The 57,671-nt window shown below is 35.9% G+C and carries 45 protein-coding genes (1 of these 45 running past the window's edge); 21 read left to right on the top strand and 24 right to left on the bottom strand.

What is annotated here, in order from left to right:
- The 8 genes from rpsG to kdsA all read right to left on the bottom strand — a co-directional run.
- Nucleotides 1-334 carry the 5' portion of a 30S ribosomal protein S7 gene (gene rpsG, locus A8L32_RS19070; protein ID WP_066632588.1) on the bottom strand. It extends 143 nt beyond the left edge of the window, so 334 of the gene's 477 nt are visible here — the first part of the coding sequence; it begins with the start codon at nt 332-334; the stop codon falls past the left edge of the window.
- Between the two features lie 132 nt (nt 335-466).
- Nucleotides 467-853 carry a 30S ribosomal protein S12 gene (gene rpsL / locus A8L32_RS19065; protein WP_066632748.1) on the bottom strand — a complete coding sequence of 129 codons (387 nt, stop codon included), beginning with the start codon at nt 851-853 and terminating at the stop codon, nt 467-469.
- Between the two features lie 306 nt (nt 854-1,159).
- A complete protein-coding gene (locus A8L32_RS19060; protein WP_066632586.1) occupies nt 1,160-1,834 on the bottom strand; it encodes a hypothetical protein in 675 nt (224 codons plus the stop codon).
- The gene (gene kdsB, locus A8L32_RS19055) at nt 1,834-2,589 is read right to left on the bottom strand and encodes a 3-deoxy-manno-octulosonate cytidylyltransferase (RefSeq protein WP_066632580.1); all 756 of its coding nucleotides are present in this window, start codon (nt 2,587-2,589) and stop codon (nt 1,834-1,836) included. Before kdsB ends, A8L32_RS19060 begins: the two co-directional genes overlap by 1 nt.
- Before the next feature lie 62 nt (nt 2,590-2,651).
- Nucleotides 2,652-3,740, bottom strand: coding sequence for an iron-containing alcohol dehydrogenase family protein (locus A8L32_RS19050; RefSeq protein ID WP_066632578.1), 1,089 nt, complete (start codon nt 3,738-3,740; stop codon nt 2,652-2,654).
- A 141-nt stretch (nt 3,741-3,881) separates the two neighbouring features.
- Nucleotides 3,882-5,063, bottom strand: coding sequence for a DegT/DnrJ/EryC1/StrS family aminotransferase (locus tag A8L32_RS19045; protein ID WP_066632576.1), 1,182 nt, complete (start codon nt 5,061-5,063; stop codon nt 3,882-3,884).
- Nucleotides 5,064-5,224: 161 nt separating this feature from the next.
- Nucleotides 5,225-6,247: a transaldolase family protein gene (locus tag A8L32_RS19040; protein WP_066632574.1), complete on the bottom strand. Its 1,023-nt coding sequence runs from the start codon at nt 6,245-6,247 to the stop codon at nt 5,225-5,227.
- A gap of 24 nt (nt 6,248-6,271) precedes the next feature.
- A complete protein-coding gene (kdsA, locus tag A8L32_RS19035; RefSeq protein WP_066632571.1) occupies nt 6,272-7,105 on the bottom strand; it encodes a 3-deoxy-8-phosphooctulonate synthase in 834 nt (277 codons plus the stop codon).
- 434 nt (nt 7,106-7,539) lie between these two features.
- Between kdsA and A8L32_RS19030 the strand changes: the two genes are divergently transcribed.
- Complete coding sequence (locus A8L32_RS19030) at nt 7,540-9,993, top strand: hypothetical protein (RefSeq protein ID WP_066632569.1); 2,454 nt, start codon at nt 7,540-7,542, stop codon at nt 9,991-9,993.
- A 135-nt stretch (nt 9,994-10,128) separates the two neighbouring features.
- Here the strand turns inward: A8L32_RS19030 and A8L32_RS19025 are convergent, their stop codons facing one another.
- The 6 genes from A8L32_RS19025 to A8L32_RS19000 all read right to left on the bottom strand — a co-directional run bounded on the left by A8L32_RS19025 (nt 10,129) and on the right by A8L32_RS19000 (nt 17,760).
- Nucleotides 10,129-10,413 (bottom strand): hypothetical protein, encoded by a 285-nt coding sequence (locus A8L32_RS19025; protein WP_066632567.1) that lies wholly within the window; start codon nt 10,411-10,413, stop codon nt 10,129-10,131.
- A 142-nt stretch (nt 10,414-10,555) separates the two neighbouring features.
- The gene (locus A8L32_RS19020; protein WP_066632565.1) at nt 10,556-11,176 is read right to left on the bottom strand and encodes a response regulator; all 621 of its coding nucleotides are present in this window, start codon (nt 11,174-11,176) and stop codon (nt 10,556-10,558) included.
- Nucleotides 11,169-12,908: a HAMP domain-containing sensor histidine kinase gene (locus A8L32_RS19015; RefSeq protein ID WP_066632562.1), complete on the bottom strand. Its 1,740-nt coding sequence runs from the start codon at nt 12,906-12,908 to the stop codon at nt 11,169-11,171. Before A8L32_RS19015 ends, A8L32_RS19020 begins: the two co-directional genes overlap by 8 nt.
- A 182-nt stretch (nt 12,909-13,090) precedes the next feature.
- A complete protein-coding gene (locus A8L32_RS19010) occupies nt 13,091-14,770 on the bottom strand; it encodes a DUF4955 domain-containing protein (RefSeq protein ID WP_066632559.1) in 1,680 nt (559 codons plus the stop codon).
- Nucleotides 14,771-15,118: 348 nt separating this feature from the next.
- Entirely contained in the window at nt 15,119-17,047 is a 1,929-nt protein-coding gene (locus A8L32_RS19005) for a DUF4914 family protein (protein WP_066632556.1), read from the bottom strand.
- A 161-nt stretch (nt 17,048-17,208) separates the two neighbouring features.
- On the bottom strand, nt 17,209-17,760 hold the full coding sequence (locus A8L32_RS19000; RefSeq protein WP_066632553.1) for a helix-turn-helix domain-containing protein: 552 nt from the start codon (nt 17,758-17,760) through the stop codon (nt 17,209-17,211).
- Between the two features lie 428 nt (nt 17,761-18,188).
- On the opposite strand from A8L32_RS19000, the gene A8L32_RS18995 reads away from it, so the two are divergent.
- The 7 genes from A8L32_RS18995 to A8L32_RS18965 all read left to right on the top strand — a co-directional run bounded on the left by A8L32_RS18995 (nt 18,189) and on the right by A8L32_RS18965 (nt 29,595).
- Nucleotides 18,189-20,057 (top strand): AAA family ATPase, encoded by a 1,869-nt coding sequence (locus A8L32_RS18995; RefSeq protein WP_066632550.1) that lies wholly within the window; start codon nt 18,189-18,191, stop codon nt 20,055-20,057.
- Complete coding sequence (locus tag A8L32_RS18990) at nt 20,044-21,198, top strand: hypothetical protein (protein ID WP_066632547.1); 1,155 nt, start codon at nt 20,044-20,046, stop codon at nt 21,196-21,198. The genes A8L32_RS18995 and A8L32_RS18990 overlap by 14 nt, the downstream gene beginning before the upstream one ends.
- A 247-nt stretch (nt 21,199-21,445) precedes the next feature.
- The gene (locus A8L32_RS18985; protein WP_066632544.1) at nt 21,446-21,913 is read left to right on the top strand and encodes an RNA methyltransferase; all 468 of its coding nucleotides are present in this window, start codon (nt 21,446-21,448) and stop codon (nt 21,911-21,913) included.
- A gap of 275 nt (nt 21,914-22,188) precedes the next feature.
- On the top strand, nt 22,189-23,406 hold the full coding sequence (locus tag A8L32_RS18980; RefSeq protein ID WP_066632539.1) for a GAF domain-containing sensor histidine kinase: 1,218 nt from the start codon (nt 22,189-22,191) through the stop codon (nt 23,404-23,406).
- 408 nt (nt 23,407-23,814) lie between these two features.
- Entirely contained in the window at nt 23,815-24,381 is a 567-nt protein-coding gene (locus A8L32_RS18975; protein ID WP_066632536.1) for a YdeI/OmpD-associated family protein, read from the top strand.
- A 70-nt stretch (nt 24,382-24,451) separates the two neighbouring features.
- Entirely contained in the window at nt 24,452-26,920 is a 2,469-nt protein-coding gene (gene hrpB, locus A8L32_RS18970; RefSeq protein WP_066632533.1) for an ATP-dependent helicase HrpB, read from the top strand.
- Between the two features lie 257 nt (nt 26,921-27,177).
- Nucleotides 27,178-29,595: a mechanosensitive ion channel family protein gene (locus tag A8L32_RS18965; protein ID WP_066632531.1), complete on the top strand. Its 2,418-nt coding sequence runs from the start codon at nt 27,178-27,180 to the stop codon at nt 29,593-29,595.
- A gap of 304 nt (nt 29,596-29,899) precedes the next feature.
- Here A8L32_RS18965 and A8L32_RS18960 read toward each other — a convergent pair whose 3' ends face one another.
- Nucleotides 29,900-30,886 (bottom strand): helix-turn-helix domain-containing protein, encoded by a 987-nt coding sequence (locus A8L32_RS18960; protein ID WP_066632527.1) that lies wholly within the window; start codon nt 30,884-30,886, stop codon nt 29,900-29,902.
- A gap of 265 nt (nt 30,887-31,151) precedes the next feature.
- On the opposite strand from A8L32_RS18960, the gene A8L32_RS18955 reads away from it, so the two are divergent.
- The 8 genes from A8L32_RS18955 to A8L32_RS18920 all read left to right on the top strand — a co-directional run bounded on the left by A8L32_RS18955 (nt 31,152) and on the right by A8L32_RS18920 (nt 39,639).
- Entirely contained in the window at nt 31,152-31,913 is a 762-nt protein-coding gene (locus A8L32_RS18955) for an SCO family protein (RefSeq protein ID WP_075591252.1), read from the top strand.
- 10 nt (nt 31,914-31,923) lie between these two features.
- Entirely contained in the window at nt 31,924-33,534 is a 1,611-nt protein-coding gene (locus A8L32_RS18950; RefSeq protein WP_066632521.1) for a cytochrome c oxidase subunit I, read from the top strand.
- 10 nt (nt 33,535-33,544) lie between these two features.
- Nucleotides 33,545-34,162 (top strand): cytochrome c oxidase subunit 3 family protein, encoded by a 618-nt coding sequence (locus A8L32_RS18945; protein WP_066632519.1) that lies wholly within the window; start codon nt 33,545-33,547, stop codon nt 34,160-34,162.
- 10 nt (nt 34,163-34,172) lie between these two features.
- Nucleotides 34,173-34,460 (top strand): cytochrome C oxidase subunit IV family protein, encoded by a 288-nt coding sequence (locus A8L32_RS18940; RefSeq protein WP_066632514.1) that lies wholly within the window; start codon nt 34,173-34,175, stop codon nt 34,458-34,460.
- A 2-nt stretch (nt 34,461-34,462) separates the two neighbouring features.
- On the top strand, nt 34,463-35,434 hold the full coding sequence (gene coxB, locus A8L32_RS18935; protein WP_066632511.1) for a cytochrome c oxidase subunit II: 972 nt from the start codon (nt 34,463-34,465) through the stop codon (nt 35,432-35,434).
- 5 nt (nt 35,435-35,439) lie between these two features.
- Complete coding sequence (locus tag A8L32_RS18930; protein ID WP_075591251.1) at nt 35,440-36,300, top strand: protoheme IX farnesyltransferase; 861 nt, start codon at nt 35,440-35,442, stop codon at nt 36,298-36,300.
- Between the two features lie 351 nt (nt 36,301-36,651).
- On the top strand, nt 36,652-39,303 hold the full coding sequence (locus A8L32_RS18925; RefSeq protein WP_143525169.1) for a hypothetical protein: 2,652 nt from the start codon (nt 36,652-36,654) through the stop codon (nt 39,301-39,303).
- 84 nt (nt 39,304-39,387) lie between these two features.
- Nucleotides 39,388-39,639 (top strand): hypothetical protein, encoded by a 252-nt coding sequence (locus A8L32_RS18920; protein ID WP_066632501.1) that lies wholly within the window; start codon nt 39,388-39,390, stop codon nt 39,637-39,639.
- Nucleotides 39,640-39,676: 37 nt separating this feature from the next.
- On the opposite strand, the gene A8L32_RS18915 is transcribed toward A8L32_RS18920, so the two are convergent.
- Nucleotides 39,677-41,137, bottom strand: a complete 1,461-nt coding sequence (locus A8L32_RS18915) for a methyl-accepting chemotaxis protein (RefSeq protein WP_066632500.1) — start codon at nt 41,135-41,137, stop codon at nt 39,677-39,679.
- A 329-nt stretch (nt 41,138-41,466) separates the two neighbouring features.
- Between A8L32_RS18915 and A8L32_RS18910 the strand changes: the two genes are divergently transcribed.
- Together A8L32_RS18910 and A8L32_RS18905 are read left to right on the top strand one after the other, a co-directional pair.
- Nucleotides 41,467-42,951, top strand: coding sequence for a dihydrolipoyl dehydrogenase family protein (locus tag A8L32_RS18910; RefSeq protein WP_066632499.1), 1,485 nt, complete (start codon nt 41,467-41,469; stop codon nt 42,949-42,951).
- Between the two features lie 5 nt (nt 42,952-42,956).
- The gene (locus A8L32_RS18905) at nt 42,957-44,108 is read left to right on the top strand and encodes a serine hydrolase domain-containing protein (RefSeq protein ID WP_198931818.1); all 1,152 of its coding nucleotides are present in this window, start codon (nt 42,957-42,959) and stop codon (nt 44,106-44,108) included.
- Between the two features lie 52 nt (nt 44,109-44,160).
- On the opposite strand, the gene A8L32_RS18900 is transcribed toward A8L32_RS18905, so the two are convergent.
- The 4 genes from A8L32_RS18900 to fabD form a co-directional block, all read right to left on the bottom strand.
- Complete coding sequence (locus A8L32_RS18900) at nt 44,161-45,555, bottom strand: aminopeptidase P family protein (RefSeq protein WP_066632494.1); 1,395 nt, start codon at nt 45,553-45,555, stop codon at nt 44,161-44,163.
- An 86-nt stretch (nt 45,556-45,641) separates the two neighbouring features.
- On the bottom strand, nt 45,642-46,010 hold the full coding sequence (locus A8L32_RS18895; RefSeq protein WP_066632492.1) for a response regulator: 369 nt from the start codon (nt 46,008-46,010) through the stop codon (nt 45,642-45,644).
- A gap of 6 nt (nt 46,011-46,016) precedes the next feature.
- Nucleotides 46,017-47,834, bottom strand: coding sequence for a PAS domain-containing sensor histidine kinase (locus A8L32_RS18890; protein WP_066632489.1), 1,818 nt, complete (start codon nt 47,832-47,834; stop codon nt 46,017-46,019).
- 155 nt (nt 47,835-47,989) lie between these two features.
- Nucleotides 47,990-48,874, bottom strand: a complete 885-nt coding sequence (gene fabD / locus A8L32_RS18885) for an ACP S-malonyltransferase (RefSeq protein WP_066632487.1) — start codon at nt 48,872-48,874, stop codon at nt 47,990-47,992.
- Nucleotides 48,875-49,124: 250 nt separating this feature from the next.
- Between fabD and A8L32_RS18880 the strand changes: the two genes are divergently transcribed.
- Nucleotides 49,125-49,679 carry a sigma-70 family RNA polymerase sigma factor gene (locus A8L32_RS18880; RefSeq protein WP_066632485.1) on the top strand — a complete coding sequence of 185 codons (555 nt, stop codon included), beginning with the start codon at nt 49,125-49,127 and terminating at the stop codon, nt 49,677-49,679.
- Between the two features lie 21 nt (nt 49,680-49,700).
- Entirely contained in the window at nt 49,701-49,958 is a 258-nt protein-coding gene (locus A8L32_RS18875) for a hypothetical protein (RefSeq protein WP_075591250.1), read from the top strand.
- A 40-nt stretch (nt 49,959-49,998) separates the two neighbouring features.
- Here the strand turns inward: A8L32_RS18875 and A8L32_RS18870 are convergent, their stop codons facing one another.
- The 4 genes from A8L32_RS18870 to A8L32_RS18855 form a co-directional block, all read right to left on the bottom strand.
- The gene (locus A8L32_RS18870; protein ID WP_066632483.1) at nt 49,999-52,680 is read right to left on the bottom strand and encodes an MGH1-like glycoside hydrolase domain-containing protein; all 2,682 of its coding nucleotides are present in this window, start codon (nt 52,678-52,680) and stop codon (nt 49,999-50,001) included.
- 276 nt (nt 52,681-52,956) lie between these two features.
- Complete coding sequence (locus A8L32_RS18865) at nt 52,957-54,288, bottom strand: DEAD/DEAH box helicase (protein ID WP_066632482.1); 1,332 nt, start codon at nt 54,286-54,288, stop codon at nt 52,957-52,959.
- 263 nt (nt 54,289-54,551) lie between these two features.
- Nucleotides 54,552-55,238, bottom strand: coding sequence for a DNA alkylation repair protein (locus A8L32_RS18860; protein ID WP_066632481.1), 687 nt, complete (start codon nt 55,236-55,238; stop codon nt 54,552-54,554).
- Between the two features lie 38 nt (nt 55,239-55,276).
- Nucleotides 55,277-55,723, bottom strand: coding sequence for a nucleoside deaminase (locus A8L32_RS18855; RefSeq protein WP_066632480.1), 447 nt, complete (start codon nt 55,721-55,723; stop codon nt 55,277-55,279).
- A 149-nt stretch (nt 55,724-55,872) separates the two neighbouring features.
- Between A8L32_RS18855 and aspS the strand changes: the two genes are divergently transcribed.
- Nucleotides 55,873-57,630, top strand: coding sequence for an aspartate--tRNA ligase (gene aspS / locus A8L32_RS18850; protein WP_066632479.1), 1,758 nt, complete (start codon nt 55,873-55,875; stop codon nt 57,628-57,630).
- The last annotated feature ends 41 nt before the right edge of the window (nt 57,631-57,671 follow it).

The raw sequence follows: 57,671 nt of genomic DNA, 5'->3' as shown, positions 1-57,671 counted from the left end.
TGCGAGCAAAAAGAATCAAGTTCTTCATAGCAACAGATACTTTTCTTGAAGGACGGATTTCAGTTGGAACCTGGAAAGTAGCTCCACCAACTCTACGACTCTTCACCTCTACAGCAGGAGTGATGTTTTCTAAACTCTTCTTCCACATCTCTAAAGCAGGTTTCCCTTCTTTTTCAGCTTTTTCAGCCATGCGGTCTAATGCATCGTAAAAAATACCATAAGCAGTCGATTTTTTACCATCAAACATTAGGTTGTTTATAAATTGTGTTACCAAAGTATCATTAAACTTTGGATCCGGAAGCAATATTCGCTTCTTTGGTCTACCTTTTCTCATTCTTTCTTGTTTATCAGTTTATTATTGGCTGTCAATGTTTCTGTGTCTTCAAAAGTAACAAGTTACTTTTTACTCAACCCTTTTGTTTTAACTACCAATAAACAAAACTATTAGTCAAACACTAAAATTAAATTACTTCTTAGCTGCGTCTTTAGGACGCTTAGTTCCGTACTTAGAACGACGTTGTGTACGTCCTTCAACTCCTGATGCATCTAAAGCTCCACGAACTAAGTGATAACGTACCCCTGGAAGATCTTTTACTCTTCCTCCGCGTACTAAAACAATAGAGTGTTCTTGCAAGTTGTGTCCTTCTCCTGGAATGTAAGCATTCACTTCTTTTCCATTAGTCAAACGAACCCTTGCAACCTTTCTCATCGCCGAATTCGGCTTCTTTGGTGTAGTAGTGTACACCCTCACACAAACACCACGTCGCTGAGGACAAGCATCTAGTGCTCTAGACTTACTCTTCTCAACTAATTTGGTGCGTCCTTTACGAACTAACTGTTGAATCGTTGGCATTTTACTAAAATTGTTTAAATAAAATTCTTTAATCTGCTTATAACGCTCCGTCAAAAGCCTCGCAAAACCAGCTGATTCTCAGCTATTTTTACGAATTTTAGACAAAAAGCGATGCAAAAGTACTAATTTACAATGGAAAATGAACAATTTATTAAGATATTTTTTCAATTCTTTTTCTCTTGTTGTTACTAGAATACAATTTGTTAGTAAAAATCAAACTCTCCTAACTCTGTTAAATACGATATAAATAAAAGCCCTCTTCCTTAAAAAGAAAGAGGGCTTTTGTAATATTTTTCAACATTTACCTTACTCCACTGGTTCACAAATTGTTTGTATTAAATTACGATCATTTAAGTATTTCGAATAATCGCCTACAAACTCAATTCTTGTCTCGATAGCCCGAGGCAAACTACCCGTTAAACCAATTATTAATTCACAAGCCTCACGCACACCACCGTCACCTCCAGCACTGCCCGTTCTGTAATCGCAACTTTTATTATCTACTAAGTATTGATTAAAAAGTGGATTTGCTTTTCTATTGATTTGAAAGCTTGCTCCAACAGATCTAGCCAACTCAACATCAAGTATATCATCAAAGAAAAAAGCAATTTCTTCAGGCTTTAGATCATTCTCTTTACAGATCAAATCCAAAGCACGAACCTTAAATTTACATTTAAAAAAGGCCGCATTCATATGCTCTCTTGTAGCTAAAAACTGAGAACTCTTATTCTCCTCACCCGTCACAATAAAAGTAGCAGGCAAATCACCATTTCTTAACCAGTAATCCAGCTTAAGCATATTCACCCCCATAGCATCCGGCTCAGCAAAGCTACTGCCTTCATTACCCACCTTGGATCCATTATTAAAAACACCATCCCAGTCGAAAATATATGCTTTTATCTTAGATAACTTCTGCTTTAACTCATCGATAGGCGTAATAAAATGCCCACCTATGTTCTCAAATTGACTTTGAATATCCATTATTTATTTTTTACGAACGCATTGGCTTTCTCCAAATCCTCAGGCGTATCTATACACATAGTCTCGTCTAGCTCCGTCACAACACAAGTAACCGGAAAACCATTTTCGATCCAACGTAACTGCTCAAGCGACTCCGCTTTTTCAAGTGACGATTGTTCTAACTTTACAATTTCATTTAGCGTATTAATTCTATATGCATAGATTCCTAAGTGACGATAGAATGTTTGCTCTTTCATCCACTCCTTTTGATCCACATTTTTTAAAAACGGTATTGGAGCACGACTGAAGTACACACCCTCTCCCCAAGTATTTAAAACCACCTTTACTTCATTCGGGTTCAACACCTGTTCTATATCTTTAGCTTCCTGAATTAATGTCGCTATTTGCGTATCATTATTTTCAAAGGCAGATTTTACATCTTCCAATTGAGCAGCTTCAAAAAAAGGCTCATCACCCTGTATATTTATAACTACATCTGACTTAACACCGTATTTATTTTCAATATTTACTGCAGCCTCGGCACACCTATCCGTTCCACTCGTATGCTCCTCACGCGTCATTACAGCTTTTCCACCAAAAGCTTCTACTGCATCTACAATACGTTGATCATCTGTAGCCACAAAAACATGCTCCAACCCTTTTAGGCAATTCTCATACACCCATTGCACCATCGGCTTATCACCAATCATGGCCAATGGCTTACCTGGCAAACGGCTGGAAGCATATCGACTCGGTATTATTCCTACTATATTCATCTTAAATAAGATTTTCAATATCAAGCATCAAAACATAAAACATCTTTCTTGATACTTATAATTTACATCTTCTTATACAACTCTTTAAGCTCAGCTTTCGAAATATGCTTTTCCCATTCTGGTCCAAATGCGTTATTCCACATATGTTCATTGGCCCAAGCAACATCAACCATTCGATCTAAATCTTCATCCGAACACCCAGCAGTAATTCCTTTAGGTATGTCAACTCCCTGAAAAGCTTGCATTTCTTTAAATTGCTTATACCCCTCTGGATAATATTGCTCCAGTTGATTAAATGCGATACAATTAGCTACACCGTGATGCGTTTCTAAAACAACAGCCAAACCGTACGATAAGGCATGACAAACTCCCACTTGTGCATAAGTAATACTATTACCACCCATAATAGAAGCCACCATCATTTTTTCGTCAGCCTCCAATCTATCAGGATATTTATTCATAAATACATCCACACATATTTCATTTGACTTTTCTGCAAATGCCTTACCCATTGATGTAATCCAAGTTCCATTTAAGGACTCTACATTATGAATATAATTATCCATTCCAGTAAAAAAACGATCTTCATCCGTTACTGTAGATAAAAGCTCAGGATCGAACAACACCTCATTAGGAATAGTGTAATCACACTTGATACCTAATTTTTTTTCTGGTCCACTTAATACAGCAGTCATAGAAACCTCAGCTCCAGTTCCCGAAACAGTTGGAATTACGATGGTATAAATACCTTCGTTTTTAATTTTATCTAAACCTTGATAATCTTTTGAATCTCCTTCATTGGTCACCATCAAACCCGTGGCTTTCGCATAATCCATGGTAGTTCCACCACCCATACCAATTACAACAGCAGGTAATGTAGATTGATGCGCTAAAATCTGATCGCGATATTTATTTACCAAAGTTGTTTTTGGCTCATCTTTAGTATCAATAAAAAACACTAGATCCTTTTCTCCAATAGGAAGACGATCTAAAGTCTCTTTTTTATCCTGAAAAAAATGATCAATCATGAACACCGTCCAATCATTAGTCTTATTTTTTCTTCTATCTATTAACTCACCCAGATGCTTCAAATTTCCTTTTCCAAAAGCATAATGCCCCGGATTAACAAAACTTCTAAAATCGTATAACATAATAATTAGTTGAAAGTTGAAAGTCCAAAATAGTCATTGGACAATAGTAATTAGTCATTAGTTTCTAAATCTAATGACAAAAAACCACGAGTCAGATATATACTAATTATACACCTTGATTCGTGGTTTGTATTATTTAGACTAAGCTAAAACTTTATCAAAAGCTTTACAAATAGCTTCTAATTGCTCAGGCGACATTTCAATATTCATATTAATAGATACTAAACGACCTATTAAATCGTAAGACTTTGGTAAATCAAGATTATTATAATCCTGTGGCTTATCCAAAAACTGCATCCCCACCGGTCCGGCAACTTTACACTCTTTTAGATGACACCAATTTTTAATGAAGTGATAATTATTATCATACCAATATGCAGCAGCAACACCTTCAGCTCCTAAATCAGCACAAGCGCTTTTAGCCTCCTCTTGCGTTGGTAAAAAGAAATTCAATACCGTAGCCGAATCACCTTCCTCATCAGGCACATTTCTAAATACCACCTGCGGAAATTTCTTCAAATAATCCTTCAATACTTTCTTGTTTGCACGAAGATTTTCAAGGATATAATCAATCTTACGAAACTGAGCTAAACCTACAGCTGCATGAAGCTCACTGATACGATAGTTCGTTCCTAAAATTGGATGCTCCTCAGCTCCACGATTATTTCCGATATGACTATGACCATGATCGGACCATGTATGAGCAGTAGTATATACATCCTCATCATTGGTCATTACAGCACCACCTTCACCAGCTGTAATTAATTTAAAGAAATCGAATGAATAACAAGATACCTTACCAAAGGTTCCTAACATTCTTCCTTTATAAGATCCACCTAAGGCTTGGGCAGTATCTTCAATTAAAATGATATTGTGCTTTTTACAAACCTCAACAATTTCATCAATTTGCGCCATGGCTCCCACCATATGCACTAACATTACAGCTTTGGTTTTTGGGGTAATAGCAGCCTCAATAGATGCAGCCGACAAACAAAGCGTTTCGTCAATTTCAGCAAACACAGGAACGGCACCACAATTAATCACAGCCTCTACAGGAGCAATAAATGTAAATGGAGGAACAATTACCTCATCGCCTGCACCAACACCAACAGATGCTAATGAAACTGAATCAGCAGCGGTACCACTAGCCACCAAGTGACAATATTTTGCACCATGATATTCCGCAAATTCTTTTTCAAGCTCTTTGGCCTTCCAAATTCCTTTACGCTGCTCATCATGATTATATCTGAACAGAATCCCTGTTTCAAGGACTTCCATTACTTGTTCTTTTTCTTCTTTACCAAACAATTCTGTACCTGGCATAATATTTTATTTTAGACTATTAAACAATCCGTCACCGACAGAAAGGAATAATAAAATGTGAGACTTCTTTAATGCAATAGGGGCGATTAAAACTTAATCACCCCTTATATAATATTATATAGTTATCCACCTAAGGGATATAGTAGACTTTGTAAGTAAGATTATAAAATCTCAAGCTTTACTAAATCCTGCACATCAACCATTCCAACTGGCTTACCATTGCTAACTGCAATAATGTTATCAATTTGTTTCTCCTTGAATACACCAACCGCTGTATGAAGCTTATCATCTATATCTACAGTAATAGGCATTTTCATTTCAAAATCCTTCATTGTCATGGTCAAAATCTTCTCACCATCAATGTTCATATGACGACGAAGATCACCATCTGTAAAGATTCCTTTTAAGTTACCTTCAGTATCTACTACAGATACCGCTCCTGTTCCAAACTTAGACATTTCAACTGTAGCATCAGTAACTTTAGCATCTAACCCAATGGTTGGATTTTTGCTTCCAACAATCTCACCTACCTTCATAGTCATTTGGCGCGTATGATTAACAAACTGCTGCGTACCTACTTCAGTAAAGTTATTATTGTTTAGATTCTTCATAATCTTCCAAGGAATGGTGATATTCTGCGCACCTAATTCAATGGCATTTTTAATATGCTCAGGATAACGTACCGACGAGAACATGATTTTAGTATTGTAATTGTATTTATCAACTAACTTAACACAATCATCAACCAACTTCAATGCATCATATCCTTGATCTTGCATACGTCCAACTAATACACAAACATAGGTTGCACCTGCAGCCATAGCCATATATGCTTGTTGAATATTATATACCAAGTGAATATTCACCATCATATCTTCATCGCGAAGCATTTTACAGGCTTCGGCAGCAATTAATGACGCTGGTATTTTAAATACTGTTTTCTTTTTATCTAAACCTAAAGCTAATAAACGTTTTGCTTCGGCAACTATCTCTTCAGCAGTATCTCCTAATGCTTCAATCATTAGTACCGGAACCATTTTCGAAAGCTTTACAATAGCCCCGTCAATATCGGTAATACCGTGTCTATGCATAAAAGTTGGCGTGGTTGTTAAACCATCAATAAAACCTAACTTAAACGCTTCTTCAATTTCATTAATGTCAGCAGAATCAAGATATAATTCCATGGTAAAATATTTGTTTTGGTGATATTAAATTTCTGTTCTATGTTTTTTCTCAATATGGTGAATCTCAATTAAAGGCTTTAAAAACTCCTCTAACTGATCCAAAGGATACTGGCTAGCCGCATCACAAAGTGCTTTTGCAGGCTCAGGATGCCCTTCAATAAATATTCCATCAATTCCAGCAGCAACCCCTGCACGAGCAATTGGGCCAAGGTACTGACGTGTTCCGCCATTTGGATCGGAACTTGGAATACCGTAACGACGAATACAATGCGTAATATCAAATACTACAGGATAACCCGTTTGTTGCAACTCATAAAAACTACGAGGATCAACAATCATATCGTTATATCCAAATGTATAACCACGCTCTGTTACCATGATATTTTTATTACCAAAATGTTCAATTTTTTGAACTGGCTTAATCATGTTTTCAGGTGCTAAAAACTGACCATGCTTAACATTAATAGCCTTTCCTGTTTTAGCAGCCTCTGTAACCAACGAAGTTTGCATACACAAATAAGCTGGTATTTGAATAACATCCAACACCTCAGCAGCAGCTTTTACTTCTGTTGCCATATGCACATCCGAAATAACGGGCACATCAAAAGTGTCTTTTATTTTTTGAAGCATCTTTAATCCCTCATCCAAACCTGGGCCTGGATAAAAATCAACGGAGCTTCTGTTATCTTTTATGTATGATGATTTAAAAATAAATGGAAGATCTAGCCTCTCAGCCATTACTTTTAGCTTTTCAGCTGTTTCCATCATGATAGATTCATCTTCAATCACACAAGGACCAGCAATTAAAAAAAGCTTGTCTTTGCCAAACTCTTGTTGGCCAACTTTTATATTCTTCATGCGTTGTATTTGCCTTTTTATTTTCAGCGAAATTAATGAGTATTATCCAATTAACACAATACATACATCATGTATTTTCGTACTCATATTTTGATTTTCTATGGTAACTAAATCGTATTGTAATTTTAGTCCTTTTTTACACATAGGTAATAGAGACAATCCAAGCCATTACAACACGTATGACAACTTATAGAAAAAATCTGCGCTAAATTAGTAAATAGTTAGCATATAAATGGAAATTAAGGACAATATATGAAAAATGGGACTTGAACACTGTTTATTTTGGATTGGGTTTGTAGCTACTTACATGTAATTCCGACTTTTACAACTACGAATTACCTCTTTTTTTAATCTAGAGCACTTGTGTAATATATTAAATTACACTATTATTGAACAACAAAATACTTATTGCCACACCTAGTAAAACTGCTAACATGAGATTTCTTTTTGTAACCCTTACCCTTTTGTCTTTTTCATCCATAAAAGCACAAGTTCAACCTAAACTCTTTAATCAAGAGCTTTCTACATTCTTGCTAGAACATCCTGCAGAGAAAATCTACCTTCAATCGGATCGTGACGTTTATGTAACAAACGATACTTTATGGTTTAAGATATCCTTAACCGATGCCCACAGCAATATTTTTACAGAGGGTTATCGCAATATTTATATAGAATTGGTAAATGATTCTAACAGATGTGTTGTTCGTAATTTACTAGCTGCGCATAATGGAATAACATACTCGGATTTTACACTTGACAACTATAGTCTGACTGCAGGAAAATATAAACTAAGAACCTATACGCAATACCAACAAAATTATGGTTCAGAATTTTATTATGAGAAAAACATACTCATTAAAGAATTACATAATACCCAGTTAAAATACGAACAAATAGAAGATTCTATAAACTCAGTCACACCAAATAATATCTCCAGAGAAATTGATTTTCAGATATTACCTGAAGGTGGATACTTAAGTTACGGCTCAAAATGCACATTGGCATTCAAAGCACTTTCCGCCAACGGACAATCGGTTGAGGTTAGCGGTTGGCTAAAAGACGGGAGTGGAAATTTGATTTCGGAGATAGCAAGCACACATGCAGGAATGGGTAAGGTACGCTTTATACCAAAATCAGGTAGACACTATAACATAACGCTAAAGAAATATCCCAATCAGATATTTAAAGTTCCGGAACCAGAGAACAAAATTAAGATGTCGCTTACCGCACTAAATGATTCTATTTACAATATTAAATTAAGAGATAATACAGCAACCAACCAAGAGAAAACCTATTACTTAGTTTCAAATGCATATGGTATCAACTCTTTCTTTTTTCCTATTAAGATGAAAGGGGTTATAAAAATGGTCAACCTGCGCAAGTCAATATTCAAAATGGGTATTAATAGAGTAATCCTTGCTGATGACCAGATGAATCCTATAACTGAAAGATTAATATTTGTAGATAAAGAAGAATGTTTAAATATAGAATTAAGCGCCAATGATTCCATCTTTATAACCAGAGAAAAAGTAGATATTAAACTGAAGGATTCTCGTTACGCACGCTCTAATACAGCTAGCATTTCAGCATGTGCATTAAGTGTCAATCAAAATATTCAACTCGAAGATTATCCGCAAAATATTAAGTCGTACCTTTTATTAGATTCTGAATTGAAAGGCCATATCGAAAATCCTTCCTTCTACTTTAAAGACGACAGCGCTTCTACTCGCGAAAAACTAGACTTATTGCTATTAACGCAAGGTTGGAGCAACTATGTTTGGAGTAAATATGATAGCATTACCCCCGACACGTTATATCAAAAAGAAGTTGGACTAGAAATTTCTGGACGAATTAAAAGATTATTTAGCAAAAAAGGTGTAAAAGAAGGTACTGTATCCGTTATCATGTCAAACCAAGCAGGCTTCAATCGTTTCAGTCAGTCGCCGACCGAAGAAAATGGAACTTTTAAGTTTGCCCCGTTGTTTTTCCCCGATACCATATCTACTTTTTTTCAAGGTGTAAATAAACATGAATGGAAGAACACGGAGATTGTTGATGTAAAAACATTTTTAAACACACCAGATGATGTAAGAACATTTCAGGATTTTATTACGCCTGATGAAAAACTACAGCAGGAGTTTAACAAGAAAGCATACCAAAGGCTTATGGAGGATAAAGCATACAATCCTTTAAAATATGAGCATTTACTAGACGAAGTGACTATTGTTAAAAACAAAAAAGACATTATTAATCAGAATGACGGTCACCAGCGCATGTATAGTTTTGCCGATGCCGTAATTAGCGTTAACGATGACACGCCTAACTTTTCTACCATCTGGGACTTATTGGCGGGCTCGGCAGCAGGCGTTCTAGTTACTGGAGATAATGTATCCATTCGAGGAGGAGGAGAACCTTTATTTTTAATAGATGGTATTGAAGTAGATAAAGAAGTATTTGGAGTTACGTCTGTTTATGAAATTGATAAGGTTGAAATATTAAAAAATGCCAGTAACCTGGCCGTATTCGGTCTTAAAGGAGGAAACGGAGCTATTGCTGTTTATACCAAAAGAGGAGAAATCTCCAACAAACAGATTCATGTAAATGGAATTAAAGTAGAAAACCTGAGAGGATATTCTCTATCGCGTGCATTCTACAGCCCCAATTACGAAGTAAACCAAACAAAGCAAAAAGACCTACGAGCTACACTCTATTGGAATCCAAGCGTAAATATAGATTCAACTGGCGTTGGAAACTTTTCCTTTTACACATCGGATGACGAATCACCCATATTAATAAAAGTTGAAGGAATTGACAGCAACGGACACATCGGCACTTGTTACAAAATAGTTAATGTGGTTAACCATGACATGAGTATGACGAAAGAATAACAATCCTCAACCCTAGCTCTGCCTAAAAATGAGAAACAAAAGAAAGGCTATCCCAATAAAAGATAGCCTGACATTTCATCTTCTTGAGTTCGAGGTAGAATTACATACTCAAGATTATTACTACAAATCATTTTATTATTTTCTGTTCGCTCTTTTTTCTGCGAGTTTTTTGGTCTGTTTTGTACCTGTTCCAAATACTACTTCTGCAGTGTCTTTTGAATTATTCTGCCAAACCTTAGCATTTTTAGCCGCTCCGCCTGTTAACCTTTCCTTTTCTGTAGTAACTACCGTACTACCTTCTTTCTTTTCCCAGATCTTTTGGTTTTTTACTGTAGGACCAAACTCTCTTTTTGAATTTTGTGCAAAACTTAAACTAGCTACAAAAAAACTCATGCCCAATACTAATATTACCCTTTTCATATCGTTTCATTTTTAAATTATTACCTGATTCAAAAATAGTGGGTAATACCATGTGCATCAATTCGTAATAAAAGGTAAAATCATAGGTGGTTTTTGCGTAGATATGCCTACGTATAATTACGTAGTATATTTCAAGGAACTTTTATAAAAGCCCCAGGCTAGTGGCTTTATTAACCAGTTCAACCGTATTCTGAGCTTTTAGTTTCTTCATCATATTTCGGCGATGCGTTTCAACAGTACGGGTACTAATAAATAATTCCTGAGCAATTTGCTTAGCTGTTTTGCCTTGAGCAACCAGCACCAAAATCTCAATTTCTCTATTAGATAAGGATTTGACTTCTTCTTCGGTATGCATAGCATCCAGAATAATTTCAGAAACCTCCTGATTGACATATCGCTTTCCTTTATGCACCTCCTCTATAGCACGTATTAACTCATCCTCATCACAATCCTTTAACAAATAGCCTGACGCTCCATTACGCAAGGCTTTAAGAACGTACGGCGAATCATTGTGCATAGTCAGCATAATAGCTTTGGTATGCGGATGATGTTTTTTCATTTCCACTACCGTATCCAAGCCATTCATTTTTTTCATCGATATATCTACCAAGGCAACATCCACCTCCTGCTGCTTTAAAACCTCCAGAAGTTCTTCTCCCGAACCTGTTTGCGCCACCACCTCTATCGTATCGATATCATTAAATAAAGATGCTACACCTGAACGAAACAGGTCATGATCGTCGGTTATGCTCACTCTAATCATTACTTTGCTTGTTAAATTCAATTTCAATACTTGTGCCTTCCGCACCCGATTGTATAAACCAATGCCCATTAAAAATCCGCACTCGCTCTTTCATATTCTGCAAACCACTACCTTTCGGAACATTATCTACATCAAAGCCTTTTCCATCGTCACTAATATATACATTTATCTGATCGGCAAACTCAGTTACCGACAGTCTAATCTCATGCGCATGGGCGTGCTTAATAGCATTATGAATGGCCTCCTGAATGATCCTAAACAAGTTTAACTCTACCTCTTTAGAAATCTCACCCTCGCCTTCCTTGGTATGTTCAATAAAAATCTTCGTGCCGCGATCTTCAAAATTAACCTTTACAAAACTATGTAAGGCCTCAATCAAACCAAAATCTTTCAGTACGGAAGGCATCAAATTAAACGATACTTTTCGAAGCTCTTGAATAGTATCACGAACAATGAGAATCACTTCATGCTCTTTATTTGAGTCGTTATAATGATGCTGTAATTTATGCAGGATACTGGTTAACAAAGGCGCTATGCTGTCATGCAATTCTCGCGACAAACGCGCTCTTTCCTTTTCCTCTCCTTCTACAAATAATCGATGATTTTTATTTAGCAACTGCTGCTCCTTTTGCTTAAGTTGCTTTAGCTGCTTCTTCATATTATTAAGTGCAGCCACTAACAAATCCGCTTCTCCTCTGGGCTGCATTTCATCCACACCAGTACCCTCTGCAATTTGGTTTGAGAAATAAATAATCTGATCATTCACTTTCACCAGTTCGTTGATGGCATAAAACATATCTCCCATTTCATCTTGCGAACTCCACTCTAGTGGTTTGGCTTTTTCTCCCCTCGAAATATCCTTGATGATATCTCGTGCTTTTATAATAGGCGAAACCAAACGATGTGCAATATAATACGAGATTACCGAAGAAATCATAAACATGATAATGGCAAAAAACAATATCCTATCCGCCATTTCTCTGATGGGAGAAAATGCTTCTTGCTTGTCTATCTCAGATAACACCGCCCATTTTACACCTTTAAACTGAAGCAATCCATACGAACTAAACACTTCTACCTGCCGGTAATCTAAATGCAATAAACCGCCAGAAGTATTATTTAAGGCATATTCAGCAGCTTTTGTTTTTGAATAAATCTGAGTTGGTATCTCTTCTGGATAAAAACGAGAAATAGTCCTTAAATAATAATCGGAACCGACTAAATAAGTCTCACCCGATTCTCCCATCCCCGTTCGTTCGAATAATATTTGCTGAATCTGCTGCGATGAAGAATAAAACTTATATACATAGCCACCTAAGGGATAAGAATATTCTAAATGAATCTTTCCATCCTTAAACTGCGGACTAATATCTAATACAGCAATAGAATCGTCAGCAGCTTGAATATTTGTACTCACTACAGAATCGATATGTATAAACTGATCTTCAGCCAATGCATCTAGATAGGAATTGTTATCCAGATTTCGTGCTATCATCTCAATTTCATGCACATGAGAATTAAAAACATGCTCTAACTGCGCTGTTTTTAAATGTCGTATAGAACTTAATTGAAGTAAGATGCGCTCCTCAAGTGCATTTCGAAACTGAACTGCCAAAACTACTGATACTAAAGAGATGACCAGCAAAGATAAGCCAATTAGCAGTATCGAAATTTTGTATTGAATATTTAGTTTGCGATAAAATGCGAGCATGTTAGTTTGTTGCTTGTTCATTTAATAACTACACCAAAAATTGAACATCTTACCTTAAACACCAAAGAACCTCGGTCCTTTTCTGAATTTAAGTCAACTTACAACTATTGATGATTAGCAAAACCAACACTTGCATATTGTTTTTGCATACAAGCTTAAAACTACAATTTTTATTCGTATTAACAGACTCCTAAATGGATCACTTAATCCTTTACAACACTCACTTTCCAAGTTTCCCACTCTTGCATAGCTACATCTAACCAAGCAGGTCGTTTTCCTAATCGGTGTGTAAGCTGGGCTTCGTATAATGATTCAGGGTAAACTTTTTGGCCTACACTTTCTAAATACGCAATACTTTCTTCTTTAAAAGTGGTGCTTGCCCCATGAAAACCTACTACTATTGGACGAGCTACTGCCATACCCCAATAAGGACTTTTAGGGTTATCTTTTCGCGGCTGCATAGACCAATAATCATATTGCTGTACGGCAGGACCTGTCTGTTTGAAATTCCATAGAGTAAAATCTTTCATATGGTGTGGCTCTACCTTATAACTTCCGCCATTACCACTCATATCGTAGGCCTCATAACAATCATATAAAGTAGCTCTGGTATATCCCGAATGTAAATCAAAACCTCTTCCTTGTGGGGCGGAGATTCTCCAGGCCACACTCCCTGCCGCCATATGAGAAGCATCAATACCATGCCACTGCCCTACATCCGTTCTATCTAACCATAAACCTGTAAAATTGCGCGTTCCAAAGGTCATTTCTACCGAACCATGCCCTTGTTGTCCATCCAGCACATTCATTAATACCGAGCTCGACAAACACCCCATCATTCTTACCGCACTATTCACATCTGTAAAAACACATCTACGAACCCAACCATTGGTTACATGCGCCATATTTACACCTTTCCAACCACCATCATGTATTTTGTTTTTATGATGCACAAACTTTTCCTGAAAATTACCAATCAAGTGAATATCTTCAAAGCCGCACTCAGTAATTACTGTATGAGGAGAGACAAACCATCCATATTCAGGTTTAACATCCGTGAGTAGAGGTCGCTCTAAAACAATCTTATTCCCATCAATAGCTTTTACCTGAACTACCTCATTGGCCGTAATGCCTTTTTCATTTATACGTTCCCATTGCGGTCGCATTTCTACATCGCCCATAAAATCCGTCATTGACGCCTTATTATATGGCATCACTAAAATTAGATAAGATATACCTTTTAACAAATGAGCATCAGCTACCTCAATTTCGTAGCTACCCGCAGGAGCTAGCTTTACCACATCTGTTTTTATTTTATAAGGACGAGCTGGTGTATTGGTGGCACAAAAGGCATCATAATCCAAGCCCTCAGGGCGGAAAGTAAACATATGCGGACTAGTCCATCTAAACAACGATTTGTCATGATGCATGTAATCTTGCATAAATATTTCCGTACCACCAGCACCTGCGCCTTCACCCTTAATTATAATATTAGAATGATTGATTTCAAAACCAGAAGTATTCTTACCCTTGTTAACGATATACCTTCCTTTTGGGAAATACACGATTCCACACTTAGCCTTTGCTGCCTCGTTAATAGCCGCTTGAATAGCCTCATCATCAGCAATAGTATCATTGGCAATAGCGCCGAACTTTGTTACATCAAAATAAGGATAGTTTAATGAAGATACTGCTGGAATTTCTTTTTCGCCATAGGCATATCCCGCATGGGAATAATCTATCAATAGGCTTTTTTTACCGTTCTCTTTATCTGCCACATAGTTTTGCCAAACCTTTGCAGTTTTATCTTTTGAAGTAGAACAAGCTGCGAAACACAAAAGCATCACGACAGCTACCAGATTTAAGTTTGTTGTTTGTTTCATACCTTAATTATTAGCTCGCAATATTAAAATTATTGGATGCACAGGATGTCAATATCATCCATAAAAGGTATAAAATCGTTGAAACTAAGTTTAAAAATAATTTCGCAAGATTCTGATGAAATAAAGTCCAAAATTGGTAGAGTAAAAATCCGAGCGGATTAAGAAAAAGCTTAACTACTACAATTAAAATCAACTAATACCTGCGGAGTTGAAGTATGAAACTATAGGGTATAAAAAACCTCCAGTACAATAGGCTCAAATGATAATTTAGGAAAACTACCTATGTACTGGAGGAATATATTGAATGGATGGTATCAATGGCCGAAACCACTAACCCCCATCAATGACTTACAAATTGTCAATTGTTTTAAATGAATAGTCGTACTCGAAACTCATTGGTACAATTTTATTGTACTCTTCGATAGTCGCATCATTTAAACAAGCTTCAATAATCTTACGCCCTGTTTCTGATAATTCAGGCTGTAAGTATTGCTTCAACTCTTTTTTGAAGAATTCAGTTAATTCTGCAGCACCTGCATCATAACCATCACCACCAACTTCTGGTTGCTTGTACACTTTTAATAGATCTTCAGGAATCCTAGAACCTTCGATAGTTAAGTAGTTTAACTCATATCCTAATAACGGACATCTTGAATCCTGATATTGATCTTCGCGTAATTTAGCCGCACCACGACGAGTCATATACTCACGCATTAATAACTGAGGCTTAAAACCTACTTTCCAAACACCAATATTTTGATTAGGAACTAAAGTAAATGTAGTACGAGGTGTATCGATGATTTGCTTTAGTAACATGTTAGCATGATCCACTTTTTTACCTGTAGCAAATGGCCAGTATGAACCAACACCTTCACTCTGCATAGAACCATCACTCACAATACTTGGGTTTTTGTGTCCACGAGGAGCAACTAAACGCCATAACCAAGCTAAAGCCGGTGGCAAGATATGAAACATACCTGCAATACCGTACGAAGGCTCACCTGCAGTACACTGCGGTGCACGTAAACCAAAACTACGAATATCAACGGCTACTGGGCGGTCGATAACATTAGGCATGATTTTACGAGGGATAACCACACGTGGATTAGGACAAGTTTTTCCAGGCTCATCTTCAATATGATCCCATATTAAAGCTGTTGAATCTGGGTTAGTATCGATATTTAAGAACAACAATGGCTCTTTTGGAGTGATACATGTTTTCTCTAATGTTGGATCATCACCATATTGGGTAACTGAATCTACACGAACAAACCACGAGTTCTCAGCATCTACAATACGTAACTTACCATCTTTCTCTTGTACCGATGGGTGACAGAAAGCCATATCATCAGCTACCGGACGGAAAGCACATGACTTAGGTAAGTTAATATGCTCAGACTTTCCTGTAACCGTATTTTTACCTAACAATACACCACCCTCTGGCTCACGCAAAATGTGCTGGTGCATCTCACTCTTACCTCCACCAGAAGCACCTTCGTGCATGAAAGTAGTAATATTATCATATGGAGAGATAGCTTCTACTGCCGAACAGTGAGCTGTTATCCAACCTTCTTTTTCACCTTGTGTTAATAATACACCGTACACACCTTTTTTAGCAGATGGTCCTGGGTATAAATTGTATGAATATAATTCGTGAACGTTCTCTGTACGATTATGCACTACCACTTGCTTACCGTCGAAATGCGTATGACGGAATACTGGAGCAACAAAAATAGTAGATTTAATCTCCATTCCTGCTTCAAGATCTTCTAGCGACTTCATTTCTTGTAGCATCGATAATCCTAATGCAAAGAAACCTGCGTTTGCCGGAGCAATAGCCATACCTAAAGAACCAATTCCTGCACGACCAGCAAAGTAAAAGAATACTGCTAAGTCCTGAGACTTTAACCACTCGAAAGTTTCACCTTGAAGTTTAGAAAAGTCTTCACCAAACTTTTCGTTATAAGTAACTTTATCCGTTGGCTTATCATCAGCAATAACCATAGTACCTGGGTCTCTACGACGCATATAGGCCTCTGTATAGTTAGCTGAAATACCATTTTTTACACGATGAACAACAGCCTCGGTATACTCACCTTTACCTGGAACATCGTATTTAACTTCGAATTCTAGATTTTCCTTACCATTTGTAGCTGCATCAGCTAACTCTTCTGTTGTATTAAAAAAAGAAACACTTTTGGCTTCCTTTAATAATGTAGAAATGTTTTCTGGCAAGGCTATACCTTTACCATTTAATACCTCAATTAAATCTTTCATTGTATAATTGTTATATTGTTTTTTATCTGGGTATGTCAGGTGTAGGAGAAAAATACGGTGGCAAATATATTAATCCACATTAAATTAATGAAGTAGTACTTTATTTAAATTAAGTTAAAATTTAGATATGAAGTATGATTTAACAAGTGCAGCTTTGGGCACTAACCTACCGATGGAGTAGACACCAACAAAACATCTGACTCTGTGGATGTTGGGTTTAATATAGTATGTGAGACATTGGAATTTAAGTAGAAACTGTCATTCTTTTTTAAAGCATAGGTCGTATCATCTAAGCTTACCACTACTTCTCCTTGCAAAACAAACAAAAAAGTTTGCCCGGGATGCTTATGCACAACCCCCTCAGAGTTAGCATTAGCCTTAAGCTTAAGCAATAAGGTGTCCATATGTTTATTAGGACCATGGTTAGATAATAGGTAAGAAGAACAACCCGATTGATTCTCTTCTACAAAGCTGATGTCATCAAACCTAACAAGCGGGTTATTTGCCAACACATCATTCTCTCCAATCAACTCACCTACAGTAGTATGCAAATGTACAGATATCAACTTTAAGTTGGTAATAGAAGGTAATGCTTTAGCCTTTTCAATTTGCGAAAGCGCACTAGAGCTAATCCCCACCTTTTTTGCCAACTCATTGAGTTGCAGATGCATTTCCTCTCTCTTACGTTTAATTCTTTCTCCTAAGCGCTTCATTTTTTATCTATCTATTTTACGACCACAAAGATACGAAATCAGTCATTTTAAGTACCAAAGATGAAATATTTAAACATTTTTTCACATTTAACTACATTTGCATACAATAGAGATTCCTAAAAAAGAGTAAAACCATGAGAAATGTCACACTTTCTTTCTAGAAGACTTTCTTCATTTTTGATTATAAATAGATATCGTTTTATCCAATTATGCTTCCTATTTATAACCAATTCCTTCTAATTAATGAATCTCACATAATCACCATTTAATAAATCAATGAAGTATTTATTAACACGAAAAAATATTGTGTATTCAATTCAAAGAATCATATCTAAAGTAACATCATTTGCATAAAAAGTTTAATGCTAACTTCGTCATAAAATATAGATAAGGTTTTTATATTCACCTACTATTTGAAACAAACATACATGGAATTATTATACTTCGGCACAAATGACTTTATAGGTAAGATGGGTCATTGGGATTTTGCTTTTAACAAGAGTTACACTTACAAAATTGATATAAATAAAAATGAACTTCATATAACTTCTCAAAAAGAAACCTATAATATATTTGATAATTCTATATTGAATTGCACAGCCTTAGTTGGGAAGAACGGTACAGGCAAATCTTCATTAATTAATCAAATGAAGAATATATTTGAAGCTAACAACAAAGAGATATCAAATTTTATTTTTCTACTTAAAAGTGGTGATGGTAAATTCTTTGCTTTTCATAAATTTGGAAGAAATTTAAAACTTTATATAGATAGCATTCATTCACGAATAGAAATATTATCTCATGATGATTTTTTGAGAGTAGTAAAGCCTATTTTTTACGATCCTTCCATTCAGTTAAATAAAATGGATAAATCATTTAATAAGGTAATCGACTTAACCAGTGACCACTATCTTCTTGAGGCAATAGAAGATGCAAATAAAATTGTCAAAAATGCCATTAACGATGTATTCGAATTTAGTGAAACTTCACCTTCACCAAACTTAAAAACTATAAAAGAAAGTATCAAAAAAGAAGCTTCCTTTAGTTTTTTACCTACGATTATTTACCATAGAGAAAATACAAAAAGAAAACTCCAATTTATTTCGAAATATAACAATATGCAGCAATTGGATTTTCTACCACGGAAAATATCAATAAGCTTTAATCCTAAAACTTTAGATAGGTATGAAGATATATTTACAGCATATAAGATCGACAAAAATCTGATTCTTAAATCCTATGATGATGAAGATCTAGCTAGGGCAACTACATATCAAAAACTATACTTTAAGAATAAGTTGGCAGTGATTTTACTTTTAGAATTACTTCAATTAAGCCATACGAGTAACGATGGAGAGAGTAACGAATTAAAAAATTTTATCATTAGATATATTTCTAGGGAAAACGATGCAAGAGTGCAAGATGATGTTAACAAGTATATTTCTACAAAATCAGCACCTAATGGCTCCATAAAACAAAAGCTTTTCGAGATACTTGAGAATATCGCAGACTTTGTAAAAAAGTTTGAAATTACGATGGGAGGTACATCAACAACATTTGTAATTAAGTTTACAGAGGAGGTCTGGCAAAGTTTAAGTGCACTGTTTGAATTATTCCCTCCTACAGGTGAGTTCATTTACAACTTTGGATTTCAGCGACTAAGTGCAGGGGAAGAGGCTTTACTAAATCTTTTTTCTAGATTAAATACTGTAAAGGATAATGAGGATAAGACGATCTGGCTATTTATAGATGAATGCGAACTCTATTTACATCCAGAACGGCAAAGAAACATCATACATGATTTTAACAAATATTTACCTATATTTTATCCTAAGAATAAAATTCAGTTGTTTTTAACAACTCATTCTCCTTATATATTATCAGACTTGATGAAAGATAATATTATCTACATGAAGAAATCGGAAGACAATTGGACGATAGAAATTGACAATAGAGATATAGAAACCTTTGGGGCAAATATTCATGACTTATTAGCTAGTTCTTTTTTTATGGAGAAAGGAACTATCGGAGCGTTTGCTAAAACACAACTAGATTCCCTACTTCTGTTTTTAAACGGTAAAGGAAATCAAGAAGTTTGGAATGAAGATAAAGCTTGGAATGTAATAAGCCAAGTGGGTGATACTAATATAAAACGTTACTTAATTGAGTTGTATAACAAGCACATCTCAAATAAATCAGATCTGGATCAGGATAAAATATCTTTTTATGATGACCAAATAAGTCGCTTAGAAAAGGAGCGGAATAGACTTAAAAACAGCGGGAATGATAAAAATTGAACATCCTAATATTGATAAAATTGTTGGCAAGCACTACGAGGCATGTAAACGATATATTGAGCCACGTGTTGATTTTTGTATTGCCTTTTTCAATGCTTTAGCAGAAATAGAATATACATCAATCCAAAAATCTATTTTAGATACTTTTGGAATACATGGCAGTGCAGCAAATTCCATAGTAAAGCCTTTTTTTAAAGAGGAAGAACTAAATGCTAAGAGAATAACAGAAATTTTGGGCGGTGATTATAAAATGAAGATTTCTAATTGTAGTGAAAATCTTTCATTCTTTCAGTACATAAAAGAGAATTTAAAGCTTATAATTACTGGTACTCCGAAAGAAATCTCCAATATCATATATGCCAACGAAAAGGGAAAAGAGGAAACAGAGCATTACAAAATGAAACAAGACTGCCTAAAGAAAGTCTTTAATTATGATGCTTTCGTAAATGGTGATTTAGATGATTGGAATAATTACACTTTAACAGAGATGTTAGGCATTTCAGTATGCCCTTATTGCAACAGAAATTGGATAAACACTGTACAAGATGTTCAAAATAAAAAAGGAACAGGTAAGCTAACAAACCCCCAATTAGATCATTTCTTCTGCAAAAAAGAACACCCCATTCTACGCTTGTCTTTTTATAATCTAATTCCAAGCTGTGAAACCTGTAATTCACGTTTAAAAAGAGAGGAAGAATTTACATATGGCAAAAACCTTCATCCTTACGAAAAAGGATATGGTGAAGAGTATATTTTTGAAACTTCTCCCAATAATATTGATGCATGCTTAGGCCTAAACAACGATTACGAAGTTGCTTTACGTCGCATTGATGGTAATGAAAAAGAAATAACGGTGGTAAATAATCATGAAACATTTAAAATTGATACAATTTATAAGGAGCATGGTGATTTAATATCTGAAATCTATAGAAAAAAGGCTCTGTTAGGAAGTTCATATATAAATATGCTAAAAACACAGTTGGGCATTGAAGAGGATGAAGCTTATAAATTGGCACTTGGGAGCTATGCTGAAGAAGCCGATTACAAAAAGCGACCATTTTCTAAACTAACGAAGGACGTTGCTACACAGATAGGCTTAGTGAAAAGCACTAAGAACAAGGACAATAAGAGTTTAAAGTAAAAACCCTTGATAACTCTGAGTCAAGTACTATAATCCTTTTGGTCAACATGCTTCCTCCATCATAAAACATTCACCCATCATTCGCATCCATAGGGCGAAGTATTTGTGTACATTTTGCGAACAACCTGCGAAGAAATGCGAAGCGGTTGCGAAGGTTTTGCGAAGCGGCCCCGAAGAAAAGGCGAAAAAATGGTCAAAATCTAAGGAATTAAATACACTATATTTGCAGCTTCAAATTTTAGAAGTAATGATTGACAATTTAGAACAAGGGTATTTTGGTATTGGTATTCAAAATGGTAAAACACCTGAAAACCTAGGCGTACTATGGCGAACAGCACAAAACATGGGGGCCAACTTTATTTTTACGGTAGGAAGAAGATACGCAAAACAAGCTTGCGATACCCGCAAAGCAACTGGCGCCATGCCTTATTTTCATTACGATGATTTTGAAGACTTTTATAAACATATGCCCAAAGGAGCCTTACTGGTTGGTGTTGAGTTAAACGAACGCTCTGTATCTTTAGAAACTTTTGAACACCCACGCCGCTGTATATACTTATTAGGCGCCGAGGACAATGGCCTAACAAAAGCTGCCATGGAAAAATGTCACCACCTTATTAAATTCGATTCAAGCGAAAGCATTAATGTTTCCGCAGCAGGAAGTATTGTGATGTACGACCGCCAGCTAAAGATTAACCATAAGTCTTCTTTTTAAAATCTATTTATTAAATTAAGCTCATATAGTAACAGTAAAGATTTAATCCAAGCACAATAGATTTCAATCACCTTGCTTACACACTCCCAATCCCTATCTATCCCACTAAGGCAATAACACTTATACCCTTAACACACGTTAGTTACATTTAAAATAGATAAAACAAAAAATAGAGTTACTTTACTAGGCAACTATGCCTTTAAACAAACAGAATTCCTTGATGATATAACCTGATTTTTTTATTAACTTAGGTAAAATATCAATGAGGGGGAAGCATGAAAAAATTTTCGACAGTTACAATTCGCCAGACACAGGAATCAAAAAAGGTAAGCATTTCATCTAATTCCAAACCTGAGATCATTGACTCAACTATATCAAAATGGCAGACATTAATAGATACACTGGCAAAAATTGTAAATGTTCCGTCTAGTTTAATTATGAAGTTAAATCGCGACAGCATTGAAGTCTTTCTCAAAAGTAACACTACTGAAAATCCATATGAGTTGCATGAAAAAGCGGATTTAATATATGGACTCTATTGTGAGTCTGTAATAGGAACGCAAGATCAGCTTATTGTACCTGATGCTACTAAAAGTGAGGTTTGGAGTAAAAACAACCCTGATGTTGATATAAATATGATTTCTTATCTCGGAGTGCCGATAAACTGGCCCGATGGTGAATGTTTCGGAACAGTTTGCGTTTTGGATAGTAAAGAAAATTTTTACTCTCAAGACTTTATTGACTTAATAAATCAAATTAAGCAACATATTGAGCTTGATTTACAACTTCTATTAAGCAATGCTGAACTTAAAGAGTTGAATGAAGTAAAAACAAAATTTATGTCTCTGATTTCTCATGATGTTAGAGGTAATATTGGTACACTAAATCAATTTCTTCAATTTATTGCTAAAGACTTTGATAACTATGATACTTCTGAATTAAAAAAAACACTGGTAACATTAAGTCAGATTAGCTCAACTTCTTTTAATACACTTGATAATTTACTCAAATGGTCTAAAAGTGATTTAGTTAATTTAAAACCTAATATTCAACCTGTAAATATTAATAAAATTGTAAAAGAGCTTTTATCTTTTTTTAATTATGCTCTACGGTTAAAATCGATTAGAGTAAATACATCATTTTATTCTGAGCATACTATCATTAAGACTGATAAAAATATGATAAACGCCATTATAAGAAATATTATCTCAAATGGCATAAAATACAATACTAAAGGTGGGGAGCTTAATATTAAAGTAGTATTAGTAGATAATAAACACGAGATAACAATTCAAGATACAGGAATAGGTATGTCTAAAAAGGATCTCGATAAATTATTCAAATACAACACTCAACATAGTTTAGAAACTAGTGATGAAATCAGTACAGGAATTGGGTTATTATTAACAAAGGAATTTATTGATAAAATCGGAGCAACAATTAATGTTAAAAGTAAAATTGATATAGGAACCTACTTTATCATAACTATATAGAATGAATAATGGTGATAGGGTAAAATCGATAGATACAATAATGATGGCATATTATGATATTGTTTCAGGATTAAGTATTGAACCTTAGGAATTTGAAAAAGATAAATACATTCATTCTGAAAATGCGGTTCTTACAAGACTGGGTCAAAATGGGAAAACAAAACGACATATGCTTGAAGCAGAAAGTCTGTTTCACTTTTGTACCCCTAAATTCCCAAAGGGGACTATAACCTCCTTTTTTTTGAGAAGGTTTGTAGGGATAAAGTCCCTCCGACAAATTCTCGTCCTTAAAATTTATTAAGTTTAAGCTTATTTTTAATATCAAAAAATTGGCTCAGTAGAATAATGGAGGATTTGTCGTTGATTCTGCGTGCACTTTTCCTAGCCAGCCTTAGCTGAAATTACAAAATGAGCGAAATAGCAACTAAATATTTCATAGACAGAAAAGATTGGAGAAAATGGCTCGAAACATTTTTTGAGACTGAAGATGATATTTGGTTAGAATATCCATTAAAGAAAACGGGTAAAGAAAGAATTTTATATAACGATGCGGTTGAAGAAGCTTTATGCTTTGGGTGGATTGATAGCACCGTTAAATCATTAAACGATGAAACTTCCATCCAACGCTTTTGTAAACGAAGAAAAAAAACGTCATTCTCACAACCCAATATAGAACGATTGAGATGGCTCTATAAAAACGACTTAATTCACAGCTCTATTAAACATGAAGTCTTAAAAATAATTCAACAGGAATTTATTTTTCCAGAAGACATCATTCAGAAGTTAAAATCAGACAAGTTTGTTTGGAAGAATTATAAGGAATTCTCACAGCCATATAAAAGAATTCGCATAGCCTATATTGATAGTGCCAGAAAAAGACCTGAGGAATTTAAAAAACGTCTAAACAACTTCATTGTCAAGACCAACGAAAACAAACTCATTAAAGGATTTGGCGGAATTGATAAGTATTATTAATTCCACTCCGATTTATCCAGTATAATGTTCTTTTATCTACCTTTGCAAGCTAATTTCAAAAAGTGTTGCCTTGAGTTTTGATGCGAGAAAAACTGACTTACCAGTTGTAGAGATTATTGACGAAGTAAAAGAGAAGCTATCCTGTAACAATACGCTTATTGTTCATGCACCTCCTGGAGCTGGAAAAAGTACGCTTATTCCGCTGACTTTAATGGATGAACCTTGGTTGGAAGGCAAAAAAATTATTATGCTGGAGCCACGTCGATTGGCGGCCAAAACTATTGCCATGCGCATGTCTGATTTATGGGGAGAAAAAGTGGGTCAGTCCATTGGATATCGTATTCGCTTTGATAACAAGGTATCAGACCTAACTAAGGTAGAAGTGGTTACCGAAGGTATCTTAACCCGTATGCTTCAATCGGACAATGCCTTGGAGAATGTGGGCATGGTGATATTTGATGAGTTTCATGAGCGCAGTTTATTCGCCGATGTGGCCTTAGCATTAGCCAGAGAGTCGCAGCAGGTTCTTAGGCCTGACTTGCGCATTATGATTATGTCCGCCACCTTGGACTTACCCAAGCTATCCGGATTACTGGATTGCTCCATCGTGGAAAGTAAAGGGCGCCAATACCCTGTTGAGATAAAATACGAAGGCGATGCTGATATGATGATGTTGCCCGAGCTATGTGCTCGCTTAGTTAAAAAAGCGGTAGAAAAAGAAACGGGCGACATATTGGTGTTTTTACCCGGAGAAGGCGAAATTAGGAAAACAGAAGCCATCTTAAAAAGAAGCTTGAGCAACATAGCCATTTTTCCTTTATATGGTCAGCTACCACCCAACAAACAATTTGCTGCTATAATGCCTCATCGAGAAGGCAAACGAAAAGTAGTTCTGGCAACCTCTATAGCTGAAACAAGCTTAACCATTCAAGGTATTAAGGTGGTGATTGATTCTGGTTTTGGCCGTACCATGAAGTTTGACCCCAATACAGCTTTATCGAAATTAGTTACCGTTGAAATTACTAAAGATGCTGCAGACCAGCGGGCAGGCAGAGCAGGTCGTTTAGATGCTGGCATTTGCTATCGCATGTGGAGCAAAGCATCTCAAAGCAGACTTAGCGAACATCGTACGCCTGAAATTTTGGAGGCAGACCTAGCTTCTCTAGCTTTAGATTTATCGGTTTGGGGCATTGGAAATCCCAACGATTTAATATGGTTAACGCCACCTCCTAGAGGCGCTGTAAATCAAGCCAGCGAATTATTACACCAGTTAGAAGCCATAGAAGATGGCAAAATAACCGAGCATGGTAAAAAGATAAACCAACTGCCTTGTCACCCAAGACTTGCTCATATGTTGCTTATGGCAGATGAAGAAGGCATGGCTGACTTAGCAACGGATATTGCAGCAATATTAGAAGAGCGAGACCCATTGGACAAAGAAGCAGGTATTGATATTAATCTGAGAGTGGAAGCCTTACGAAAAAACAGAAAAGGTACCATCTCCAATAAAATATTAAATAGAATTGAAAAAGTAGCCACACAATACCGTAAGCTTTTAAAGGTGGAAGTTGATAATGCTTCGGTTGATCCGTTTGAAACAGGTTTAATGCTCGTACATGCCTACCCAGAAAGAATTGCGCATGCCAAACCTGGAAATAACGCTCAGTTTAAATTAGCCAATGGTGCTATTGCCGCGGCTGGCCATAAAGATGAATTAGCACATGAAGCTTGGCTGGCTATTGCGCATCTTAATATGCGCGATACTGTGGGCAAAATATTTATGGCTTCACCTCTGAATCCGCGAGACTTAGCTCCTATGGTGAAAGAAAAAGAAGTGGTTGAATGGGATACGAAGCGAGGTGGATTTACGGCAGCAAAAAACCTTTGCGTAGGTCATATCATCCTACAATCGAAACCGCTTCATGATTTCGATTCTGATTTAAAAATTGAAGCCATTTCGAAAGCAATTGTTAAAGAAGGAGCACACTTATTAAACTGGAACAAAGAAGTTACTCAATGGCAAAACCGTGTTTTAAGTTTAAAAAACTGGAACCCACTGCAAGGGTGGCCTGATGTGAGCACCCACAACCTTCTTGAAACAAATATGAAATGGTTAGCGCCTTATTTGTCGCAAGTAAAAAAGCCAGATGATTTAAAAAAGATAGATTTAAAGTCGGTACTTCAACATCATCTCGATTTTGAAAAACAACAATTATTAGATGATTTGGCTCCCGAAAAAATTCAGGTTCCAACGGGCTCCAATATCAAAATACAATATCATGCCAATGGCGACACACCCATCTTAGCGGTTAGGCTTCAAGAAATATTTGGTTGGCAGGAAACACCTAAAATCAACAAAAACAAACAAGGCTTTATTATGCAACTGCTTTCGCCAGGTTTTAAACCAGTACAAATAACATCCGACCTAAATAGTTTTTGGAACAATGCTTATTTTGAAGTTAAAAAGGAATTAAAAGCCAGATACCCGAAGCATAAATGGCCCGATGACCCTTTGACGGCTCAACCCAATAGGAAATAATTTCATTAGTAAGTTCACACCTAAGCACAAAGAGAATCTCTTTACATTAGCTAGTCGATCATCAAACTTTTACCAAAAAAACAAGACTTCATACAAAAGACTAAAACTCTGTATAAGTATAACATAACACTTTATTTTAAAGTTAGAACGTTTTCTCTTTTTTATCGATAATTGACCGCTTAGTATACATCTTTGTGTTTATAACTATATTACATTCGGATGAATTTTATAATTTTGATGAATAGAAAACCTAATGTATGAAGCAGTTTAAGCATATGAACAGAAAAACGTTATTCTTCCTGTTCTTTTATATTATAGTTACACTTACTTCTAATTCTATTCTTTACTCCCAAGAAAAGGAAGTCGCAAAAAAGCGATCTATTCCACTTTCTGAAATTGCTTCACATTCAACACAGGAGTTAAAACAGATGCGTAGTTGGATGGAACAAGACATTCAAAAAGCGGTTAACTCGTCTATTCGCCCCAAAGTAGATACCTTACATGCACACACCTTATCCTTAAAAAAATTAACCGATCAAATTATTGAGTCGCGTACTAACTTCTCCATTTACCAAAGCTTAACGCTACGTTGGGAAAGTATTAAATCGAACGCCCAATTAATTCACAAAGACATTACTGGTTACTCCTCTACCTTAGAGAATATAGACACAAAGCTGAAACAAAATAATAACACCTGGGATTACTCCATATCTGTTATAGATCCTGGATTACTTACCTTAGAAGCAGAAAATAGGGTTAAGTACGTTAAAGCAATCATTGATTCTACCAGGAATATAATTGCCGATAGCTTGGTTAATACTATTATCCTGCAAAATAAATTAAGTGATATTGCTCTACTAACCCAAAGGTATATAGAAAACATTTCTGAGAACGAAAAAAAGAAAACGGGAGAACTCCTACTCTCGCAAGATGCAGCCTTATGGAACGTTTCTTATAATACGGATTCTATAGCGCTAGCTCAAAATAATTCTACTCTATTAAATATGGGCCTTGAAGATTCAAATATATACATTGATAATGCTTGGCCAATAATGCTCGTTTTATTAATTATATTTTTGGGTATTTGGATATTACTCAATAAAATAAAATCGTCTAACACCAGAGATATTCGCTTATTTCATAGCAATAGGCTCAACCCGCAAATCATCCTGAAAAGAAAAATATCAACAGCATATATCCTTACCATGCTACTGGCACTATGGTGGCTTCCAGAACGTCCTATTCTGCTAAAAGAAATCTATATCATACTATTTTTAGTCTCATTTATAGACCTGTACATTATTGCTACATTTAAAAAAATACGCTTTCTACTAATTTACCTGTATACCCTATATATTTTAAGTGTACTGCACGAATATTTACATTTAGGAAATGTCTTCGGTCGATTCTCAGATTTGATGGAATCCTTCGCGTTATTCTCTTTTCACATTTATTTTTATTTAATGAAGAGAAAACTAAAAGGAAGCAGCGTTAAAAAACAATTCTTTTTTAGATTATTAAATACGGTTCAGCCCGTATATTTTTTAATTACACTATCCGCTTTTATTGCCAACATTATCGGCTTTAATTACTATGCGCGCATGGTGAATAATGCCGTACTTTTCTCGTTAATTTTACTACTTGTTTTTGCCACTGGTTTTTTTGCCCTGCTATCGTTTATACAAATATTAATGGGTACAAAAAATGCCAACAACTCCTTTATTATTAGGGCAAAAAAAGAACCTATACTAAAATGGTTATTTAAAGTTATTAGAGTAGCTACAGTGCTCCTTTGGGCCTACTATTCATTGGTATTCTTTTTACTTTGGGAACCATTTTTAGAGGGTTTTCAAAGTATCATGAACATAGGTTTTACTTCTGAGTCATGGTCTATTACCTTAGGTAACGTACTTCACTTTATTATCGTTATTTATGTATCATGGTTTTGCTCCAATGCCATTAGGGCTCTGTTGGAGTTGGAACTTTTTGGACGAGTAAAAGTACCGCGCGGAGTGCCATTGGCAGTTAGTTCATTAACTCAGTACTTTATTATTATTCTGGGTTGTATGATAGGTCTTTCGGTGGTAGGTTTTAATTTGCAAAACCTTAGCTTATTAGCGGGAGCCTTAGGTGTTGGTATTGGATTTGGGTTGCAGAATATTGTCAACAACTTTATTTCTGGCCTAATATTGGCCTTTGAGCGCCCTGTTACTGCAGGAGACATTGTTATTGTGGCTGGCAACGAAGGTATCGTACAAAAAATAGGTATTAGAGCCAGCATCATTAAACAGTGGGATGGCTCCGAAATCATTGTCCCTAATGCCGATTTAATCAGTAAGCAAGTAACAAACTGGTCGTTGGAAACTTATAAAAAGCGCATCACACTCACCATTGCTACTCCTATGGACACCGACATCGATACCGTAATGACTATTTTAAAGGATTCAGCTAATAAGATAGACGATGTTCTAACAGAACCTGAATGCATGTCTTATTACAAGGGTATCAAAGACAACAAAATGGTATTTTCGGTTAACTATTGGCTTTCAAAAAACATATTAGATAGCAAAAGTCTGGTCAACATCGAAGTGCAAAAAGCATTAAGCGAAGCGGGCATCGAGCAACTAACACCAATACGAGTTTCTATTGAGGAGCAGAAAGAACAGAAAATATAGCCTAAAGCTCATCCTTACATCATTTTGAACTTTTGAGGAAGGCGCAGGAATTAATAGAGAAAAACATCGAGCAACCAATACTCCTTTAAACGATTTATACTCGGAGTACGTTTGCCAAAAACTAGAAATGGAGCACGATGCTCAAATATTGGCAGAGACTGTTCTTAGCGGCACTTCATCAGCTTCTAATGCAATATAAAAAACCTATAAAGCCAAAATAGATGCACTAAAGCTGATGGCAGAAGCACATGTCTTTTACTAAAAGGAAAAGCACTTAACACTATTTATTAGGTGCTTTTAAGATTTATAAGGTAACAACCTCCTTAGGATTAATGCCCTTTACTTTTTTAAACATCTGCGAAAACTTAGGCAAACTTTGATAACCTAAATCGTATCCAACTTCGGTTACTGAATAATTACCCGATTGCAAACGTCGATAGGCCTCATCCATTTTTGCATGAGTATAAAACTGATATACCGATGTATCATAAAGGGTTTTAAAATCGCGTTTAAGCTTCGAAAGGCTAATACTAAACTCGGTGGCCAGCTCCTCAATATTTATACGCTGGTCAAAACTTGATAATATTTGATCCTTTATTTTAATTAAACGCTGGTAATCATCCACATGCAAACCGTGTAATTCATCTTCATCCACTAACTTTTTCACTGAACTTAGTAAGTCAGTAAACAACTCAAGTCCACGCGCTGCAACCATAGTTTTCTTTCCGAACTCCACATTCTGATAATAAAACACATCATTCATAATCGCCTGCATCTTAACAGGTATGGCAGTATGGTATGCTAGTGGGCTATCATCGGGAAACAAACTATTAAGTATGTCCAGCGCTTCGGGCATTACATTAGCTATCGTTGCTTTTTTAACTTTAAAGGCAATAGTTTTTATGACCACATTAGCCGGAAAATAAGCATTAATAGGAAAAAGGCCATTGTAAATAAAGATCCCTCTTGAAGTACCAGCCTCCATCATTCCTTGCTTCTGATTAAAGCTTTGTTCAAACTTCCCTTCTTGTATTAAAAACATATGAATATAATCGGGGTCATCATCTGCTTCTTTGTCTTGCAATACATTTTTTGAGTGCGTAGCTTCGGTAATCATTACCTCCAACTCAGGAATTAAATGATGTACTTCTATCCTAATATCAGTTCGTCCTTGTTTAAGCTGATAAGAATTATCTGTAATCTCCCCTCCTAAAGCCTTCTGAATCCCTTTCAGTAAATTCTGAGGAGTACCCTCTTTATATTTAAGATGTATATAATCTTTGTTAGTCATATGATTAGAATTACACAAATAAATGTAGAATAATTCTAACGATATCACAAAATCATAGTAGCTCCTTTAATTTATCGCAGAAAAATCGATAACTTAAACAAACATTAGTCCCAACATTTCTTAAACATTTTTAACACTCTTTTGTTAGGTTTAGTGACAAAATGAACACGCCTTATTTTTTGTTTCTTAGATGGGTATAAAACTACACTACATCTGGCTTACAGGACTTTTAAGGCTATTAACTAACGGCTTAAATAAATATAATATGAAACATTTATTTGCATTGTGTCTGGTTTTTACCGTCATATTTACGCTACATGCTCAAGATCCTAAGAAAATTGGGGTTATTGAACATTTAGACGAATATCTACCCAAAGATATTACCGTTGTTAACATAGAAGGCGATACGGTTTTATTAAGCTCAATTATTAAAGATAAACCCACCGTACTAAACTTTGTATACTATAGATGCCCTGGTGTTTGCACCCCTTTAATGGATGGTATCACCGAAGTGGTAAACCTATCAGACATGTCCTTAGGGCAAGATTACCAGATTGTAACAGTTAGTTTTGATTACAATGAAGATTATACCTTGGCTAAAAAGAAACGCAATAATTACTCTATGGTGGTAGAAGCTGATGGCTTTGAAGACGGTTGGCTTTTCTTCACCTCAGATAGTGCAAATATTAGCAAATTGACCAATGCCACAGGATTCTCGTACAAGCGAACGGGCAACGACTTTATTCATACGGCAGGTCTTGTTTTAATTAGTCCTGAAGGAAAAATAACCCGCTATTTAAATGGGACTTATTTTTTACCATTCGAGTTAAAATTAGCCGTCATAGAATCATCTAAAGGAATTCCTGGCCCAACAGTCAACCGAATATTACAATTCTGCTACAGTTACGATCCAGTAGGTCAATCCTATGTATTAAACATCACTAAGGTAGCAGGTATTTTAATTTTAGTTATTGCAGGATTAGTTCTGTTTGTACTGACTGTTAAACCTAAAAAAAGAACTACTTAATCGTTTATATATGTCTCAACAAGAAAAAACCTCATCACACGTCAGTTTTAGAGATTACAAAGGCAAATACAAAGGTCTTTTAGCCTGGATTCTCTCTACTGATCACAAACGCGTTGGAATGCTGTATTTATATTCCATCATCACTTTCTTTATTACGGGAGTGTGCTTAGGAATAGCCATGAAACTTGAGCTGATAGCTCCTGGAAAAACGGTGATGGATCCAGCTACATATAATGCTATTTTTACCCTCCATGGTGTAATTATGATATTTTTAGTGGTGGTCCCTGGCTTACCCGCTGTATTTGGTAATTTTATGTTACCCATCATGATTGGCGCAAAGGATGTTGCCTTTCCTAAATTAAATCTACTTTCCTGGTGGGTATATATTTTTGGAGCCATCATTGCCTTATCTTCACTATTTATGGCAGGCGGACCTCCAGACACGGGTTGGACCTTTTACGCACCGTATAGTTTTAAAACTAATACCAATATGCTACCAGCTGTATTAGGTGCATTTATTCTTGGTTTTTCATCTATTCTAACGGGTATTAACTTTATTGTTACTATACATCGTTTGCGTGCTCCTGGTATGACTTGGTTTAAAATGCCATTATTTCCATGGACGCTTTACGGAACATCTTGGATTCAAATATTAGCGACTCCTATCGTTGGTATCACATTGCTGATGATTGTAGGAGAACGACTCCTAAACATTGGTTTTTTCGATCCAGCATTAGGTGGAGACCCTATATTATACCAGCATTTATTCTGGATATATTCTCACCCCGCAGTATATATTATGATACTACCTGCCATGGGTGCCATTTCTGAAATCATACCCACGTTTGCAAACAAATCCATTTTCGGATATAAAGCGATTGTTATTTCAACACTGGCCATTGCCTTTGTAGGTTACTTTGTTTGGGGACACCATATGTTTACCTCTGGCATGAGCGGAACAGCCCTATACACCTTCTCATTTTTAACTTTTTTGGTAGCTATACCTAGTGCTATTAAAGTTTTTAACTGGGTCAGCACTCTACATAAAGCATCCATACAATTAGAAACGCCATTCTTTTGGGCGGCTTCATTCCTTTTTGTATTTATGATAGGAGGACTTTCTGGACTTGCATTAGGTGCTTTATCTGTAAACGTGCATTTGCATGATACAGCTTTTGTGGTAGCTCACTTCCACTTTATTGTATTTGGTGGAGTAGGTTTTGCCTTTATGGGTGCTATCCATTACTGGTTTCCAAAAATTTGGGGACGTATGTACAATGCTCGATTAGCAACTACTGGTTGGATCATGTTCTTTATTGGTTTCAATACCTTATACCTTCCTATGTTCTTCTTAGGTATCAGTGGTATGCCACGTAGGTATTACGATTATGTAGAACGTTTTCATGGGCCGAACATTGTTTCCACCATTGGTTCGTGGGTACTTTTCATCGGACTGTTTGTCATTATCTTCAACCTAATCAGGTCGGCTAAAAAAGGGCCTATTGCGCCTAAAAACCCTTGGGGTGGAAAAACATTAGAGTGGACAGTTGACTCACCTCCTACCCTAGAGAATTTTGAAGAAATACCTGTTGTTGAAAAAGGACCATACGATTATAGTTAAAAGATAAAAAATGGACACAAGCATAATAGTTGAAGACGAACACAGAGACGACGAAGGCTCCAAGTTAGGAATGTGGTTATTTATTTTTACCGAACTACTTCTTTTTGCAGGCCTATTCATCGTGTATGGTGTATACAGATATTTGAACCCTGAAGCTTTTCATTTAGCTGCGCAACAGTTGAGTGTTTCAGTAGGAACCATTAATACCATTATTCTTTTAATCAGTAGTGCTACCATTGCCATGGCCAGCTCTTCTATCCGATTAAAGAATAAAAAACTGACACTTATACTCCTCATCTCTACTTTAGTGATGGCGCTTATATTTATGGTGAATAAATATTTTGAGTGGAGTGGTAAAATTCATCATGGATTTTTCCCAAGTAGCGATACTTTGCATACCTTAGGTAATGGCGATACATTATTTTTTGGTTTGTACTTTTTTATGACAGGACTACATGCCCTTCATATTTTAGTCGGAGTAGTTCTGATTACCATTGTTGTTGTTAGAGTAAGTAAGAATACACTTACAGACGAAAATCCTGTACTTTTAGATAACTCTGGATTGTACTGGCACTTAGTCGATTTAATTTGGATATTCTTATTTCCATTATTCTACTTACTCACTTAAACCTTATATCATGGAAAACCATTCAGAATCACATATAGTACCCTATAAAACCTACTTATACATTTTGGCAGCACTCATTGCTCTTACAGTTATCTCGGTAGCGGCAAGCAACATTGAGTTTGGCGGCTTTACGGTTTTTGTGGCCTTACTTTTAGCCAGTATTAAGTCTAGTTTGGTGCTTATTTATTTTATGCACCTTAAATTCGACAATAAGATTTTACAGATATTAGTTCCCCTCATCTTTTTATTAGTGGGACTCGTTTTATTCATCACATTCCTTGATTATAATTTTAGATAGTTATGATAGAAGAAACAACAAAAAATGCTTCCACATTTGTAAGCCAGGTAGACAGTACCTTTGTCTTTATTTTTGGGGTATCGCTATTTTTTCTTTTTGCTATCACCATATTTATGGTGTATTACATTATTCGATATCGCAAAAGTAAAAACCCTGTAGCTACCCAAATAGAAGGGAACAATACGCTGGAAGTAATATGGACGGTTATCCCAACCATATTGGTTCTAATCATGTTTTTTTACGGATGGAGTGGATGGAAAAATCAAAAGGAAATCCCCGACGACGCCATGCCTATAAAAGCTGTAGCCCGTATGTGGAGTTTCTCTTTTCAATACGAAAATGGACAAATCACAGATACCCTTATCGTTCCTATTAACCAACCCATAAATCTTGATTTAATTGCGCAAGATGTATTGCATAGTATGTACATACCCGCATTTAGAGTTAAGCAAGATATGGTGCCTGGTAGACAAGCCAACATCTGGTTTGAATCAGAAAAAGAAGGTGAATATGAGATATTTTGTGCCGAATATTGTGGCTTACGTCACTCATATATGAAATCGGTTGTAAAGGTAATTTCACAAGAGGCATTTGAGGAATGGAATAAGGTGGACTCTACTTTGTTACAGTCCGACAATCCAGAAGTAGCTATTCGATTAGCTGCAAAAGGAATCTTCCGCAAATATGGTTGTATTGCCTGCCACACTTCAGATGGATCAAAACTAGTAGGACCATCTTATAAAAACATCCTAAGTAGAAAACGAATTGTAGTCACTGAGGATGGAAACGAAGTAGAGGTTACGCCTGATTTAGACTACATCAAACGCTCTATTTACGAACCAAATGCCGAAGTGGTAAAAGGTTATGATAAAGGTTTGATGATTTCGTATAAAGACCAAATTACAGATGAAGAAATAGACCAGTTGATGTTATACTTCGAATCTATCTCTGAAACTGAAACATCTAACGAATAATCAATATGACATTTAAAGAGATACAAACTTTCGGTAAGTTTTCAATATCAGTTCCCATTGCTATGACCAGTTATGCGGGCTATGTATTGTTCGACGAACGTTTATCATGGGAAGGAATCTTAGCAGCAGTTGGTATCTTTTTTCTATCTGCAGGAGCATCGGCCATTAATCAATTACAAGAGATTAGGTTAGATGCACAGATGAAACGAACAGAAAATAGGCCACTTCCGTCAGGAAACTTAAGCATTCAGGCTGCTGTACTCATTGTTTCAGCCTTTGTTATTGCAGGTACAGTTAGCTTGAGCTTTTTTGGCTGGGATGCCATGGTATGGGGTTGGATAGGTTTGTTTTGGTACAATGTAATTTACACCCCGATGAAAACAAGAAGTGCTTTCTCGGTTTTCCCTGGAGCTATTGTTGGAGCTATCCCTCCGGTTGCTGGCTGGGTAGCCGCAGGCGGATCAATTATGGATGCCCGCATTCACTTTTTGGCTTTCTTTTTCTTTTTAGGTCAGATGCCTCACTTTTGGCTGCTGGTTTTAAAGTACAAAGACCAGTACAAAAAAGCTGGCTTTCCTATTATTACCGATGTATTGAGTAAACAGCAGGTGATAAGAATTAATCTGGTGTGGTTTATCGCCACCTTTATTTCAGCCTTATTTATTCCGGCCATCGACCTATTAAATCAAAGCGCTATTGTCTGGATTCTTACTATATCCAGTGTTGGTATGATTATTTGGTCATTAAGAACCACCTTACTTATTCGTAATGGTGACAGTAGTAAACACCTAAAAAAGATGTTTGTCTACTTTAATTCTTTTTACCTTTTGGTGATGATACTGATTTGCATGGATCAAATCTGGTAAAACAAAAATTGACTCTTACTAATTATTCAATATTCTTTCCCTACCATACATTATGGTGGGGATTTTTTTTGCTGATATTATGTTGACGGCTGTATTACGTTTTCAGCACGAATTGATATAGTTTTATAAACTGGACATAAAGACAATTGCTCAAATCATTTGATTCATGCTTAAAGTTGTAATAGTATTAAAATTTGGTGTATCAGACTTAATCAAAGCAGCCAATTAGGCGAATGTATATCTCTTTATAAAATCACATCAATAATCATGGCCTGCTTTTTGTTTTATCCAATATCCAAAATATCTTTATAAAAGATTAATCAAGGAAACGATAAACCAAAATCACTTGACATGAAAAAATTTACACTCCTGTTGGTTTCTATATTATGGATGAACCTGTGGACTCAAGCTCAAACCACAGAAAAAGATCCATTTGAAAAGATGAATAAAGCATACGAAGCTAAAATGCAAGGTATGGAGCAAGAGTACGCTCAAAAGATGGAGCGTATGCAAAAAGAGTACGAGAATAAGATGAAACGTATGAATGCTGCGTTTGAAAGTTATCTAAAAAAAGGGTTTAAAGAGGTTGAACAGACTGAGGAGGTAGTGAAACCTGTTGAAGTTCCTAAACCTATCGACCAGCCGGCTTACGTGGCAAAACCTGTTGATAAAGTTACTACACCTACCGAGCTAGCTAAAGTTCCTAAGCCTGTAGCTCCTGATTTACAATTGGTGGATGCTCCGGCCTATTCCATTGCTCCAATTATTGCCAGTCCTGAAGGAATGCAAAGTTACAAGCAAACATTAAGCGTTGACTTTTTTGGAAGTGAAGCTAAGTTAGCCGTAGATAATAGAACGCATAAACTAGCACTTAGCAGTGTAAAACCTAAAGCTTTTGCCAATTATTGGGATGATTTTACTGGGGTTTATTATCAGATATATATAGAATCGTTGGTGGCTTATGCTCAAGAAACAAATCTAAACGATTGGGGAATTTATCAGTTGGTTGATATATCATCACGTAAGCTATTTAGCAATAGTAATGACCGCGAGATATGGAAATGGGCAATTCTAAATCAGGCTGGCTATCAAGCAAAAATAGGTTACAGCGGTAATTCTGTAGCTTTGATGTTACCCTTTATGCAACAAATATTTGAAAAACCATATTATAGCATAAACGGCACAAACTACTATTTATTAGATAGTAAACTAGGTAATAAAAACTTATATACCTACGAGGATAATTTTGCAGGTGCCGCTAAAAAGATTGACTTACACTTACCATACAGTCTTAACTTTTCAGATCCATCTAATGTGGTGGTGAAGAAAACAAAGCTTCCAAAAGAGGATGAATCGTTAAAGTTAAGCATGGATAAAACCATCATGGCATTTTTGGCCAGTTATCCACAAACCGACAATACAGTTTATTTGAACGCTGCTATGTCGGGTTCGGTAAAAGATGCGCTTTACGAATATATTCAGCCTCGTATAAGCGGAATGTCAGAAACCGAATCAGTTACCTACCTATTAAACTACCTACACAATTCGTTTGAGTACAAAACCGATAGAGATCAGTTTGGCAAGGAGAAAATGTTTTTTCCTGATGAAATATTCTACTATCCTTACTCCGATTGCGAAGATAGAACGGTTTTATTCACGCGTTTGGTAAATGATTTATTGGGTTTGGATGTTGTTGCACTAACTTACTTTAGTCATATGGCAGCAGCTGTTTCTTTCTCGCAACCTATAGAAGGTTACAACTTTGATGTGGCCGGGCAAACCTACACAATCACCGACCCTACCTATATTAACGCACCCATAGGTGCAGTAATGCCCGAATATGAAGGCTATAAACCTATAGCCATAAAAGTAAATAACAACAATCGAATGGGGAACATTTGGCAGATGATTGCTAAGTCCATTGAGAAAGATAACAGTGGTAATATATTTATCAGCAACCGTCAGATGTCGGAAAGTGGTAAATACATTGTTTCGGGTTGGTTTTCGGATGAAATAAACATAGGCAACGAAAACTACCAATCCGCAGCAGGAACTCGTGATTTATGGTTTGCTACCTTCAGCGAAAAAGGGAAGATAGAATGGTTTTTGCCTGTACAGTGTTCTAATTATGGCTTTACCCAAGCTTTTAATGTGGGCAAAAAAGGTAATGTGTATGCACTAATTAATTATGCAGGAAGTGTGAACATTAACCAACGTAGACTATGTGAAAGTGAAACACCTGCCCATTTAATTCTAGGGTTATCAGATCGTGCACACCCCATCTTAACTGAAAACATTAACTTTGAAGTTCCTGAAGGTAAAAAACTTGCTTTCTACGGAAAATACAGACCCGATGGAAGTAAAATAGATTTATTATCCTTCTCAACAGATAAGGTCCGTTTTTCATCCCAAATCACGGTGGATTCCAATAACGAAGTTGTAGTGCGAGGTATCGTTGGTGAAGTTGAAGGTCTAACTAAAGATGTGCCCATCACTTTATCTACCGCTGACTATAACGCAGAAAGCCAATTAGAAACTTATTTAAAGAATTACCAGCAACAGGAGATGAATAAACACATGGCTAGTATTTTTGCTGCTATTCAACTATTGTCTAACAATGGAGGAAGCATCTCTGGCCTTACCGTGCATAGTTTATTAAAAAAGAATAATCCTACATTTAGCAAAACCAATCCTGATGTTTACAAAGGTTTACTAAGTCTACAATTTGTGCTTAACGAAGGCGGTATCATCAACATCGAAACCTATAAAAAGAAAAACGTATCCTTGTTTTCGATGCGAATTAAAGACAATAGCAATATGCAAATAGTGCAATCGGGCGATGATGCCTACCAGCTTAAGTTTTTAAACGGTGTTGATGTGGGCAAAGCTATTATTTGGTATAATTTGAACTCCGTTACCTTGAGTAGCAATGGCGACATGTTATTCGATTATGACGATGACCATACCAAAAAGAAAGCCAGCATAAACGAAGTGGTGAAGTAGATATTTGATTGCGGCAACAAGACAATGAAGTTAAAATCGTTTCTAAAGATTTAATATCTTTGGGAACGATTTTAATATGTATACATGAATAAGAAAACCCTCACATATATCTATCCACTGGCAGCAGTAATATTATTGGCTATTTTTATGCTGCGCCCTAACTTCTTAAACTTAATACCTTACACCATATATCATTCATTTGAGGTAAGCTCTATGAATGAAGCTCAATTTACGCTTTGGTTCGATCTTATTTTTTTGGTAATTATGTATGTGTTCTTTTTTAGGGTGACTAAGCAATTCTTAAACTGGAAAAACAGGAATCATTTACAAAAGTGATCACCTGCACTTCATTAGCTACCCTCACTAAAATAGCTTAATCAACCTTAAAGAAGTTGATCATTTTATTGAGTTGGTTAGCTTGCTTGCTTAACTCCTTTGAAGATGTTGACATCTGCTCCGCTGTAGCTGAGTTCCGATTACTTATCTCCGTTAACTGCTGTATTGAGTTGTTGATTTCTTCAATACCTATCTGCTGCTCTTTATTGGCCTCAACAATATCATTCACATTCTGAGCACTTTTTAGTATATCAGGAATAATCACATTTAAACTATCGCCTGCCCTTTGAGAGAGGCTTTGTCCATCTTGCGTTAGCTCAACTATTTTTTTCGAAGCACTTTTAGAAAGTTCGGCCAATTGCTTTACTTCTTGCGCCACCACAGAAAATCCACGTCCCGCCTCTCCTGCTCTTGCCGCCTCAACCGAAGCATTTAAAGCTAAAATGCCTGTTTTCTCAGAAATATCAGAAATAACACCAATTTGATTACTAATATTACTCACCATATCAATCGTTCCGCTAAACACCTGATTACTCTGCTCCAAATCCTTGGCCGACTTACTAGAAACCTTTCCTGCGTCCACAGCACTCTCTGTGTTTGAGTTTACGGTAGACATTATTTCCTCCATCGATGAAGCTATTTCTTCGGTAGTGGCTGCTTGCTCTGAAGCTAACTCTGCTGTTTGGGCAGAAACAACATTAAGCTTCCCTCCTTCGTCCAACACCGTATTTACGGTTGATGATATATCGTTAATTAATTGTGAAAGGTTTTTAACCACTTGATTTATAGAATTGGATAACTCCCCAATCTCATCATCTTTAGTCACCCTTTTCATTTCGGTTAAATTACCCTTAGAAATATTTAAAGCATGACTAGATATCTGTTTTATGGGCTTAATTATTTCTTTTACTATAAGAATGTACCCCACAAACAAAGCCAATAAATTAATAAACACACCTAAAAACAGCACCCAGTTTAACTGAGCATGCTTTGTGCTATTAATTGAAACAAAGCGCTTCACCAAGCCATTATTAATGGTCAACATTTTGTTTCTATTCTTTTCTAAATACAATAGCGCCGAAAGTTGAGCATCTGCATCATCTTTAAAATGAATGATATTTTCTGCATTTTGCTTATAGGGTTTCCATTGGGTCTCTACATCAACAATCGCATCTTGAGCCTCCGTGGGAGCTTTAGGCAAGGGTAAATCCGAATTCATCGCAGGAGCCATACCTCCGTTTTTTAAAGCCAAAAATGATTGGTGATGCATATCTATCATTTTCAAAAGCTCATCTTTTACCGTTTTATCTTTGATATAGATTTCTGATAGAAGCGCAATCTTTTGAGAGAGCATTCGGTTTCGACCAGCAACATCAACCACCACCGTATCAGCCTTTTCTTTTTGCTTAAAGAAGTTTACCACAAATACATTTAAAGCCACCAGAAATGCAATAACCGCAAACAACCCTTTTATCTTCGTAACTATCTTTATCCTCATCAACACAGTATTTCAGTTTTTAACAAATGTGAATAGGGTTTTGTTGGAAAGATTTATGCATAACGCTACGCATACGCTTAAGGATTGTTGCAAGAGCTTAGCACCAAACATTTTATTGATGTCATTTTTCAACCCTTCAACCATATTCGACATAAATTCAAACTCCAGATCATAAAACTTTAACCATTAATTTTAAGAAGTTGCTTTAAACTTTGACAATACACATTTATTCAATTATTTTCACCTAATTATTGGTTAGAATGAACAATACCTTTTATTTTTTATTCTTCTGATGTAAAAAAATAGAACCCATTCTCAACAAAACATACATGAACGAATACGATTTAGTTGTTATAGGATCAGGGCCAGCCGGCTACTCAGCAGCCATGCGCGCATTAGATTTTGGATTAAAGATATGCATTGTAGAAGGCGCTCATTTAGGTGGTGCTGGTATAATGAATGGAGCCTTGACTTCGAAAACGATGTATGAGCTGAGCATGGATTATGCTGTGGCTGCCAGAACGGATAGAGGTTATCGCTCGGGAAGCTTAAGCGTTGATTTTAACGAGGTGATTAAAACAGTTACCCAAGCAGCTAAAGAAAAGCAGTACCAGATGCTGAGCCAAATTGAGACTTTCTCGGAAGGAAAATCGCAGAAAGGCTCGCTTTGCTTAAAACGAGGCTGGGCTAAATTTATCGACCCTTATACTATCTCGGTAACAAATGACGAGGCAGTTGAAACAGTAAAGGCTAAAAACTTTGTTATTGCCACAGGAGCAAAACCTAGAAAAGCGCCAGGCCTTGAAATTGATCACGAACGTATTATTGATTCTGATGATATATTAAAACTGAAAAAATTTCCTGAAAGAATGTTGATTATTGGTTCAGGTATTATTGGTTGTGAGATAGCCACAATATTCAGTAATTTTAAACAAACTGAGGTTCATTTATTAGATAGAGCAAACAAGGTACTTCCATACGAAGATAACGATGTGAGCCTTTTTGTATCCAAAAACCTGGAAGATAATGGCGTAAATATCCATCACACAGCACATCTTAGAACGATTAAAAAACATTCCGACCATCTGGAAGTTATATTGGATTACGAAGCTGGTAACAGTAAAGTAATTGAGGTAGATGTTGCCTTGGTGGCCATTGGTAGAGTTGCCAATACAGACAAACTAGGCTTAAAAGAAATAGGGGTTGAAACTACGGAAAGAGGTACACTAGAGATTGCTGACCATTGTGTGTTAAGAGATGGAAATAACACTTGCCATATTTATGCAGCAGGAGATATCTCTGGACATACCCAATTATATAGTGTTGCAGAGTTTCAAGGAAGATTAGCTGCAGAGCAAATTGCAGACAAGCCTTGTTACACATTGGATTATTCGCATATGAGTACGCTGATGTTTTTTAAACCAGAACTGGCTTCTGTTGGAATGAACGAAAAGCAAGTGCGTGCTAAAAAAATACCACATAAAGTCGCTTATTACTCTAACAAACTAGTTAATCGAGCTATTGCTATGCGCAGCACCAATGGTTTTGTAAAAATTATTGTAAGTAACGATGACGAACAAAAGATATTAGGAATGCGCGCAGGAGGTCCTCAGGCATCAGCTTACATTGTATCGGTAGCGCATTTAATTAACCATGGAAATAGTATTCAAGAGGTGTTGAAGATTTTCTATCCTCATCCAAGTTTATCGGAAGGAATTCAGGAATGTTTAAGAACTTTAAGTGGAAAATCTATCTACAAACCAGAAGCATTTCCTGAATATATAAAGTTTAAAGAGTGGAATCCTGAAGACTAAAAGACGTGAAATTAAGAAAACGTATCATATGGCTTAGCGCCTTCATTCTCCTTTTAGCGGGAGCTTATCTGCTTTCTCCTAGCTACCTCCAAAAGTCGTTAATTTATCTTTTCCCAGGAATTGAGGATTATACCATTTTTGAAAACAGGACTATAGATATTGGTGCGCCTCAACCTTGGAGCGTAGCGAATGATTATATGAACTACGAGCTGGAAAAGTCAGAACGAGATACGTTAGAGCACTACAACTCGATTGCTTACCTAATCATTCAAAACGATTCCATCATTTATGAAGAATACTGGAATCATTTTAACAAAAACTCTCTATCCAATTCGTTTTCTGCTGCTAAAAGTATTGTTGGCTTATTAATTGGAGCAGCTATTGATGATGGTTATATTAAAGATATAAATCAATTAGTAGGAGATTTCGTTCCAGAATATAATACTTTCCCTAATAATCAATTACAAATAAAACATTTACTCACGATGAGTTCAGGTTTAAATTGGGAAGAGAGCTATTCAAGCCCTTTTTCGATGACCACTCAGGCTTATTATGGAGAAAACGTAAATCAATTGGTGAAAGACTTAAAAGTAGTTGAAATTCCTGGTAAAGAATTCAATTACAAAAGTGGGGATACTCAGCTGTTATCGTTGGTATTAAAAAATGCAACCGGGAAAACTCTTTCTGCTTATGCTTCGGAGAAATTGTGGAAACCCCTTGGAGCAGAAAACGAAGCTTTATGGTGCTTAGATAAATTAGATGGTGACGAAAAAGCTTATTGCTGTTTTAATAGCAATGCCAGAGACTTTGCCCGATTAGGAAAGCTCATTTTGAACCATGGTAACATTAATGATCGTCAGCTTATTTCAGAAGATTATATAAAAAATTCGGTAACGCCAGCTAATTATTTAATAGATAGCGAAGACAAAAAGAAAGTTGAATTTTATGGCTATCAGTGGTGGATAGTAAATGATGGTATGGAAAATATTCCGTATGCAAGAGGAATTTATGGCCAATATATTTTTGTATTAAAGCAACACAATGCCATTGTAGTTAGATTAGGACACCAACGCAATAAGCACAAAGTCAATCACCATCCTGCTGAAATTTACACTTATATTTCTGCCGCCAAAGGGATATTAAACAAGCGAAAATAAGAAAGGCTGCTCACAAGAAACAGCCTTTACTTCTAATATATCTCCAACTTCTCTATTGTCCACTTTTTACTACTTGCTCCACATCCTCAGGATTAATAGGAATTCTCTCTCCTAAAATACGACTTCCTGTTTCCGTTACGAGCACATCATCTTCTAATCTGATACCTCCAAATTCTTTATACTTCTCCACTTTACTATAATCGATAAACTCGCTAAACTTACCCTCATTTTTCCATTGATCGATTAATGCGGGAATAAAATAAATTCCTGGTTCATTGGTCACCACAAAATTAGGTTCTAGTCTTCTCCCCATGCGTAGGGCAGCTAAACCAAACTGCGTACTTCTTGTCGTTTCCTCATCATATCCCACCAAAGTATCATTATAATCTTCCATATCATGAACATCTAATCCAATCATATGGCCAAGACCATGTGGCATAAATAAAGCATGGGCTCCCTCAGCTACAGCCTCATCTACGTTTCCTTTCATCAACCCCACCTCTTTTAAACCAGAAGCAATGGTTTTGGCTGCCAACAAATGCACCTCCTTATAGGTAATACCAGGCTTAGTAGCCGATAAAGCGTTGTTATTGGCATCCACTACTACCTGATATATTTCTCTTTGTTTATCGGTAAACTCACCACCTACAGGCGAAGTTCGTGTATTATCAGTGGCATAATGACGTGGTGATTCACTACCCGCATCAACCAATAATAAATCGCCTTTTCTTAAGGTATTCCCATGGTAATGATTATGCAAAGTCTCACCCCTTACCGAACAAATAACAGGAAAAGAAACCATACCCCCACCAGACATAGAAACACCTTCAATCACACCAGTAATTTCCTGTTCAGTCCTGCCTGGATGTGCCATTTTCATAGCTGTAGTATGCATATTATAAGCCGTCCACATATGCTTTTCCATCTCCTCAATCTCACACAATTCTTTTACTGAACGTATCGATATGCAAGCTTTTATCAATTCCAACGATGCTTGCTCTTTCACTTTACCAGGATGAATACCTAACAAATCACCCATCATCATCATATTCTCACCTCGATAGGGTGGCGTAAAATGCACTTTACGACCTTGAGATATGGCTTTTGAGATAATTTCTTTTAGTTGACTCAGCTCCTTTGTTTGAGCAACACCAACAAGACCTGCATTTTCTTTTAGCTTAGCCTGCGGTCCCATCCAAATAATATCATCCATGGTAAAGTCATCACCAAATAATATTTCTTCACCACTTTCAAAATCAATTACACCAGCCAGGCCCTGATAATCTAATCCAAAGAAATACAGAAAGGTGCTATCTTGTCTAAAATGATAAGTATTGTGCAAATAATTCATACTTGCATCCACATTACCCATAATTAAAGCAATGCCTTTATCCATTTTGCTCTTTAATCGAGCACGACGATTTATATAAGTTTCTTTTGAAAACATAGTCAATATTTTTTTGGCAAGATAAAAAATGAGCTGGAGTAAAAATATGTGTTAGGTCAGCAAAACGGTATCAAATCTTAATTTTACTATTCTAAAACTTGAGAAATGGTGCCATCAATCTCTTCAATATTAAATGGCTTTCTAAAATATTTTAAAATAAGCCCTGTAGAAAGTGCATCTTGTATTTCCTTGGTGATATCAAAACCTGTTAATATGTAGTATTTTTTATTCGGAAATCGCTCTTTGGCTTTTTTAATAAACTCAATGCCATTCATCTGTGGCATTTTCATATCGCTGATAATAATATTAATATCCTCATGCTCATTCATCAGCTCCAAACCATCTTGAGCAGAAGAACAAATAAACACATTATACTTTTTACGAAAATGTATTTGAAATAATTGAAGATTAATATCCTCATCATCAACATAAAGAAGCTTCACCTTATTATCCATATGTAACTATTCTTTTATCGGCAACAATATTTTTGCGATAGTTCCCTGGTTCTCTTTTGAATTAAACTCTATAGTTCCTTTATGTTTAGATAGAATAGAATGTGTTATTGACAACCCTAATCCTGTTCCTACCCCTGGCGGTTTTGTTGTAAAAAACGGATCGGTAACGTGTTTTAAATTCCCAGCACTTATTCCGCATCCATCGTCCGATATTTGAACGACTGCCCTACCTTCAGAAACTTTTGTTAATATACTAATTTCTCCTTTATCTTTTATAGACTGATAAGCATTTGTTAATACATTAATAAAAACCTGATGTAATTCTCCTGCATTTCCTTTAACAAAAAGCTTATCTTCATCGTAATTTTTATTGATTACTATTCGATGCTTGATGTTGTTAGAAATCATAAATATGCAATTATTTATGATGCCATTTAAATCACAGATTTCATTAATATCTTTATTAGCTCTACTAAATTGGTTTAGACTTTTCACAATAGTATTTGCCCTATCCAAGCCTTCTTTAATACTCTCCAATAAAAAAGGAACTTCCTGTTTATTTATTTCACCAACATCATTATAATACTTGCTAATGCCTAAATAACCGCCCATAATATAATTAAGTGGATTGTTTATTTCGTGGGCAACACCCGCCGTTAATATTCCCAACGAAGCCATTTTTTCAGCTTGCAATAACTGAGACTGTGTTTCTTTTAAATTGAGAATTACACTTTCTAACTCCTTGTTTTTTTCATGAATAATTTCGCTCTTCCTAAATAACTCTTCATTGGTGGCAGTCAACTCTTCATTTAACAGATTAGCATCATTATGACTTCTCTCTAACTCCCTATTTAAACGCTCAAGCTCTTTACTTTTACTGGCCACTTCCAATGCATCTTTGAGCTGAGCATTGCTTTCTTCCAGCTCTTGCTTAGCTTGTGTCAAACTCTTATTAGCATTAGCTAAATCATTTTCCCTTTGCTTGCGAGCAGTAATATCTTTATAAGTGCCCAGAATACCGTAGATTTCTCCTGTTGAATTTTTCAAAGGTATTTTAGATGTACTCAACCATGCCTGCGTACCGTTATCATAAGTTTGAGGTTCTTCGTAACTAATTTTAGGAATACCAGAGTCTATTACCGCCTTATCATCTGATCGGTATAACTCGGCCTCGTGTTTTAGAAACAACTCATAATCACTTTTGCCAATAATATCACCAGGATGCGAGCCGCCTGCATCTTCAGCAAACAACTGGTTAGCACCTAGATAATTCAAATCAACATCCTTCCAGAAAACCCTGACAGGTATAGCATCAAGTACATCCTTTAAAATCTTTTTTGAATTACTAACCTCTTCTTGATAATGAATAAAATCAGATACATCGCGCGATATACCAAGCACTCCTATTAGTTTTCCTGAATTATCATAAATGGCCGTTTTTATGGTCTCTAGCAGTTCTTTATGTCCGTCATTGGCAAAAACAACTTCTTCTTGATTAATAGATGGCTTTCCTTTTTTTATGGCCATTAAGTCGTTTTCACGAAACATATCAGCCAACTCTTTATCCACAAAGTCATAATCAGTCTTGCCAACTATTTCAGATGCTTTGGCTCCAAAAAAATCCTCAAATCGGTTGTTACACTGCAGATAAACCCCATCTTTATCTTTTACCCAAACTAAATCTGGTATTCGTTTTAGAATTTCTTTATTGATATTACCCGAAAACTGATAATTACGTTTATTCAGGAAGAGTGCAGCAGTCAGCAAAACACCAATTAAAATTAGCGCAACGATGACGATTAATTGAAAAAGCTGTACACTCATTAAACTTACTTTTGTTTACCAGTAATTTAGTACTTTTTTCTCAAATAAGAAAATAAGATTTGATCTTCAGCAAACAAAATGAGCATAAAAAAAACCGAAAGCATCAAGTACTTTCGGTTTCATTCATTTTCCTGTAAATTCAGGCCATATTATTTTTATAAGCTGCTAACTCCAGAAACAGCCATCTTACGATCTACTTTTTTCACTAATCCTTGAAGTACTTTTCCTGGACCAACTTCAGTAAATGAAGTAGCTCCATCAGCAATCATATTTTGAACCGTTTGCGTCCATTTTACTGGAGCTGTTAACTGAGCTACTAAATTTTCTTTAATTTGAGTAGGATCTGTAAACGGTGTAGCACTCACGTTTTGATACACTGGACAAACAGGAGCGTTAAAACTTGTTGCCTCAATAGCAGCGGCAAGTTCTTCACGAGCTGGCTCCATTAAAGGAGAATGGAAAGCACCTCCTACGGGTAACTTAATTGCTCTTTTAGCACCTTTTTCAGTAAGTACTTCGCAAGCTTTATCAATTCCTGCAAATGATCCAGAAATTACTAACTGTCCTGGGCAATTATAATTAGCAGCAACCACTACCTCATCAATGCTTTCGCAAACTTCCTCTACAATTGCATCTTCTAAACCAACAATTGCAGCCATTGTAGATGGCTCAGCCTCACATGCTTTTTGCATAGCCAAAGCACGTTGAGAAACAAGCTTTAATCCATCCTCAAAAGACATAGCTCCTGCAGCAACTAGAGCACTAAACTCACCCAAAGAGTGACCAGCTGTCATTTCAGGTTTAAAATCTTCTCCCATTGTTTTAGTTAACAAAACTGAGTGCAAAAAGATAGCTGGCTGTGTCACCTTAGTTTGCTTTAGGTCTTCATCCGTACCTGCAAACATTAAATCGGTAATTCTAAAACCTAAAATTTCATTTGCCTTTTCAAAAAGAGCCTTAGCTTCTTCTGAGTTTTCGTAAAGGTCTTTTCCCATTCCTACAAATTGGGCTCCTTGTCCAGGAAATACAAATGCTTTCATGCTTTTATAATTTTGATTTTATCGCCACAAGCACCTTATTATTTTACTTGCGTTGATAGTTTTACTTTGTTTTAACTCTATATATCTTTTACTTCAATTAAAAAACAAGATTCTCTAACTAAGAAAGCTTTCTATTAAAGCAGAGATATTTGCGGCAAATATAGTAAAAAAGCTTTAGTAGTGAACAGATGCGTATTTTGCTTGTTTTTTACTATAAAAATCACTTGCTTAGTATAGACAAAATTTTATTATGGCAAATTCAGAAATAACAGAATGGGTAGATAAATATACGTCTGATTTATATAATTGGGCTTACCACAAAACTTCTAATGCGGAGATAGCACAAGACTTAGTACAAGATACTTTTGTTGTTGCTGTAGAAAAAATAGATTCTTTTCAACGAAAAAGCTCTGAAAAAACATGGCTTTTTTCTATTCTCAATAATAAAATTGTAGATTTTTATAGAAAGAAATCTAAAAGCCATGTTTCGGTTGAAAGCAGCTTTTTAGCTAATTTTTTTAATGAAGATGGCGGTTGGAAAAACGAAAGTAAACCACAGGATTGGGATAATGAGGATGGACATTTATTAGATGACAGTGAATTTTTAATGGTACTAAAAAAATGCATGGATGCTTTACCAGAGAATTGGAGCGCTACAGTTAAATTAAAATACATACTTCAAAAGAAAGGTGAAGAAATCTGTCAGGAATTAGGTATTACTTCGTCCAATTATTGGCAAATGATTCACAGAGCAAAGCTTCAACTCCGTGCTTGCATAGAAAAGAATTGGTTTTTAAGTAATTAACAGTTGGGAAATAAAAAAGAAATGGCAAAGTTAATGCATATAATAATGTTGTCGTGCTTAAAGGCAACAGAACTAATTGAGAAAAAGCTTGATCATAAACTTAATATGATGCAAAATATTCAATTGGCCATGCACAAGTCTATGTGTAAAGCATGTACCAATTACGAAAAGCACAGTTATATACTAGACGACGTTTTAAAACATCCAATGAATAAGGAATTATCTCCTGATGAAATTGAAAAGCTCAAAAAGAGTATAATAACAAAACTAAATAACTAGATACAGAAAGAGGCTCATTAAATGAACCTCTTTTTTTTGTTTATTCTTTATTTGATTTGACCGTTTCATCCCAATGGGCATTATCCATTAACTTACTAAAACTGGTTGTTCTAAACATCACCATTAAATAAGCAATCATACCTGTCCAGCCTGTTTGATGACTCGCTCCAATACCAGCGCCATTATCTCCATGAAAATATTCATAAAACAGCAGGTTATTTTCCCAATGTTCATCTTCTTGAAATTCTTTGTACCATCCGTAAACAGGGCGATATCCTTTTTCATCTTTCAAAAATATTTTCTCTAAGCGTTGGGTAATTTCCTGAGCCACCTCAATTAACGACATCATATTACCTGACCCCGTAGGACATTCAATTTTAAAGTCATCACCATAAAAAGCATATTGCTGATATAGTGCTCTTATAATAACCGTATTGGCAGGAAACCATATAGGGCCACGCCAGTTAGAGTTTCCTCCAAACATAGTACTGTCCGATTCTCCTGGAATATATTTTACCGTAAATTCTTCTTCCTTCCACTTAAAAACATACGGATTCTCTTCGTGATACTTAGATAAAGAACGGATTCCATAATCACTTAAGAACTCGTTTTCATCTAACATTACTTTTAATACTGCACGAAGTTTATCTTCATTTAATACTCCAAGTAATACTCTTTTATTTTTTCCTGTAACTAAAGGATTGGCAATATTTTTAGCCAAACGCTTCGTTCTTGTAACCATATACTTATGCTCTTTGGCCATGGCTGGAATTTTCTCCAAATGCTCTGGTTCTAGCACCGTTGCCGCACACATAGGCAAAAGTCCGACTAATGACCTCACCTTTAATCTGGTCGCACTCCCATCAGGAAAACGAAGTACATCATAGAAAAACTGATCCTCCTCATCCCACATCTCATCCTCATTATCACCGATGCGATCCATGGCGGAAGCAATCTCCAAAAAGTGATTGTAATAAGCAACCGCCTTATCCTTATATTCATCAAAGCCTAAACAAACTAGCTCCAACGATATCTCTAGCATATTTTGGGCATACAAAGCCATCCAAGCATTTCCATCCGATTGCTCAATATGCCCTCCTGTTGGTAAGGTATGGCTTCTATCAAAAACACCAATATTATCCAAACCCAAGAATCCTGCCTGAAAAGCATTCTTCGACGTTGGATCCTTATGATTTATCCACCATTGAAAATTCCTATCTAACCCATCAAAACAGGTTTTTAAGAATTCCTTATCAGCAATGCCTTGCATTTGCTTTCCATTTTTATAACAAGTTATTACAGCCAGTGCATGAACAGGTGGGTTTACATCATTAAAACTCCATTCGTATGCAGGTATCTGTCCATTAGGGTGCTGATAATTCTTTTGTAAAAATAATGTCAACTGATCTTTTGAAAACTGCGGATCAACCATAGTTAATGGCAAAGTATGAAAAGCTAAATCCCATACGGCATACCATGGGTATTCCCACTTATCGGGCATACTAATAATATCGCTATTTTTTAAGTGCTCCCAATCGTTATTTCTAAGGTTCCTGCGCGGACCACCCTTATACTCATTTAACCATTCAGATACATCAAACTCGTAATATTGCTTAGACCACAGCATACCCGCAAAAGCCTGACGGATGATTCTTTTTTCATCGTCTGATATTCGTGGAGGGTAAATACCTTGATAAAAATCTTCCGTTTCTTTTTTTCGCAGCTCTATCTTATCATCAAACTTATCGAAGTTATATTTAGGCGTATTTCCAGATTTTAACCTAAGCTTTATTTCAACGCTCTCGCCTGCAGGAATAATGATATCATACATAGCACCCGCTTTTGTACCTTTATGCTCAGGGTTTACAGCATCACTATCATGATTTACTATAAATTCATTAAAGGCATCCTTAACATATGGCGTTTCGTTTGGTGTATTATATAAGCGCTCGTTGTTCGTTTCGTTATCGGTGAATAACCACAATGGTGACAACTCCGAACTCAACACATAATCGCCCAACTTATCGCTAGTTGCTAATATGGAGTTATCATCTAACAACGAAATTTTTGGCTCAGTAGTTTTATGATTCCACCAAGTATTTCTAAACCATAATGTTGGTAACAAAACAACATTAGCATCTACCTTACTTCGGTTATGTGCTGTAATTTTAATGAGAATTTTGTCAGACTCTTTCTTCGCATACTCTATAAATACATCTAAGTAGTTATTATCCTTAAATGCATCTGTATCTAGCAATTCATATTCAAAATCCTTATTGGTTCTGGCAGCGTTTGTATCTACTAAATCTAAATATGGAAACTCGTTTAAAGGATACTTATACAAGTACTTCATGTATGAGTGCGTGGGCGAAGAGTCTAAATAAAAATAGTACTCTTTCACATCCTCACCATGATTTCCTTTGGGTCCAGATAATCCAAAAAGTCTTTCCTTTAAAATAGGATCTTTCTTATTCCATAGCGATAATGCAAAGCAAAGATTCTGTTTGTCATCACTTATTCCCGCAATTCCATCTTCACCGTATCTATATACTCTTGAACGAGCCTGATCATGCGACAATGAGATCCAAGGATTATCATGTGTACCATCATCTTCACGAACGGTCCCCCATTGGCGTTCGCTTAAATAAGGCCCCCATTTTTTCCAATCTTCAATACCCTTTGAACATTCTTCTAAACGTTCTTCTTCACGCTGACTCTTCATATTTTAATATAAAATTATATTCCTATGACTGTATTTTCACTCATCTGGAAAGGAAGGCTATACGTGAAAATACAACTTACTTTTGAAAGGTAGTACCTTGTTATATAAGATTAACAATTATTTATTATTAATCTCAATTACGAATATCATTAATTAGTGGGGTATATCCACAAATATCTCAAATATCTGGGCAAGCTATAACCAAGTTTTGAGATACACCATCTAACTTGGCTATTTTTATAACAAAAACAATCTAGAAATAATAAGATATGTAAACTATTTCCTTTTCTGCCCCCTAGTTTTGGGTTTTTTATACTTTGCGGCTATCTCCCTTCGATACGAACCACCTTGATTCACCTTTTTGTTTTTATCTTTTTTCTCGTGAAAAGCGGCTCCTTTAGTTGTATCTAATTTAGGTGTTTTAATTAAAGTTTTACCAGCTATTTCAGGCGCTTCTGTATCTAATTGCTGATCCGAGACATCAACATCTTCCGGCATACTTTCTACCTCAATCTGGGTATTCATCAGTTCAAGAATACTTTTCCAAGTAGCCATATCTTCTTTGGCTACAAAAGAAATCGCACTACCATCAGCATCTGCCCTACCCGTACGGCCAATTCGGTGCATATATGCTTCAGATTCATCTGGCATATCAAAATTTACCACATGAGTTACATTAGTTACATCTAAACCACGTGCAATCAGGTCGGTTGCAATAAGAATACGCAAACTTCCTTCCATAAACTCCTTCACCATTCTAAACCTAAAATTCTGAGATTTATTAGAGTGAATAACACCTAGCTCGTCCTCAAATATTTCTTCCAGATTTGCAAAAAGTAAATCGGCAATAGGCCTGCTTTTTACAAATACCAATACTTTATCCATACCTTGCTGAACATCTAATAGATATAACAACAAATTTATTTTTGTATAGAAATTAGGGACAGAATAAGCACTTTGAAAAATTTTATCAAGTGGTGTTCCAGAGGCAGCTACTTCAATTTTAATAGGATTATAAAAATAATGCTTGATTAGAGTCTCTACATCATACGTAAGCGTTGCCGAAAACATTAAATTTTGCCTTTTCTCGGGCAACAAATCAATAATTCTGTCTAACTGACTCTGAAATCCTAAATTAAGCATTTCATCTACTTCATCAATTACTAATTTTTGAATAGACTTCAATCGTAAAGTTCCTGTTAAAGTCAGGTCAATTAACCTTCCAGGCGTAGCTACCAAAACATCCAAACCATCATATACTACTTGTTTCTGCGTATTTATGTTTGTTCCACCATAAACACCTGCCACACGTATATTCATATACTCAGTCAGCTTAGTAAACTCACCTGCTACTTGCTCCACCAACTCTCGCGTGGGTACAAGCACCAATACTCTTGGGTGTTTTTGTTTACTGAACTTAAGCGTACGTAATAATGGTAATATATAAGAAATGGTTTTACCTGTTCCTGTTTGTGCAATTCCAACCACATCTCTACCAGACATAGCTACAGGAAAAACTTGCTCTTGAATGGGTGTAGCTTCTTCTAGCCCAATATCTCCTAAAGCATTCAGTAAAACAGTATTTAAATTTAATTCGGAAAACTTCAATGTTCTTTACTTTAAAAATTTATGCAAAGATACGATGATATTTAAAAATCAACTATATAAAGTTAATAGGTAGTTAGTTTTTAGCGATTCGTCACCATACAAAGATGTAAAAAACACTATACATGCAAGTTACAGAACCCTACAGATCACGCCTAATTATCTTAATCAGAAAATTAAAGCATTAAAATATAATTTACACTAGCTATAACTTTCCGTAAGAGCCAAAAACAACCATTCCAATATCCGGAAAATCTATAGTTACACTATTTTCTATCCCAAATTTTCTGCACGTAATCCTCAATAACAAAGGTTTTGCACGCGGTTTCTCCATGATCAATATCTACCGGGCCTATTACAGAAGCAGCCTCTAAAACCTTATCTTTTAAAACCCTTGTTCGCCCACCTATAGATATTAAACAATTATTCATTCCTTCTTTTGCCCTATTAGGAGAAGTTTGAATTTCGTTTTTTATCTTTTGAATAAAACCCATAAAAAATAAATCACTTCGAGATTCATCATGACGAGCAAAGTAATTTAAAATAGCAAAGCCAACCCTTTTAATATACTCATCTGGAGATTGGATCCATAAGTACATGATGTCTAAACCAAACTTTGTTTTTGCAATTAACTCAGCAAAATAGTCCGCCAACACATAATAATTAATCATAGATACCCAACGATTAGCCTCTAACCTTGTTATTAAATCAGGGTCAGCAACCATAGTAGCTAATATACGAGCATCTAAATTACGTGTATCCCATAAAGATTTTGCAATAGTATGATTAATGCCTTTCGCACTTCCTTTTTTATCTACTTTACTTTTGAGGTCATTTAAATCCCCAAAACTAACACCAAACAAATCACCTTTAGCACCATGCCTAGCGTAAACCTTTTTATTTTGTGCTGTACCTCGTTTCTCTAATTCGGTATAAATCTCTTCAAAGTTCATGTATACAAAAGTAAGAAAAAACGAAATAGTTCAAAAACCTACCTTTTACTTTTAAAGAAGTTTTTGACTAAATCAGAACACTCCATTTCTAATATTTCACTTTTAATTTGCGTTTTAACATGTTTAACAGGGGGCTCTTGCTTCATAAACCCTCTTTTTTCATCTTTAGCCCCAAATACAATTCTACCAATTTGCGACCACATTAAAGCACCCGCACACATCACACAAGGCTCCAATGTTACATATAGGGTACATTCATTTAAATACTTTCCTCCTAAGTATTCTGCTGCGGATGTAATGGCCAACATTTCGGCATGAGCCGTAACATCACCTAAAGTTTCGGTTAAATTATGCGCTTTTGAGATAATTGTATTATTACAAACCACCACAGCACCTACTGGAATTTCATCTTTTTGTCCTGCATACTTAGCCTCTTTTAGGGCTTGCTGCATAAAATACTCGTCTGAGAAATTGATTTTAGTCATCTTTCAACTTTAAATACGTCAATACCTGTACTTTTATTTAATTTCTTTATATTTTCGCATGTTATTAATAGAGGGTATTGATATGGCAACTAAAATAGTAAAATATCGATACAGCGCATATATCATTGAATATTTAATAAGTATACAGAATGTACAGATCACATACTTGTGGCGAACTTAGGCTTACTGATGTAAACCAAAGCGTAACGTTAAGCGGATGGGTTCAGAAAATCCGTAATTTAGGAGGAATGACTTTTATCGATCTTAGAGATAGATATGGCATAACTCAATTGGTGTTAGATGTTGAATCGAATAAAGATTTAAGTGAAGAAGCACGTACGCTTGGTCGTGAATTTGTGATTCAGGTAAAAGGAGAAGTTGCCGAAAGAAGTAACAAAAACAAAAACTTACCTACAGGTGAAATTGAAATATTAGTAGCTAATTTTGAGCTTCTAAACGCCTCTGAGTTACCTCCATTTACAATTGAAGACGAAACCGATGGTGGCGACGAATTAAGAATGAACTATAGGTATTTAGATTTACGTCGTAATCCTGTTAGAAAAAACTTAGAGCTACGTCATAAAATTGGTTTTGAAGTTCGCAACTACTTAAACCAACAAAACTTTATTGAAACAGAAACGCCTGTTTTAATAAAATCTACGCCAGAAGGTGCACGAGATTTTATTGTTCCTTCACGTATGAACCAAGGCGAGTTTTATGCTTTACCACAATCTCCACAAGTATTTAAACAATTATTAATGGTAGCTGGTTTTGACCGTTACTTTCAAATTGTTAAATGCTTCCGCGATGAAGATTTAAGAGCCGACCGTCAACCTGAGTTTACTCAAATTGACTGCGAAATGGCCTTTGTAGATCAGCAAGATATACTAACTACTTTTGAAGGAATGACAAAACATCTTTTTAAAGTAATTAAAGATGTTGAATTTGACTTTGAGTTTCCTCAAATGCCATTTGAACAAGCCATTAAAGAATACGGTTCTGACAAACCTGATATTCGTTTTGAGATGAAGTTTGTTGAAATGAAAGATATGCTTGCAGACTGCGGCTTTAAAGTATTTGAAGATGCAGAGTATATTGGAGGTATTTGCGCAGAAGGATGTGCAGGATATAGCCGTAAGGAATTAGATAAGCTAACTGACTTTGTTCGTAAGCCGCAAATTGGCGCGCAAGGCTTGGTATATGTAAAATATAACGCTGATGGAACATTTAAATCATCGGTTGATAAATTCTTTGATGAAGCTGCTTTAACAAAATGGGCTGAAGCATTTGGTGCTAAACCAGGAGATTTGTTATTAATTTTAGCAGGGGCTAAAAACAAAACTCAAAATGCACTTTGCGAGCTTCGTTTAGAAATGGGAGAAAGACTTGGACTTAGAGACAAAACTAAGTTTGCTCCTTTATGGGTTGTTGATTTCCCATTATTGGAATGGGATGAGGATTCTAAAAGATTCCATGCTATGCACCACCCATTTACTTCTCCTAAAAAAGAGGATTTAGCATTAATCGAAACAGAACCTGGCCAAGTTAGAGCCAACGCATACGATTTAGTAATTAATGGCGTTGAAATTGGTGGTGGATCTATCAGAATTCATAATGATGAATTGCAACACAAGATGTTCCAATTACTTGGATTTACTGAAGAAGAGGCAGAAAACCAGTTTGGCTTTTTAATGAATGCCTTTAAATATGGTGCACCTCCGCATGGTGGTGTTGCATTTGGTTTTGACAGATTAGTGTCATTATTTGCAGGAATCGATTCTATTAGAGACGTCATCGCTTTCCCAAAAAACAACTCAGGTCGCGACGTTATGATTGATTCTCCGTCTCCTGTAGCCAAAGATCAGCTTGACGAATTAAGTATTCAACTAAAAGAAATCAAGAAATAACCCTTGAATATATCGCATAAAAAAAGCTGCTTGAGACTTTC

The organism is Labilibacter marinus (assembly GCF_001659685.2).
Taxonomy (GTDB): Bacteria; Bacteroidota; Bacteroidia; order Bacteroidales; family Marinilabiliaceae; genus Saccharicrinis; species Saccharicrinis marinus.
The sequence above is the reverse complement of the archived record's forward strand: the minus strand, read 5'-3'. Positions and strand labels throughout refer to the sequence as shown.

Excerpts from the sequence above, each read along its gene's own strand:
- rpsL (WP_066632748.1), bottom strand. The coding sequence starts at position 853 with ATGCCAACGATTCAACAGTTAGTTCGTAAAGGACGCACCAAATTAGTT.
- A8L32_RS19060 (WP_066632586.1), bottom strand. The coding sequence starts at position 1,834 with ATGGATATTCAAAGTCAATTTGAGAACATAGGTGGGCATTTTATTACG.
- kdsB (WP_066632580.1), bottom strand. The coding sequence starts at position 2,589 with ATGAATATAGTAGGAATAATACCGAGTCGATATGCTTCCAGCCGTTTG.
- A8L32_RS19050 (WP_066632578.1), bottom strand. The coding sequence starts at position 3,740 with ATGTTATACGATTTTAGAAGTTTTGTTAATCCGGGGCATTATGCTTTT.
- A8L32_RS19045 (WP_066632576.1), bottom strand. The coding sequence starts at position 5,063 with ATGCCAGGTACAGAATTGTTTGGTAAAGAAGAAAAAGAACAAGTAATG.
- A8L32_RS19040 (WP_066632574.1), bottom strand. The coding sequence starts at position 6,247 with ATGGAATTATATCTTGATTCTGCTGACATTAATGAAATTGAAGAAGCG.
- kdsA (WP_066632571.1), bottom strand. The coding sequence starts at position 7,105 with ATGAAGAATATAAAAGTTGGCCAACAAGAGTTTGGCAAAGACAAGCTT.
- A8L32_RS19030 (WP_066632569.1), top strand. The coding sequence starts at position 7,540 with ATGAGATTTCTTTTTGTAACCCTTACCCTTTTGTCTTTTTCATCCATA.
- A8L32_RS19025 (WP_066632567.1), bottom strand. The coding sequence starts at position 10,413 with ATGAAAAGGGTAATATTAGTATTGGGCATGAGTTTTTTTGTAGCTAGT.
- A8L32_RS19020 (WP_066632565.1), bottom strand. The coding sequence starts at position 11,176 with ATGATTAGAGTGAGCATAACCGACGATCATGACCTGTTTCGTTCAGGT.
- A8L32_RS19015 (WP_066632562.1), bottom strand. The coding sequence starts at position 12,908 with ATGAACAAGCAACAAACTAACATGCTCGCATTTTATCGCAAACTAAAT.
- A8L32_RS19010 (WP_066632559.1), bottom strand. The coding sequence starts at position 14,770 with ATGAAACAAACAACAAACTTAAATCTGGTAGCTGTCGTGATGCTTTTG.
- A8L32_RS19005 (WP_066632556.1), bottom strand. The coding sequence starts at position 17,047 with ATGAAAGATTTAATTGAGGTATTAAATGGTAAAGGTATAGCCTTGCCA.
- A8L32_RS19000 (WP_066632553.1), bottom strand. The coding sequence starts at position 17,760 with ATGAAGCGCTTAGGAGAAAGAATTAAACGTAAGAGAGAGGAAATGCAT.
- A8L32_RS18995 (WP_066632550.1), top strand. The coding sequence starts at position 18,189 with ATGGAATTATTATACTTCGGCACAAATGACTTTATAGGTAAGATGGGT.
- A8L32_RS18990 (WP_066632547.1), top strand. The coding sequence starts at position 20,044 with ATGATAAAAATTGAACATCCTAATATTGATAAAATTGTTGGCAAGCAC.
- A8L32_RS18985 (WP_066632544.1), top strand. The coding sequence starts at position 21,446 with ATGATTGACAATTTAGAACAAGGGTATTTTGGTATTGGTATTCAAAAT.
- A8L32_RS18980 (WP_066632539.1), top strand. The coding sequence starts at position 22,189 with ATGAAAAAATTTTCGACAGTTACAATTCGCCAGACACAGGAATCAAAA.
- A8L32_RS18975 (WP_066632536.1), top strand. The coding sequence starts at position 23,815 with ATGAGCGAAATAGCAACTAAATATTTCATAGACAGAAAAGATTGGAGA.
- A8L32_RS18965 (WP_066632531.1), top strand. The coding sequence starts at position 27,178 with ATGAAGCAGTTTAAGCATATGAACAGAAAAACGTTATTCTTCCTGTTC.
- A8L32_RS18960 (WP_066632527.1), bottom strand. The coding sequence starts at position 30,886 with ATGACTAACAAAGATTATATACATCTTAAATATAAAGAGGGTACTCCT.
- A8L32_RS18955 (WP_075591252.1), top strand. The coding sequence starts at position 31,152 with ATGAAACATTTATTTGCATTGTGTCTGGTTTTTACCGTCATATTTACG.
- A8L32_RS18950 (WP_066632521.1), top strand. The coding sequence starts at position 31,924 with ATGTCTCAACAAGAAAAAACCTCATCACACGTCAGTTTTAGAGATTAC.
- A8L32_RS18945 (WP_066632519.1), top strand. The coding sequence starts at position 33,545 with ATGGACACAAGCATAATAGTTGAAGACGAACACAGAGACGACGAAGGC.
- A8L32_RS18940 (WP_066632514.1), top strand. The coding sequence starts at position 34,173 with ATGGAAAACCATTCAGAATCACATATAGTACCCTATAAAACCTACTTA.
- coxB (WP_066632511.1), top strand. The coding sequence starts at position 34,463 with ATGATAGAAGAAACAACAAAAAATGCTTCCACATTTGTAAGCCAGGTA.
- A8L32_RS18930 (WP_075591251.1), top strand. The coding sequence starts at position 35,440 with ATGACATTTAAAGAGATACAAACTTTCGGTAAGTTTTCAATATCAGTT.
- A8L32_RS18925 (WP_143525169.1), top strand. The coding sequence starts at position 36,652 with ATGAAAAAATTTACACTCCTGTTGGTTTCTATATTATGGATGAACCTG.
- A8L32_RS18920 (WP_066632501.1), top strand. The coding sequence starts at position 39,388 with ATGAATAAGAAAACCCTCACATATATCTATCCACTGGCAGCAGTAATA.
- A8L32_RS18915 (WP_066632500.1), bottom strand. The coding sequence starts at position 41,137 with ATGAGGATAAAGATAGTTACGAAGATAAAAGGGTTGTTTGCGGTTATT.
- A8L32_RS18910 (WP_066632499.1), top strand. The coding sequence starts at position 41,467 with ATGAACGAATACGATTTAGTTGTTATAGGATCAGGGCCAGCCGGCTAC.
- A8L32_RS18900 (WP_066632494.1), bottom strand. The coding sequence starts at position 45,555 with ATGTTTTCAAAAGAAACTTATATAAATCGTCGTGCTCGATTAAAGAGC.
- A8L32_RS18895 (WP_066632492.1), bottom strand. The coding sequence starts at position 46,010 with ATGGATAATAAGGTGAAGCTTCTTTATGTTGATGATGAGGATATTAAT.
- A8L32_RS18890 (WP_066632489.1), bottom strand. The coding sequence starts at position 47,834 with ATGAGTGTACAGCTTTTTCAATTAATCGTCATCGTTGCGCTAATTTTA.
- fabD (WP_066632487.1), bottom strand. The coding sequence starts at position 48,874 with ATGAAAGCATTTGTATTTCCTGGACAAGGAGCCCAATTTGTAGGAATG.
- A8L32_RS18880 (WP_066632485.1), top strand. The coding sequence starts at position 49,125 with ATGGCAAATTCAGAAATAACAGAATGGGTAGATAAATATACGTCTGAT.
- A8L32_RS18875 (WP_075591250.1), top strand. The coding sequence starts at position 49,701 with ATGGCAAAGTTAATGCATATAATAATGTTGTCGTGCTTAAAGGCAACA.
- A8L32_RS18870 (WP_066632483.1), bottom strand. The coding sequence starts at position 52,680 with ATGAAGAGTCAGCGTGAAGAAGAACGTTTAGAAGAATGTTCAAAGGGT.
- A8L32_RS18860 (WP_066632481.1), bottom strand. The coding sequence starts at position 55,238 with ATGAACTTTGAAGAGATTTATACCGAATTAGAGAAACGAGGTACAGCA.
- A8L32_RS18855 (WP_066632480.1), bottom strand. The coding sequence starts at position 55,723 with ATGACTAAAATCAATTTCTCAGACGAGTATTTTATGCAGCAAGCCCTA.
- aspS (WP_066632479.1), top strand. The coding sequence starts at position 55,873 with ATGTACAGATCACATACTTGTGGCGAACTTAGGCTTACTGATGTAAAC.